Genomic DNA, 56217 nt, shown 5'->3' with positions numbered 1-56217 from the left:
GTCGGCGCAGCCTGGGCCGGCGCCGCGGGCTCGAGCGGTGCGGGCGCCGCGGGCGGGCTGCCGCCGCCCCAAGACACCGGCGTGGCGTGTGACGTTCGGGGCTGGAACAGGGCATATGCTCCCGTAGCACCGATGGCCGCGCCGGCGCCGAGACCGAGCAGGGTTCGGCGGCTCAGGTCGGGCATGCGGGCCATCATGCCATGACCGTTTGGCCGAAATGGCAATGCAGTACCACTTTTGCTGGCACGATGGCTACTCGTGACTGCAGCAGTTACTCCAAAGGGAGAACGTCGACGGTATGCGCTCGTGAGCGCCGCCGCCGAGCTGCTCGCCGAGGGCGGGTTCGAGGCGGTGCGGCACCGGGCGGTCGCCCGGCGCGCCGGCCTGCCCCTGGCGTCCACCACCTATTACTTCTCATCGCTTGACGACCTGATCGCGCGCGCCGTCGAGCACATCGGAATGATCGAGATCGCGCAGCTGCGCTCCCGGGTCAACGCGCTGTCCCGGCGGCGCCGCGGACCCGAGACCACCGCCGAAGTCCTGGCGGACCTGCTGGTGGGCGACCTGTCCGATCCGGCGCTCACCGAGCAACTGATCTCGCGCTACGAGCGGCACATCGCCTGCACACGCCTGCCCGCCCTGCGCGAGACCATGCGCCGCAGCCTGCGCCAGCGCGCCGAGGCAGTGGCCGAGGCGCTGGAGCGATCCGGCCGATCGGTGCGCATCGAGCTGGTGTGCACGCTGATCTGCGCGGTCGACGGCTCGGTGGTCTCCGCCCTGGTCGAGGGCGGCGACCCCGCCGCCGCCGCGCTGGGCACCGTGGTCGAGCTGGTCGACGTGCTCGCCCCCATCGACCCGCGTCCGGTGCAGATCTGAGCCGTCACGGCAGCGACGGCGTCACGATGGCCCCGGTGGCTACATCGCCGTAGATCGTGACGTCGGCCGGGCGGCGCTCGGCGTACAACGCGACGTAGGCGCAGACGACGGCATCGACCGGATCTTCGGCGCGGCGCAGCTCGCTTTTGCGTTGCGCGGCGACGACTTCCCCGCGCAGCCGCGTCCAGCCGTCGTGGCCGTCGACGCGCAGCGGCACCCCGGCGTGCGCAAGCTTTTCGATGCCGTCCATCAGGAGCAGGAGTTCCGATTTGAGCCGCGCGACGTCGCGGCCCGGCTTGGCCTTGTACTTGAGGGTCCGCTCGAGCCGGAACAGCACGACGGTCGCCGAATGGGGGTAGACCTCGATGGCGCGCCGAGCGGCCGGCGACCGCGGGTCCATGTCGAGGCCCAGCGTCTCGGCCAGCCGCGCCGCGCGCGGCCTGTCGGCGAACTCCGGTTTGCCGGTATTACATGGATGGGCGCCGGCCTCGAACCTGCGGAAATCGCGGTTGAGGGCCGCCTCGGCGGGCCGCTGGCCGCTGGGATTGGTCACCACCAGCGGCGCGTCGAACGCCACCACGCAGTCGCCCCCGACATAGGGAGACAAGGCGGCGAGCACGTCGGCGTCGTCGCGCGCTGCGCCGAGGTGCATGAGGTGGCCGTCGGCGTCGAGCACCGCGACGCCAGTCGGCTTGCGACCGCCCCAGGCCAGGTCCACACCGACGAAGTACACCCGCACAGGGTATGGCCGCCACCGTAAGCTGTGTGCTTGTGAGCATTCCGAACGTGCTGGCCACCCGGTACGCCAGCGCCGAGATGGTCGCGATCTGGTCGCCGGAGGCCAAGGTCGTCGCGGAGCGGCGGCTGTGGCTGGCGGTGCTGCGAGCCCAGGCCGAGCTGGGAGTGGACGTTCCCCCCGAGGCGATCGCCGACTACGAGCGGGTGCTCGAGGATGTTGACCTGGCCTCGATCGCCAACCGCGAACGCGCGCTGCGCCACGACGTCAAGGCCCGCATCGAGGAATTCAATGCGTTGGCCGGCCACGAGCACGTGCACAAGGGGATGACGAGCCGCGACCTGACCGAGAACGTCGAGCAGTTGCAGATCCGGCGGTCGCTGGAATTGGTTTTCTCGCACGGTGTTGCGGTGGCGGCCCGGCTCGCCGAGCGGGCGGTGACCTATCGCGACCTGGTGATGGCCGGACGCAGCCACAACGTCGCCGCGCAGGCGACCACGTTGGGCAAGCGGTTCGCCTCGGCGGCCCAGGAGACGCTGATCGCCTTGGAGCGCATGGGGGAGCTGATCGACCGTTACCCGCTGCGCGGCATCAAGGGCCCGATGGGCACCGCGCAGGACATGCTGGACCTGCTCGGCGGTGACACGGCCAAGCTGACCGAACTCGAGGGACGCATCGCCGACTTTCTCGGGTTCGCAACGGTTTTGACCAGCGTCGGGCAAATCTACCCGCGATCGCTGGATCACGACGTGATCTCCGCGCTGGTGCAGCTCGGCGCCGGGCCGTCGTCGATGGCGCACACCATCCGGCTGATGGCCGGGCACGAGCTCGTCACCGAAGGGTTCGCCGAAGGGCAGGTCGGCTCGTCGGCGATGCCGCACAAGATGAACACCCGCAGTTGCGAACGGGTCAACGGGTTGCAGGTGGTGCTGCGCGGCTACGCCTCCATGGCCGCCGAGCTGGCCGGCGCGCAGTGGAACGAGGGCGACGTGTTCTGCTCGGTGGTGCGCCGAATCGCATTGCCGGACAGCTTCTTCGCCATCGACGGACAGATCGAGACATTCCTGACCGTGCTCGACGAGTTCGGCGCCTACCCGGCGGTGATCGCCCACGAACTGGATCGCTACCTGCCGTTCCTGGCCACCACCAAGGTGCTCATGGCCGCGGTGCGCGCCGGCATGGGTCGCGAGGCGGCCCACCACGTGATCCGGGAGCACGCGGTGGCGACGGCGCTGGCCATGCGGGAACGCGGCGCCGAGCCCGACCTGCTCGACCGCTTGGCCGCCGACGAGCGACTTCCGCTGGACCGAACGGCGCTGGAGGCCGCGCTGGCCGACAAGAAGGCGTTCACCGGTGCCGCCGGTGACCAGGTGGACGAGGTGGTCGCGGCGGTGGACGCGTTGGTGAGTCGCTACCCGGACGCGGCCAAATACACCCCGGGCGCAATCCTGTGACTCTCGCGGGCGCGCTCTCGGGGATCGACTTCACTGACCTCGACAACTTCGCCAGTGGGTTCCCGCACGAGCTGTTCGCCGTGCATCGGCGAGAGGCGCCGGTCTACTGGCACGAGCCGACCGACAACACCCCCGACGGCGAGGGCTTCTGGTCCGTCGCCACGTACGCGGAAACCCATGAGGTGCTGAAGGACCCGGCCACCTACTCGTCGGTCACCGGTGGGCAACGGCCGTACGGGGGCACGCTGCTGCAGGACCTGGCCATCGCGGGCCAGGTGCTCAACATGATGGACGATCCGCGGCACACCCAGATCCGGCGGCTCGTCAGCTCCGGGCTGACGCCGCGCATGATCGGCCGCGTCGAGGACGACCTGCGCATCCGGGCGCGCCGGCTGCTCGACTCGGTGGTGCCGGGCGAACCGTTCGACTTCCTGGTCGACATCGCCGCCGAACTGCCGATGCAGATGATCTGCATCCTGCTGGGAGTGCCTGAATCCGAACGGCATTGGCTCTTTCAGGCCATCGAACCACAGTTCGACTTCGGCGGCTCGCGCAAGGCCTCCCTTTCGCAACTGTCCGAGGCGGAGGCCGGGTCACGGATGTACGCCTACGGCCAGGAGCTGATCGCGTCCAAGCGCGCCGAGCCCACCGACGACATGCTGTCGATCGTCGCGAACGCCACGGTCGACGACAAGGACGCTCCGGCGCTGTCCGATCTCGAGCTGTACCTGTTCTTCAGCCTGCTGTTCAGCGCGGGCGCGGAGACGACGCGCAACGCGGTCGCCGGCGGCCTGCTGGCGCTGGCCGACCACCCTGACCAATTGCGGGCGCTGCGTTCGGATTTCGGCCTGCTGCCGACGGCGGTCGAGGAGATGGTGCGGTGGACGTCGCCGTCGCCGTCGAAGCGGCGCACCGCCACCCGCGACGTCACGCTCGGCGGGCAGTCCATCCAGGCGGGACAGAAGGTCCAGATCTGGGAGGGCTCGGCCAACCGCGACGCCGACGTGTTCGACCGCGCCGACGAATTCGACATCAACCGGAAGCCCAACCCGCACTTGGGCTTCGGTCAGGGGATCCACTATTGCCTGGGCGCCAATCTGGCGCGGCTGGAGCTGCGGGTGCTGTTCGAGGAACTGCTGACGCGCTTCGGCGCCGTGCGGGTCGCCCGGCCCGTCGAATGGACGCGCAGCAACCGGCACACCGGCATCCGGCACCTGGTCGTGGAGCTGCGCGAGGAGCAGTGACGATCCGCCTCGCCGATGCCGAGCCGTCACCCGATGTGTTCGCCGCGGTGATGGCGACCGGGATCTTGTCGATCGGCGCGCGCGATCACGGATACCGGTGGGCCAGCGACGCGCTCGGCGTCGTGGCCACCGTCGCGCTGGCTGTCCTGGTCGCCGTCACCGTCATCGCCGCCGCGCGCCGGAATCTTCGCTGGGACCTCACGGACCCCGACGTCACCCTGCGGCTGTTCACCTTCGTGGCCGCGTGCGCGGTGATCGACGCACGGCTGTCATCCAACGTGTGGGTGCTGCGGGTGATCGGTGCGGTCGCGCTTTCGGCCTGGCTGGTGCTGATCGCGCTCAGCGCGCGAAACATGTTGGCGCCCAGCCGGACCGCGCTGCGCGATCACGCCCACGGCGCGTGGGAACTGGCCAGCGTCGGGACATCCGGTCTGGCGATCGTGATGGCTCAGCTGGCGCACCGCACCGGCCATCGCTGGTGGCTGACCGTTGCCCTGCCGATGTGGGCGGCGGCGATCTGCATCTACGGCCTGATGACCTGGCTGATCCTGTGGCGCGCGATCGCCGAGCGCCAGGATCGTGACGGGTTCGAGCCGGACAGCTGGATCCTGATGGGCGGCCTGGCCATCGCCACTCTGGCCGGCGACGACATCCACGCCGTGGCACCCCACGGGCTGGCCGGGCCGGTGCGGGTAGTGACCGTGGTGACGTGGGTGGCCGCCACCTTGTGGATGCCGCCGCTGATCTACTTCGGCCTGCGCCGGATCAACCGTCGACCCGATTCGCTGCGGTTCGCCGGTGTGTGGTGGGCGCTGGTGTTCCCGCTGGGCATGTACTCCGCCGCCAGCTACGCCATGGCAGGCGAAATGGGTCAACGTTGGCTGACCACGGTTTCGCTGGTCTTCTTCTGGGACGCGTTGGCGGCGTGGCTGATTGTGGTCCTCGCCGGGTTACTGCGCGTGTCACGGCCGGCGGGTGACCGCCCGTAAGCGCAAATTAACGCCTCGGAATGAACAGTCGTCGCCGAACCTGCATAATCTCCCGGTGACCAATACCTCTCGTGTTCGCTCGTTCGTTGTTGCACTGCTCGCTGCGTTGCCGATGCTGGCGATTCCGGTCGCCGCCGCCGACCCGCCGCAGGGTGCACACATCACCGACATCCAGCACGTCAACGACCGTTGGGACAAGGTTTCCGTCTACTCACCCTCGATGAACACCGTCATCGTTAACGATGTCTACAAGGCCCCGAACGCTGGCGCACCCGTCTTCTACCTGCTACCCGGCATCGACGGCGGTGACGACAGAGCTTGGTTCGGCATGACCGACATCCAAGGCTTCTTCGCCAACAAGAACGTCAACGTCGTCTCCCCGCTCGGCGGTCCCTTCAGTTGGTGGACCAACTGGGTCAACGATGGCGGCAAGCAATACCAGACCTACATGACCAGGGAACTGCCCCCGGTGATCAACGCGCAGTACCACGCCAACGGCAAGAACGCCGTCGGCGGACTGTCGAGCACCGGCGGCACCGCCATCGACTACGCCGTCCAGGCGCCGGGAGTCTTCCGGGCCGTCGCTTCCTACAGCGGTTTTCCGTCCGTTTCCGACCCGGATGAGGCGCAACAGGTCTCGCTGACTTTGGCGAGTGGCGGCCAAAGCGCCGAGAACATGTGGGGACCCCTCGGCGGCCCCGAATGGGTGGCCCACGACCCGTCGAAGAACGCCGGAAAGTTGAGGGGCGTAGCGGTTTACGCCGCCGCGTCCGGCAGCGGCGGCGTGGGCGACGTCGACCGGCTGCCCGCGGGCTTCGGGCCGAATGTCGCCGGCGGGCTCATCGAACGCATCACCGCCGACAGCACCAAGCGGTTCGCCGATGCCGCGAACGCCGCCGGGCTGCGGATCACCTACGTCGTTCGCCCCGAGGGCTCGCACACCTGGGGCCTCTTCGAGTCGGAGATGCAGGAGTCCTGGAACACCACCGTCGGACCGGCGCTCGGCGCATAGCGCGGTTAGCGGGCGCGCAGCGCGATTCCGGCCGACCGTAGTTCCAGCGCGGCCAGCGCCCGGATGGTGACCGGATCCTCGCGCCGCCATCCGCCGACCGGGTCCGCGCTGATCGCGGCCAGCTTGCGCGGCGCCCGGTTCGTCAGGGCCCGCAGCGCCAGCAGCTGTTCGCCGGCCGGGGTCGCCGCCAGGCCGCTGACGGTCCACTTGCGCCGGAAGAAGCGCAGCCGCAGCAACAGCCACGGGATGACCACGATGAGCAGCGGCACGGCGACGACGGCCAGCGCCGCCAGCACCGCGAGCCAGCCCGCGGTGGTCTCCAGGCTGTGCCCGGCCGCCGCGATGTCGAGGGCGGCGGCGCTGGCCGACGAGAGTGGCTTGCTCACCGCATCGCCGAGCACCGGGATGTTGTGCGCGCCCTGGCCGGCCGACGCCAGGTTGCCCGCGACGCCGTTCGCGCCGATCTCGACCTGTCGGCCGGCCTCGGCGATGGTCGAGATGGCGTCGTACACGGCCGTGCCGACGACCAGCCACAGCGCCGTCCACAGGAAGATGGCGAAGTCGCTGAACAGTTGGACGGCCAGCCGGCCGGGGGTGGTGGCATAGGGCAGAACCCGCGAGGGCAGCGATGTCATAGCGCAATACCAGCACAGGGCCGGGCGTTCGGCGCCGGATAGGCTGGCTCGATGCGCCCTGCACTGTCCGAGTACGAGCATCTGGCCAGCGGCAAGGTCCGCGAGATCTACCGCGTCGACGACGAGCACCTGCTGCTGGTGGCGAGCGACCGGATCTCCGCATACGACTACGTCCTGGACAGCACGATCCCGGACAAGGGACGCATCCTGACCGCGATGAGCGTCTTCTTCTTCGGACTCGTCGACGCGCCCAACCATCTGGCCGGTCCGCCCGACGACCCCCGCATCCCCGACGAGGTGCTCGGCCGTGCGCTGGTGGTGCGACGGCTCGAGATGCTTCCGGTGGAATGCGTGGCCCGCGGGTATCTGACCGGCTCCGGTCTGCTGGACTACCAGGCGACCGGCAAGGTGTGCGGCATCGCGCTGCCGCCCGGCCTGGTGGAAGCCAGCAAGTTCGCCAACCCGCTGTTCACCCCGGCGACGAAGGCTGCGCTGGGCGACCACGACGAGAACATCTCGTTCGCCCGGGTGATCGAGCTGGTCGGTGGGGTGCGGGCCAACCAGCTGCGCGACCGCACCCTGCAGATCTACGTTCAGGCCGCCGACCACGCACTCACGAGGGGAATCATCATCGCCGACACCAAATTTGAATTCGGCACCGACGCGGATGGCAATCTGCTGCTGGCCGACGAGATCTTCACGCCCGATTCCTCGCGGTACTGGCCGGCCCGCGATTACCGGCCCGGTGTGGTCCAGACCAGTTTCGACAAGCAATTCGTCCGCAACTGGCTGACCGGCCCTGAGTCCGGTTGGGATCGCCAGGGGTCGCAGCCGCCGCCACCGCTTCCCGACGACATCATCGACGCGACCCGAAGCCGTTACATCGAGGCCTACGAGCGCATTTCGGGTCTGAGCTTCGGCGACTGGATCGGCCCGGGCTCATGACGGACGCCGCACTGGACGCGCCCACACCGCCCGTCGCGAAGCGGGTGGAAACCCGGCGCGAATTCCACGGCGACGTGTTCATCGATCCGTACGAGTGGTTGCGCGACAAGGCCGACCCCGAGGTCATCGGCTACCTGGAGGCCGAGAACGACTACGTCGATGCGATGACGGCTCACCTGGAACCGTTGCGGCAGAAGATCTTCGAGGAGATCAAGTCGCGCACCAAGGAGACGGATCTGTCGGTGCCCACCCGGCAGGGCGACTGGTGGTACTACGCCCGGACCTTCGAGGGAAAGCAGTACCGCGTCCAATGCCGTTGCCCCGTTGCCGACCCCGATGACTGGGACCCGCCGGTCCTCGACGAGAACACCGAAATCCCCGGCGAGCAAGTCATACTCGACTCGAACGCCGAAGCCGAAGGCCATGAATTCTTCGCGCTGGGCGCCGCCACGGTCAGCCTGGACAGCAACCTGCTGGCGTACTCCGTCGATACCGTCGGCGACGAACGTTATACCCTGCGGTTCAGGGACTTACGCACCGGTGAGCAGTACCCCGACGAGATCGCCGACATCGCCGCGGGAGCCACCTGGGCGGCCGACAACCGCACGGTGTACTACCTGACCCTGGACCCGGCTCACCGCCCCGACAAGGTCTGGCGCTACCGGCTCGGCTCCGGCGAACCGTCGGAGCTGGTGTATCACGAAGCCGACGAACGGTATTGGCTGGGCGTCGGGCTCACCCGAAGCGAGAAGTACGTGTTCATCGCGGCGGGTTCGTCGATTACCTCGGAGATGCTGTATGCGGACGCCGCCGATCCGCGGGCGGCGTTCACCGTCGTGCTGCCGCGGCGCGAAGGCGTCGAGTACTCGGTCGAGCACGCGGTGGTCGGCGGCGAGGACCGGTTCCTGATCCTGCACAACGACGGCGCGGTGAACTTCACGCTCACCGAGGCGCCCGTCAGCGATCCGACACGACAGCGCACCCTGATCCCGCACCGCGACGACGTCCGGCTCGACGGAATGGATGCCTTCGCCCGCCACCTCGTCGTCAGCTACCGCCGCGAGGCGTTGCCCCGGATTCAGTTGTGGCCCATCGGTTCCGACGGGCAATACGGTGAGCCCGAGGAAATCTCCTTCGACTCGGAGCTGATGTCGAGCGGTCTTGGCGGCAACCCCACCTGGGATTCGCCCAAGCTGCGGATCAGGGCGGGGTCGTTGGTCACCCCGGCGCAGGTTTACGACATCGACCTCGCCACCGGTGAGCGCACGTTGCTGCGCGAGCAGCCCGTCCTCGGCGGCTACCGGCCCGCCGACTACGTGGAGCGGCGGGACTGGGCGCGCGCGGACGACGGGACGCGAATCCCGGTGTCGATCTTGCACCGCGCCGACGTCGAGTTTCCCGCGCCGGCACTGCTCTACGGTTACGGCGCCTACGAGATATGCACCGACCCAAGCTTTTCCATCGCACGGCTGTCGTTGCTGGACCGGGGCATGGTGTTCGCCATCGCCCATGTCCGCGGCGGCGGTGAGATGGGCCGGCTGTGGTACGAGCACGGCAAGCTGTTGGAGAAGAAGAACACCTTCACCGATTTTGTCGCGGTAGCAAGGCATTTGGTGGATTCGGGCCTGACCCGGCCGCAGCAGCTGGTCGCGCTGGGCGGTAGCGCGGGGGGCCTCTTGGTGGGTGCGGTGGCCAACCTGGCGCCGGACCTCTTCGCCGGCATCCTCGCACAGGTTCCCTTCGTGGACCCGCTGACCACCATCCTCGATCCCTCGTTGCCGCTGACTGTCACCGAATGGGACGAATGGGGAAACCCGTTGAGCGACAGCGATGTCTACGCGTACATGAAGTCGTATTCGCCCTACGAGAACGTCGAAGCCAGGCATTACCCGGCCATCCTGGCGATGACGTCGTTGAACGACACCCGGGTCTACTACGTCGAGCCCGCCAAGTGGGTCGCAGCGCTGCGGCACGCCAACACCGACGGAAATCCGATTCTGTTGAAGACCCAGATGAACGCGGGACACGGCGGCGTCAGCGGTCGCTACAAGGCCTGGCAGGAAACCGCGTTCCAGTACGCGTGGCTGCTAGCTGCTGCCGACCGCGACCGCTACGGCGGCGGCCAGGAAAACGGCCTGGATCGCGGTGCGCAGGGGTAGCCGGGTCGTCATCGACTTGGGCGGATCGGGCATCCGGGAGGCGTAGACGTTGGCCGGGAACATGACCAGCATCAGCACCAGGAGGCAGGCGGCCGCCGCCACGCGGGTCACGGGAACGAGCAGGCCCACGGCCCCGAGCAGCTCCAGCAATCCGGTGATGGTGACCAGGTAGCCCGGGGCGGGCAGGCGAGGCGGCACGATCGCGATGAGGTCGCGCCGCAGCGGCGGGGCGAAGTGTGAAAACCCGGTCAGCAAGAACATCGCCGCCAGCCCGACGGCGAGCGCGGCCGTCCAGCTGTTGACGTAAGCGACGCCGAGCCAGCCGATGCTCCGCGCGGCGATGGTGGCCACTAGCAACGTGATCAACGGGGCCATTACGATTCCAATCTAGACAATGGCAAGATCCTAGCACCAGAAGGTAAACCCCTATCTAGTCACTGTCAAGTTTGGTCGGTATGCTGGCCTGGTGGCCCGTCCCAACTACCACCACGGCGACCTGCGCGCGGTGATCCTCGCCGAGGCCGCGCGCCAGGTGGCCGAGCGCGGCGCCGACGGGATCTCGTTGCGCGAGCTGGCTCGCGGCGCGGGCGTGTCGCATGCCGCTCCCGCCCACCACTTCACCGATCGGCGCGGGTTGTTCACGGCGCTGGCCACCGAGGGCTTCCGGCTGTTGGCCGAGACGCTGACCCGCGCGCGGGGCCGCTTCACCGACGCCGCCCTCGCCTACGTGCGGTTCGCCCTCGAGCACCCCGGCCACTATCAGGTGATGTTCAACCGGTCGCTCCTGGACGCCGCGGACGCCGAACTGGCCGCCGCCGAGGCCGCCGCGGGGGCCGAGCTATCCCGCGGCGTCGCGACGTTGCGGGATCCCAATGCGCGGGCCGACCCTGCCGCAGCTCAGCTGGCGGCCTGGTCACTGGTGCACGGGTTTTCGACGCTGTGGCTCAACGACGCGGTCAACGCCGCCGTCAAACAGGCCGATCCGATGGACACCGTGCTGCGGATCGCAACGATGCTGTTCGACGGTTAGTCGAGGTCCTCGCCCGCTGTTACGATCGCGGGCTGCTTCGGCAGGAACATCGCCGGGATGACGGTCAGTGTCACCAGCACGACCGCGATCACGAATACCGTTGTGTACGCGTGGGAAAGGTCGTGCAGGACGCTGTCGGCAAAGCCGGGGGCGAGCGCCTTCGGTGGGATGGCCGACGGGTCCACCGGTGTCCCGGTGGCGGCGGCTTTCTGCTGGAGGGCGGCGAGTTTGTTTGCCGCGGCGATATTCTCGCTGCGGTTGAACTGGTTGGTGATGATCATCGACATCAGCGCGGTTCCCATCGAGCCGCCGACCTGATGGCTGACGCTCATCAGCGTTGTGCCGCGGGCGATCTGGTGGGGTGACAGGGCCTGCACGGACGCCACCGACAGCGGCATCATCGTGCAACCCATGCCCAGCCCCATGACCGCCAGGGCGATCAACAGCGTGGGCAGGTACGCCGCCTGCCGGGCCACGCCGAAAGCGAAGGCCCCCAGGCCGGCGGTGATCAGCGCGATGCCGATCAGCACGATCTTGCCCGGGCCCTGCCTGTCCACCAGCGGCCCGGTCAGCCGCATGGTGAGCATGGCGCCGAGCCCCTGCGGGATCATGTGCACGCCGGCCTGCATCGGCGTCTGGTGCAACACCTGCTGGAAGTAGCTCGGGAGCAGCAGGCCCGCCCCGAAAAACGCGATGGCGAACAGCACCATCGTCACGTTGGCCTGGCTGATCACCTTGTTCTGGAACAACCGCAGGTCGATCAACGGGTGGTCGGTACGGCGCCGCGCGTGGAGGACGAACGCGGCGATCAACAGCAGGCCGACGGCCGCCGGTATCAGGACGCGGCGGTCGGCAACCGTGCCGCAGCGCGGGACGGAGGACACCGCGAACAGGAACGTCGCCAGGCCGGGCGACAGCAGCAGCCCGCCGACGACATCGAAGGTCTCCGAGCGCGTGGGGTGATCCCTGGGGAACACCAGTCCCGCAAGGACCAGCGTCAAGAGCCCGATCGGCAGGTTGATCAAGAAGATCCACCTCCAGCTGGAGGTGTCGATGAGCCAGCCGCCCAGGATCGGCCCACCGATCGGGGCGAGCAGCATGGGGATGCTCAGGATCGACATCAGGCGGCCGAGGCGGCCGGGCCCGGCCTCGCGGGTCATGATCACGAATCCCAGCGGCATCAGCATGCCGCCGCCGATGCCCTGCACCACTCGAAACACGATGAGCTGCAGGATCGTTGACGCGACCGCGCACAGCAACGAGCCCAGCGCGAACGCCACCACCGATCCCATGAAAAGCCGTTTGGTGCCGAACCGGTCGGCGGCCCAACCTGTCAACGGGATCACGGTCGCCAGCGCCAGCGTGTAGCCGGTCATCGTCCAGGCGACGATGGCTTGCGACGAGCCGAATTGGTCGATGAAGGTGCGTTGCGCGACGGCGACGACGGTGACGTCCAGAATTGCCATCACGGTGGCCAGCAGGCACACCCCGGAGACCCGTAACAGCCTGGCGTCCAGCTTGTCGGGGTAGACATGGGCGCCCGGATGCTGAGGCGGAGCGGTGGGCGGCGAGGTGTCGGCCGCTGCTGAACGGGCCTTGTCCATGGCGTTGCTTAGCATATCGAATCGATTGCGTCCGCCGACGGTGGGACGCGTTTGCTGTCGGGGGCCGTTCGGGCGCCCGGGCGCGCGCAGATTCGCTGGTTGCGGGCTTGCCCGGCCGAATTTCCGCCTGGGCCGATATACGCCTGCCGTCTGCGTGTCCTTCACCGTCCCGACACCTGGAATCGTCAAACTGCAGGTGTGTCTGGAAAATTGATCGTCTCGGTGTCCGGGATCGGTGAGCGGACCCTGGGCGACGTCGAGGCGTTCTGCGCACAAATGGATGCCCGCAAGGTCCCGGTCTCGTTGTTGGTTGCTCCCCGACTCAAGGGCGACTACCGCCTCGACCGCGACCCCCGCACCGTGGAGTGGCTGACCGCCCGTCGGGCCGGCGGCGACGCCATCGTGCTGCACGGCTACGACGACCCCGCAACCAAGAAGCGTCGCGGCGAGTTCGCGGTGCTGCGCGCGCACGAGGCCAACCTGCGATTGATGGGCGCCGACCGGGTGCTCGAGCACCTCGGGCTGCGCACCCGCCTCTTCGCGGCACCGGGCTGGGTGGTGTCCCCGGGTGTGGTCAAGGCGTTGCCGCAGAACGGCTTTCGGCTGCTCGCGGATCTACACGGGATCACCGACCTGGTCCGGCACAGCACCGTCCGCACCCGGGTGCTGGGCATCGGCGAGGGTTTCCTGACCGAGCCGTGGTGGTGCCGCATGGTCGTGCTGTCCGCCGAACGCATCGCGCGCCGCGGCGGCATCGTGCGGGTCGCCGTCGCCGCGCACCAACTGCGCAAGCCCGGGCCGTTGCAGGCCATGCTGGACGCCGTCGACCTGGCGTCGATGCACGGCTGCACCCCGACCGTCTACAAGTGGCGGCCCCACAGCGCGGTCCTCGACGCCGCCTGACCGAGCGTCTGATTGGCCCGCCGGCGGCGGGCATTACCCTGTTGCCACATGAGCGATTCTTCGGTCGCGGGGTTCGCCGCTGACGCGATCATCGTCGGTGCCGGTCTTTCGGGTCTGGTGGCCGCCTGCGAGTTGGTCGAGCGCGGCCTGCGAGTGCTGATCCTCGACCAGGAGAACAGCGCCAATCTGGGCGGGCAGGCCTTCTGGTCGTTCGGCGGCCTCTTTTTTGTCGACAGCCCGGAGCAGCGCCGGCTGGGCATCCGCGACAGCCACGAGTTGGCCCTCCAAGATTGGCTGGGCACAGCGGCGTTCGACCGGCCCGAGGACTACTGGCCACGCCAATGGGCGCACGCCTACGTCGATTTCGCGGCCGGGGAGAAACGCAGTTGGCTGCGCGCCCGCGGCCTCAAGATTTTTCCGTTGGTGGGTTGGGCCGAGCGCGGCGGTTACGGCGCGCAGGGACACGGCAATTCGGTTCCCCGCTTTCACATCACCTGGGGCACCGGGCCGGCGCTGGTCGAGATCTTCGCGCGCCGGTTGCGGGATCGTTCGTCGGTGCGCTTCGCGCACCGCCACCGGGTCGACGAGCTGATAGTGGAGCGCGGCGCGGTGACCGGCGTCCGCGGCACCGTGCTGGAGCCCTCGGCTGAGGCACGCGGCGTGGCGTCGTCGCGAAACCCGTTGGGGCAGTTCGAGTTCCGGGCTTCCGCGGTGATCGTCACCAGCGGCGGCATCGGCGGCAATCACGAGCTGGTGCGCAAGAATTGGCCCAGGCGGATGGGCCGCGTGCCCGAGCAGTTGCTCAGCGGCGTGCCCGCGCACGTCGACGGCAGGATGATCGGCATCTCCCAGCGGGCCGGCGCGCGGGTCATCAACCCCGACCGGATGTGGCATTACACGGAGGGCATCACCAACTACGACCAGATCTGGCCGCTGCACGGCATCCGCATCATCCCGGGCCCGTCGTCGTTGTGGCTGGACGCGTCCGGCAAGCGGTTGCCGGTGCCCCTCTATCCCGGCTTCGACACCCTCGGCACGCTCGAGCACATCACCAATTCAGGCCATGACTACACCTGGTTTGTGTTGAACGCCAAGATCATTGAGAAGGAGTTCGCGCTCTCCGGCCAGGAGCAGAACCCCGACCTGACCGGTCAGAGCGTGCGCGAGCTGGTGCGCAACCGGGCCAGCTCCGGGCCGCCGGCACCGGTGCAAGCCTTCATCGACCGGGGCGTGGACTTTGTCAGCGCGGACTCGCTGCGCGAGCTGGTGAGGGCGATGAACAAGCTGCCCGATGTGGAGCCCCTGGACTACGCCACGGTGGAGTCCGAGGTGACCGCCCGGGACCGCGAGGTGGCCAACCGGTTCAGCAAGGACGGCCAGATCACCGCGATCCGCGCGGCGCGCGGCTACCTGGGCGACCGGCTGGGCCGGGTGGTGGCTCCGCACCGGCTGACCGATCCGAAGGCCGGGCCGCTAATCGCCGTCAAGCTGCACATCCTGACCCGAAAGACGTTGGGCGGCATCGAGACCGACCTGGCCGGGCGGGTCTTGACGGCCGACGGCACGCCGCTGACCGGTCTGTACGCGGCCGGGGAGGTGGCCGGCTTCGGCGGCGGCGGCGTGCACGGCTATCGCGCGCTGGAGGGCACGTTTTTGGGCGGCTGCATTTTCTCCGGGCGCGCCGCCGGCCGCGGCACCGCCGACGACATCACCTAGGAGTTGCTCGCCGAACGCCGCGCTGGCGTGACGCTGGAGCCCGAACGCCGCGCCAGCGCGACGCTCGGCCGAATTAGAAGGTGACCGCGCTTTCTTCGGGCAGCACCTGAAAGTCGGTGGTGGTCAGCTCGGTGAGCCGGCCGTAGTAAATCCCCCGCGCGTCGGGGGCGATGATCCCCTGGTGGATGGGCACCGCCCGCGCCGGCGCCACCGCGCGCAGGTAGTCGACGGCCTCGGCGATCTTCATCCACGGGGCCGCCGCCGGAGCGGCCAGCACGTCCACCGGCTCGTCGGGCACGAACAGCGCATCGCCGGGGTGCATCAGTCGCGCCGCGTGGCCGCCGTCGCCGATCAGAAACGAAATGTTCTCTATCACAGGGATTTCCGGGTGGATCACGGCGTGCCGGCCGCCGACGGCGCGGACGGTCAGCTCGCCGATCTGCAGTTCGTCTCCGACGTGCACCGCCCGGCAGGGCGTGCCGAGTTGCTCGGTGGTTTGCGGATCGGCGTAGAGCGCCGCGTCGGGGTTTCCCTCGAGCAGCGCGGGCAGCCGGCTCACGTCGACGTGGTCGGGGTGCTGGTGGGTGATCAGGATGGCGGACAGTCCGGTGATTCCCTCGAAGCCGTGCGCGAAGGAACCGGGATCAAAAAGCACACGCGTGTTGTCGAACTCGGCGAGTAGGCAGGAATGGCCGAAGTGCGTAAGTTGCATATCTACGATTGTGCCCTGACGGGGGTGATGCCGATGCGGGTGATCCTGGCGGCGATGCTGGTTGTCGGCGGCTTCGCGGTGGCCCTGATCGTGGTGGTACCCGCCCATGCGGACCCGGAGACCTGCCCGCCCGTGTGCGACCAGATCCCCAACGGCGCCTGGATTCAGCAGCGCGCGGTGCCGCTGGACCCGGTGTACCACTGGCCGGCGCTGGCCGGCTCGTCGGTTCCGCTGACGGGCACCGGGGCGGCGAGGTTTCGCTTCGAGGACCTGTGTGCGTCGCCGGAGGCGCCGCAGGACGCCCGCGCCTCGGCGGTCGCGGCGCGCGTGACGATCACCCACCCGGACGGTCAGTGGCAACTGCAGGCCGAAATCCTGCACTGGCGCGGCGACACCGCCCGCGGCGGCTCCATCGCGGCCGGGGTGTTCAGCGCCGCCGTCGCCGCCCTGCGCGGCTGCCAGCAACGCGTCCCGGCGCAGTCGCCGTCGATCACCAGCGACGAGCCGAACCGGATGGCTGCGGTGGTCAGCGGCCCGGTGATCATGCACACCTACCTGGTGGCCCACGTCGCGAGCAGCACGGTCAGCGAGCTCACGCTGTGGTCGCAGGGGCCGCCGCAGGTGTCCTGGCCGGCGATGGCGGACGACTCCGTGCTGAGCTCCATGGTCGCGCCCCTGTGCGACGCCTATATCGCCTCGTGCCCGTGACCGCCCGCTTGCACCGCGCGCCGGTAGAGTTGGGTGCCGAGATGAACCCTGAGGAGGAGCGCCGGTGAGCCGGGTGGTCGTTCATGTGATGCCCAAAGCGGAGATTCTGGACCCGCAGGGTCAGGCAATTGTCGGCGCGCTCGGTCGGCTCGGCCACCCGGGGATCTCGGATGTCCGGCAGGGCAAGAGATTTGAGCTCGAGGTCGACGACACGATCGGCGATGCGGAGCTCGCCGAGATCGCCGAGTCGCTGTTGGCCAACACCGTGATCGAGGACTGGACGATCAGCCGGGAGACGCAGTGACGGCGCGGATCGGAGTCATCACATTCCCTGGGACGCTCGACGACGTGGACGCCGCCCGGGCGGCGCGTCGCGTCGGCGCCGAGGCGGTCGCGCTATGGCACGCCGACGCCGACCTGAAGGGGGTCGACGCCGTGGTGGTCCCCGGCGGTTTCTCCTACGGCGACTACCTGCGCGCCGGCGCGATCGCCAGATTCGCCCCGGTGATGGCCGAAGTGGTCGACGCCGCGGGACGCGGGATGCCGGTGTTGGGAATCTGCAACGGTTTTCAGGTGATCTGCGAGGCCGGGCTGTTGCCCGGGGCGCTGACCCGCAACGCGGGCTTGCACTTCGTGTGCCGCGACGTGTGGCTGCGGGTGGCATCGACCTCGACGGCGTGGACGTCGCGTTTCGAGCCCGACGCGGACCTGCTGGTGCCGCTGAAGTCGGGCGAGGGCCGCTACGTCGCCCCCGCAAACGTGCTGGACGAGCTGGAGGGCGAGGGCCGGGTGGTTTTTCGCTACCACGACAACCCCAACGGCTCGCAGCGTGACATCGCCGGCATCAGCTCCGCCAACGGTCGCGTAGTCGGGCTGATGCCGCATCCGGAGCACGCCATCGAGGCGCTGACCGGGCCCTCCGACGACGGCCTGGGCCTGTTCTATTCGGCGCTGGACGCCGTGCTCGCCGCTTAGGCGGAAATTCCTGCGGCACAGCGTAATTCGCAGAAGGCCGCGGTGAGCGCGTCGGTCGCTTCGTGTGGGTCGTCGAACGTCCGGTCGTCGGTGAGCACCGCGATGCCGAGCTGGTCGACGTAGCTCCACACGGTGATGTTGACCGGGGCGCCCGGCGACAGCACGCCGGTCGAGTAGATTTCGCTGACCGTCGCGCCCCCGAAGTGGCCACGCTCTCGCGGGCCCACGACGCTGGACACCGCGACGTTCATCATCTTGTTCGGTGCCTCCCGCTGGGCCAGCCACCGGAACGCGGCCGGGGCCAGCGCGGTCGGCAGGTAGGTCATCATCCGCTCGTAGAGTCGGGGGCCCAGAATTTCGTGGTCTTCCTTCGCGATTCGGGTCGCCAGCGCCACCAGCCGCGCCCGTTCGGCCGCGTCGGCGATGTGAACGGGCAGCGAAATGGACAGGCCACTGATCGCGTTGCCGGTGACCCGGTTGGACCTGTCGGTGGCGGTCGGCACGGACGCGATGATCGGCCGGGCGGCCGCGCCGTCGTAGGCCAACAACAGATTCCGAAGCCCTCCGGCCGCCGTCGCCAGCACCATGTCGGTCATCGTGATGCCCAACGCCCTGGCGGTCGCCTTGACGTCGGGCAGCGGCAGCGTCGCGCTGGCGAACCGCCGCCGCGGCGACACGACGTGGTTGAGGAAGGTCGGCGGCGCGTCGAACGCGTCGGCCAGGTCGGGGTGATTCCCGCGCTCGCGGGACCGGCGGCGCACTCGCGTCAACCCCACGGCCGCGTCTTTGACCAGGCCCGGCAGCTTGGCGGCCTGGCGCGCGTGGTCGCGCGCGGCGGCGCGCAGCAGGTCGGACCTTGACGGCGTGATGCAGGTTTCGTCGTTGTCCCGCTCGTCGGTCGGCCCGTCCTCGAGGTCCATCGCGCGCGCCAGCAGGTTGACGGAGGCCACGCCGTCGGCCAGTGCGTGGTGAATCTTGCCGATCACCGCGAACCGGCCGCCGGCCAGGCCCTCGGCGAAGTGGAATTCCCACAGCGGACGGCTGCGATCCAGCGGCGTGGAGGCCACCTCGCCGATGACGCCGTCGAGCTCTCGGCGGCCGCCCGGCGTGGGCACCCGCACTTGCCGCAAGTGGTAGTTCAGGTCGACCTCGCAGTTCTCCTGCCACATGGGGTGATGCAGTTGCCACGGGATGTCGACGAGCTTGTAGCGCAACGGTTCTAGCAGATGCAGCCGGCGGCGCACGTGGCGCCGGAACGCCTCGAAGCCGAAGTCAGAATCGCAGCCGGAGGGGTCGAGGACCGCGATTTTCAGCGTGTGGGTGTGCAGGTTCGGCGTCTCGCTGTACAGCAGCATGGCGTCCATGCCGTTGAGCCTCTTCACATGCCTGCCCCTGCCGACGCCTCAGCCCAGGATGGGGAACCGGCGTTGGTCCGCGAGCCGCTGGAGCGCGGCCTCCATCACGGCTCGCACATGCGCGTCGACCTCATCGACGTCGGGATCCTCGCCGAAGCGGGCGGTGATGTCGATGGGTTCGAGCACCTCCGTGACGATCTTGGCCGGCAGCGGCAGGTTGGGCGGGAAGATCACGCTCAGGCCGAACGGGAAACCGAAGCTGACCGGCAATATGTTGATCCGGGCCTTCGTCAGTCGCAGCGTGCGCGCCAGCCAGTTGCCGCGGGTCAGGAACAGCTGCGTCTCCTGGGCGCCGATGGACACGGTGGGCACGATCGGCACCCCGGCTTCGATCGCCGTCCTGACGTAGCCGGTGCGACCGTCGAAGTCGATGGTGTTCGCGCTGAAGGTGGACCGGTAGGAGTCGTAGTCCCCGCCCGGGAAGACCAGCACCACCGCACCCGAATGCAAAGCGGCAGCGGCATTTTCGCGGCTCGCCTCGATAACCCCGAGGCGGCGCAGCCAGCCGTCCAGCGGACCCATGAACAGCCCGTAATGGCCGAGGGTGTAGACGGGGCGGTCGTAGCCGAACCTCTCGTAGAAGGCCGGCGAGAAGATCAGCACGTCGGGAGTGAACATGCCGCCGGAGTGATTGGACACCACGAGCGCCCCGCCGGTCGACGGGATGTTGTCGATGTTTCGCACCTCGGCGCGATACCACCGCTTGATGATCGGCCCGACGGCTTTGGCGACCTGCTCGGTGAACTGCGGGTCCCATTTGGCGGTCTCAGCATTGTCCGCTGTCTCAACGACCTTCATCGCTCCCCGCCGTCGTGTTTCTGCCATTTGCTAGTGGTAGCCGGTGTGATGCCGGTCTCAAACCTCGGCGCCAGCACGGCATATGCTACTCTCCGTTTTAGAGAATGTCATATCCGTTTGCTGATAACGAATCGCGCATCGGGGGGCGATGTCCGAAAAGGTTCTTGTCACCGGGGGTTTCGGGCTGGTCGGTTCGCAGACCGTGCGTCGGCTGGTTGCCGCCGGCCATCGCGTCGTCGCCACCGACCTCGGCACCCGCGACCAGCGCAAGGCCACGAGGTCGCTGCCCGCGGGAGCGGAGGCGCACTGGGCGGACCTGACCGACCCGAACCAGGTCGGTCGCCTCGTCGCCGACACCTCGCCGACGGTGATAATTCATCTGGCCGCGGTCATTCCGCCGTCGATCTATCGCGACGCCGACCTGGCCCGCCGCGTCAACGTGCACGCGACCGTGGCGCTGCTGCGTGCCGCCCAGTCGAGCCCACGTCGGGTGCGCTTCATCCAGGCGTCGAGCAATGCCGTGCACGGCGCGCGCAACCCGCACCGGCACCCCGAGCTGTTGCGCGCCGACACCCCGCTGCGGCCGGCCGATCTCTACGGCGCGCACAAGGCGGAGGTCGAAGGCCACGTACGGGGTTCCGGCCTGGACTGGGTGATCCTTCGGCTGGCCGGAGTCCTGAGCGTGGACCTAGGTGCCCTGCCGCTCAACATGGACGCGCCCTTTTTGGAGAGCGCACTGCCGACCGACGGGCGCCTCCACACGATCGATGTCCGCGACGCAGCGCTCGCGTTCGCCGCCGCGACCACCGCCGATGTTCTCGGCGAAATCCTGCTGGTCGGCGGCGACGAGTCACACCTGCTCCGCCAGGGAGACGTCGGTAAGGCATTGGCCGCCGCCCGCGGCCTGGTCGACGTCCTGCCCGGCGGCAGGACGGGCGATCCCGACAGCGACGAAAACTGGTACGTCACCGACTGGATGGACACCACCCACGCTCAGCAGGCGCTGCAATTCCAGCGCCATCCCTGGCCGGACATGCTGGCCGAGATGCGCGCGGCCGCCGGCTGGCGACGCAAACCGGCACGGGTGATCTCACCGCTCGTGCGTCAATTCCTCAAAAGGCGTGCGGCCTACCGGGATTGGCCCGGGATTTACGCCGACCCGTGGGGCGCGATCAGGGCCGAGTTCGGCGAGCCCCGGCCCGATACGCCGGGGCCCGCCATGACCTAGTCCGCGCGTCGGACCCCTCAACCGGCGTCGCGCACCAACCGGTGTGCCGTCGAAGGCACTTCGCCCGGAACGACTATGGGTTCTAGCTGGCCGAACAGGTCGATCGCGTCGGCGATGGCAGCGTCAACGAAGGAAGCGAAGTCCTCGAACGAGACGCCCTTCCGGATCCACTGCGACCTGCGCGCCACCACGCCGATGCGCTGCGGGTCGGACGAGCCGTGCACCACAGCGACGACTTGCCGGTCCTGCACGTTCCACGTGTCGGCGAAGTGCGTCAACCACGGCCGGTCGGTGGCGGGGAAGAAGCACGCGGGGGTTACCCGGACGATCAGCACGTCGCCCTGCGTCGGGCAGACCTCGAGATGGACGTGGAGCCGGCGCGGGCGGGTGTTGGCGACGTAGAAAAACTCGCCGTCGTGTCGGCCCCGGAAGTAGCGGCTGCCGTGCGTGCACAGGTAGCGCTCGACCAGGTCTGCGCAGAACGGCTCACTCGACATGAGTCGATACTGAGGCCGCCGGCTTTGCGGATCCTTTGAGCCGGGCTAGGCGGGACCGAAGAAATTGTTGAGAATTAGCTGAGCGCGGGCACTCGGGTCATCGCAGCACGCGCACGGGAACGTTGGACCAGCCCGCGACGTTTTGCATTGTCACCCGTTTGCAACCGTCCCAGATCACCTCGTAGCGGGGCATCAGGTCCAGCAGCTTGCCCAGGGCGATCGCGCTTTCCATCCGGGCCAGAGCGGCCCCCAGGCAACTGTGCACACCGTATCCGAACCCGAGGTTCTGCGCCTCCGAGCGATCGCGGTCGATGTCGAATTTGTCCGCGTCGGTGAAGGCCTCGGGATCGCGGTTCGCCGCTCCCCCCAACAGGAAGACCGGCTTGCCGGCGGGGATCGTGACGCCGTGCAGGTGAACCTCTTTCAGCGAACAGCGGACGTTGTACTGCGCGGGTGCCTCGTAGCGCAGCACCTCCTCGATCGCCGCGGGCACCTTCGAGCGGTCGTCGAGCAGCTTTTGCCATTGGTCGGGGTTGCGCGCGAACTGCACGATCGCGTTGCCGACCAGCTTGGTGACGGTCTCCGCGCCCGCGCCACCCAAAAGCGTTGCAAATCCGGTGATTTCGATGTCATCGAGGCGGGTGGTTCCCCCTTCGTCGCGCTCGACCTCGGCGGCGATCAGGGCGCTGATCATGTCGTCCTGCGGTTGCTTGCGTCGTTCCTGTATCAGGTTGTAGTAGAACGCGCCGGCCGAAGTGACCGCCTCCCAGTTGCTTTCGTTCATCTCTATCTGGCCGGGTTCGCGGTGCAGCGACGCGTCGACCCAATGCCGGATTTGCTGACGGTGCTCGGCGGGCACTCCGAGGACCGTGCTGATCACTTCGACGGGAAACAGCGCCGAGAAGTCGGCTACCACATCGAATTGCTCGGGATCGACCCGCGACAGGTGGTAGTCGATCAACTCGGTCACGCTGTCCTGCAACGCGGTGATCGCGCGAGGCGTGAAGACCTTGTTGACCAGGCTGCGCATCCGCCGATGCTCAGGGGGGTCCATGAAGATCATCGACTTGGCCTCCGCGGGGAGGTTGTCGTTCTTGACCATGGCGAGGTCGATCCCGCGGGCCGAGGAATACGTCTCGTGGTCCTTGAACGCGGCCGCGACGTCCTGGTGGCGAGTGAGCGCGTAGAAGTCGTGCTCCGCGTTGTAGTAGACCGGCGCCTCTTCGCGCATCCGCCGATAGGTCGGATATGGGTCGCGGAAAAACTCTTCCGAGAACGGGTCGAAGACCAGCTCGGTGGCCGTCATGTCTCCTCCTCGTCCCCGTAGCGTGGACAGTCGCTAACCCGATGCTGAGCACTTGCTTAGCATCGCGGCGCGGCCCGGGTCAAGGCGCCTGCTACTTTCCGTCCAGGTCGACACGCACGGTCAGCAGGTCGGTGCCCAACGCGCGCACCATCGCGCTGTTGAATCGCGGCAGCGTTGCCAGGCGGGCGTGTGGGTCGTCGTCCGGCATCAGCGCGGCGGACCCGGCCCGCCAGCGGCCGCGGAGACGAATCCGAACCCGGTTGTTCGCCTTGATGTTTCGCACATAGTCGGACGCCTCGCCGTGGTCGGACACCAGCCAGAACGTGGCGCCGTCGAGTCGCCCGCCGATCGGCGTTCGCCGGGGTCGCCCGCTACTGCGGCCGGTGGTCTCCAGCAGCACCTGGGTGGGCAGCCGCCGGGTGATGGGGTTGGCGATGCGTCGATGGAAGTAGCCGGTGCGGCGACGTTTGCGTTCGCGGGCTGAGGTGGTCATGGCGCAAGCATTGTCGAGACTAGCGGTCTCGTCAATGGGAGCGCTAGCCTTCAGGCTGTGACGCCACGACGGCCGCACACCGGTAACCGACGTAACGACGCGGCGGAGCGGGCGATCCTGCAGGCGGCGGCCGAATTGCTCGCCGACGGCGGTGGGCCGATCAGTGTCGACGCCATCGCCGAGCGGGCGGGCGTCGGCAAGCAGACCATCTATCGCTGGTGGCCGTCGAAGAGCGCGGTGCTGCTCGACGCGATGATCCACCGGGCGCGGCAGGTCGCGCCGGCGCCGGACAGCGGCGACCTGCACGCCGACCTACGCCTGTTTCTGCGCGCCACCTTCACCGCCGCGCCCGATAGCCGGAGCCTGCTCCTCGGGGTACTGCGGGAGGCGCTTGCCGATGACGCCACCATGGATCGGCTCGCGGCATTCACCGCGGCGAGGCGGGACGAGTTGGCTGGAATCCTCGCCCGCGCGCGAGCCCGCGGCCAGATCCCCGCCGCCGAACCGCCGGCGACCGTTGTCGATCAGGCGTTTGGATTACTCTGGTACAGAATGATTTTCGCTCACGAGGCGCTCGACGAGAGTGCCGCCGACCAGCTGGCGGCCGCCCTCGCGACGCAGCTGCGCACGAATGAGGAGGCTTGAGGGTGGGCTTCGCGGTGGAACGCATCGACCATATCGTGTTGAACTGCAACGACGTTGAGGCCACCGCGGCTTGGTATGAGCGGGTGCTGGGCATGCGGCGAGAGACGTTCGGGCCGTCGCAGCGAACCGCCTTGTCGTTCGGGAACCAGAAGATCAACCTCCGACCGGTGGGGGCGCTGGCCGACGATCCGGACTGGACGACCGGTACCGTCGAAGCGGCCGGCTCCGCGGACTTGTGCTTCGTCACGCAGGTGACGCCGGACGATGTTCGCGCCCACCTCGCCGCCTGCGGGGTCGACATCGTCTCCGGGCCAGTGACCAAGACCGGTGCGTTGGGGCCGATGACCTCGCACTACTGCCGCGATGTCGACGGGAATCTCGTCGAAATCGCGGTCTACTGATCCTCGATCAGCGGATACAGCTCGGGCAGATTGACGACGATGGCCTCTTGGGTGCTCCGCGCGATCACAACCTCAGCGGGGGAGTCGGGGTCGGGATTTTCCTCCCGGTGCGGCAGGTACGGCGGGATGAAGACGTAATCGCCGGGCGCGGTGGCGATGCGCACCTCTTGGTCGCCGTCGTGGAAGACGAACTCCGGGTTGCCGCTTCGGACGTAGATCGCGGTCTCCGATTCGCCGTGATGATGGTTCGACGAGGCGGTCGCCGGTGATGCGTGCGTCTCACCCATCCACAGCTTCTCCGCGCCCACCGACTTGCCGGACAGGGCGGCGAACCGGCGCAGGCCCTCCGATTGTGCGGTGTCGGAACTGATGTCCGAGGCCTTGACGTGGTGCACGCGGTTGCGGGCAACCACCGGGGCAGCGTCGTCGAAGTCCGGGTGAAATCCGTCTGCAGTCGCCATGGGTCAATTATCGTCCGCGGCGTCCCGGTAGGCCTCGAGCAACCTCAGCCACACTTCGCTGATCGTCGGGAAGCACGGCACGGCGTGCCACAACCGGTCGATGGGAACTTGGCCCGCGACGGCAATGGTCGCGGAGTGCAGCATCTCGGTGACCCCGGGTCCGACCAGCGTGACGCCGAGCAGGTGGCCGCGATCCGCATCGACCACCATCCGGGCTCGACCGGTGTAGCCGTCGGCGTAGAGCTTGGCCCCCTTCACGACGTCGCCGATTTCCACGTCGACTGTCCGCGCGCGGTGTCCGGCTTCCTGGGCCTGCCGGGCGGTCAGGCCGACGGCGGCGGCTTCCGGGTCGGTGAAGAAGGCCTGCGGCACGGCGTAATGGTCGGCGGTGGTCGCGTGCGCGCCCCATGGCGCGGTGTCCAGCGGCCTTCCCGCCGCCCGGGCGCCGATGGCCGCGCCGGCGATGCGTCCCTGGTATTTGCCTTGATGGGTCAGCAGGGCGCGGTGGTTGACGTCGCCCGCCGCGTAGAGCCAGCCGTCCTCGATGGCCCGCACCCGGCAGGTGTCGTCGACGTCGAGCCAGCTGCCCGGCGTCAGCCCCACCGTGTCCAGGCCGATGTCGCCGGTGAGCGGCGCCCGGCCGGTCGCGAAAAGCACCTCGTCGACTTCCAATTCGGATCCGTCGTCCAATTCGAGGACGACACGACCGCCATCGGGCCGGCGCAGCGCTCGGACCGATGTCCCCAAGCGGACATCCACGCCGGCTGCGGCGAGTCCGCGGCCGATGAGCTCGCCCACGAAGGGCTCCATGCGCGGCAGCAGGCCAGAACCGCGAGCGAGGAGTGTCACCTGTGCGCCCAATCCCTGCCAGGCGGTGGCCATTTCGACGCCGACGCCGCCGGCGCCGACGACGGCGAGCCGCTCCGGGACATAGCTGCTGTCGGTGGCCTGCCGGTTGGTCCATGGTCTGGCCTCAGTGATGCCGGGTAGGTCGGGCAGCGCGGGCCGGCTCCCTGTGCAGACCACGACCGCGTGCCGTGCGGTCAGCAACGCCTGCTCGCCGGCGGGCGTACTGACGACGACTCGTCGCGGGCCGTCCAACCGGCCATGCCCGCGTATCAGCGTGGCGCCGATCCCGGCCACCCAGTCGGCCTGGTCGCTGTCGTCCCAGTCGCTGACGTAGCGGTTGCGGCGGCCGAAGACGCCGGCGCTGTTGACGGGACCGCTGACCGCCTCGCGGGCGCCGTCGACCCGCCGGGCGTCCGCGACCGCAATCACCGGGCGCAGCAACGCTTTACTGGGCACGCAGGCCCAATACGAACATTCGCCTCCGACGAGCTCGCGCTCGATCACCGCGACGCTGAGACCCGCTGCCCGCGCACGTTCCGCGGCGTTCTGACCGATCGGCCCGGCGCCGAGCACGATGACGTCGTAGCCGTGTTCGATACCTGCTTCCATCCGTCAGCGCCTCCCCTCGATGAGTCGCTCGGCGAGTTCGCGGATGTCGCTCACGACGAGGTCCGGTTGCGGCAACCCGTCGACCGCCAGCGGTGGGTTTCCGGGCCGGGTGATGAGAGCGGAGCTGTAGCCGACGCGTTGCGCGCCCAGGGTGTCCCACGCGTGCGCGGCCACCATCATGCAATCGGCGGGTGCCACCCCGAGCGTCTCGCACGCGTGCCGGTACACCGCCGGAGCGGGCTTGAAGGCACGGCAGGCATCGACGCTCAACTGGTGCTCGAAAAAGCGGGCCAGCCCGGAATTCTGCAGTGCCGTGGGCCCGTCCGGGTTGGGCGGCGAGTTGGTCAGGGTGACCAGGCGGAATCCGCTGTCGCGCAGGGCGGCGAGCCCCTCGGCCACGTCCGCGTGCGCCGGCATCGTCAGCAGGCCGGTCTTGAGGCGCTGCAGGTCGTCGTCGGTGACGGCTACGCCGTAGACGTCGCCGAGCATGCGCAGCACGCCCTGGGCGAGCGTGGGGAAATTCACGTAACTATCGGCCAGCGTGACGGTCATCGAGTACATGATCAGCTGCGCGAACCACTCGCGCAGCACCCGCTCGTCGCCGAACTTCTCAGCGAAAAGCGGTGCCAGCGAATGGATATCGATGAGCGTCTCGTTCACGTCGAAGACGAGCACGGACGGCGTGGTAGTCGGCATGGCTCACCTTCGGCATCCCTTGGTGTGTGAATCTCCGGCCTCAGTCCATCACGACGACCACCTTGCCGCCAGCTTCTCCGGACTCCGCCACTCGGTGGGCCTCGTGAATCTGGTCGAACGAAAAGACGCGTGCCGGCGTTGCATCCAGTTTGCCCTCCGCCACCTGCCGTGCGATGTCACTCAACGGCACGTCCGACACCGGGAAGCCGGGATTGCCAAAGACGGGGCTGGCGAAGAACGTGAAGTTCACACCGCTTGCCATCCGCGCGAGCGGGTTGAAATCGCCGATGGGCGCAAGTCCGCCGAGCCACCCGGCCAGACAGGCGGAACCGCCGCGGCGCAGCATGTCGAGCGAGTCCAGGATGGTGCTGTTGCCGACGAAATCGAGGACGGCGTCGATGTTCTTGGCTTCGGCGATGTGGGCGGCAAGGTCGGTGCGCTCCAACTCGACGCGGACGGCTCCGATGTTCTCGAGCAAGGGAAAACGATCGCGGCTGCGTGCGGTGGCAATCACGTTCGCACCGGTGGCCACCGCCATTTTCAGTGCCGCCTGCCCCAACGCGGACGTCGCACCCCGAATCACCAGCGTTTGTCCGGCGGTCAATTCGAGGTTACGGAATAGGCATGTCCAAGCGGTCGCGTAGGTTTCCGGGAGCGCGGCCAGCTGTGACCACGGCAGGTCGGACTCGATGAGGGCGACGTTCGCCGCGCGGACGCGGGTGAACTCGGCATAGCTGCCGTTGATCGTCCGTCCCAGGCCGCCCATCAGGGCCGCCACCTTGGCACCGACCGGGAACTCGCCTCCCGGACACGACTCGACGATGCCCACGCATTCGATGCCGCTGACTTCTGCGGCTTCCGCCCATTCCCCCCGGCGCATGTGGATCTCGGCGTGGTTGATGCCGAATCCCTTGACCTGGATTACCACCTCGCCGTCTCGGGGCAACGGCTTGGGGATGTCGGTGTAGACGAGCCTGTCGAGGCCGCCGAATCCCGTCAGGATGATCGCCCGCATAGTAGCGCCGCCGGGCTGTTCTCGAACCACGGCGGGCGCGGTGGGCAGCTGGGGTGAAGCGATGACTGACATTGCGGCCTCTTCCTAGATCTGTTGGCGCCCTTTGGATATGGCGATGCGGCGCCGAACCGAAGCGACCATCCCCGCCCGCAACCATGTTGAATGGGCTATCTAGCCCAATATTATGGGTTACTAAACCCAATCTGTCCAGAGGAGTGGTCAGGATTTGGCTTTGCGGCGTGTCTTGCGGGGCGGCGGCGCGAAGGAACGCACATAGTCGACGGCGGCAAGGACGGCGGCGCGCATCGGCTCCGGATCGCCGGTGGCATAGGTCACCGTCGCACCACCCTGGTGTGCCACGACCAGCGACGTGGCCAGGTGCCGCGGGTCGGCGTCCGGCCGCAGCTCGCCGCGGTCCCGCATCGCCGTCAGCCCGGCCTGAAACAGTCCGATCCACAGGTCGTAGCCGGCGGACAGGTCGTCGTGCATTTCGTCGTCGGCGTCGATCAGCTCACCGGCCAACGAGCCGTAGACGCACCCGCCGACCCGGTAAACTGTGTCGATGTCGGCCGCGACGGCGTCGGCCCACGCCTGCAGGGCATCGAAACTGTCGAGCGCCCCCAACGACGGTCGAGCGTGAAAGGCCCGCACGTCGTCGCGCCGCGCGGCGATGACGTGACGGGTCAGGTCGCGCTTGTCGCGAAAGTAGTGCGAGATCTGCGACCCGCCCACCCCTGCGCGGCGCCGCACCTGCTCGATGCTGGTGTTGGCGACGCCGCGCTCGAACATCAGCCGCGCGGCGGCGTCGACGATCCGCGCCCGGGTCGCAATTCCCTTGCGGGTCAACCGCGATGCGCTGTCGTCACTCACGTCGCTGCCGTCCTGCGTCTGCCCCGGGCACGGCGGGCGGGCCGCGGTACCCGTTCCGCGGCGTCGGCGGCGAACATGCGCAGATAGTTCACCGCGAAACGGACCGCGTCGGCGTGCGGCCACTCGGCCCGATAGGTGAAGGCCAGGGTGCCGCCGCCCTGATGAGCGCTGACGATGACCAGCGCTATCCGTCGAGGGTCCGCATCCGCGACGAGGAGGCCGTCGTCCTTCATGTGCCGGATCGATTCCTCGAGGAGCTCGATCCACTGCCAATAGCCCTCGCCGAGCGTCCCCCGCGTGGCATCGTCCGACTTCGCCAGCTGCGCGGCGAGGGCGTGGTAGGTGGGCGTGCCGAAGTATCCGATGCGCCGCAGGTAGCGCATGTTGAGGTCGATCCACCGCTCGAAGTCGTCAAACGACCGCAGGCCCCCAAGCTTGGGCTGCCGGTGAAAGTCCAAGACCACGCCGATCTGGCGCTTGATGACCGCGCGGATCAATGCGCCCTTGTCGGCAAAATAGTGGGCGAGCTGGGATCCGCTGACCGATGCCGCCGCGCGCACGTTCTCCATGTTCGCCGCGGACAGGCCCTCGGTGACGATGAGGTGGGCGGCCGCCTCCACGATCCTGTCGCGGGTGGCGCGCCCCTTGGCGGTCAACCGTTGTTCGACGTGAACATCGGGATGGGCCATCGCGTCAGGCTAACCTGCGGGCGCTGCGGACTATGGGACATTCAACCCATTGATGCCGTGGCGCCCGCCGGCCCGTCAGGCGGTCACGAGGACCTTCGCGAGGAAGTTGCGGATGAGCTCGGTGACTTCGTCGAGTGCGGACTCGAGCAGGAAGTGGCCGCCGGCGAGCAGGTGGATCTCGGCGTCGGGCAGGTCGTCGGCGAACGCCTCCGCGCCGGCCGGGCCGAAGATCTGGTCACCGCGGCCCCACACCGCCAGCAGCGGGACCCGCGTCGCGCGGAAGTACTCGTGCAGCCGCGGGTAGAGCGGCGCATTGGTGGCGTAGTCGCGCAGCAGCTTCAGCTGCACCTCGTCGTTGCCGGGACGAGAGATCAGCGCGTAGTCGTGGTACCAGGATTCCGGGTCGACGAGCGTTTCGTCGGGGACGCCGGTGACGTACTGCCAGCGGGTGGCGTCCAGCGTGAGGAACTGGCGCACCGGGGCCTCGGTGTCGGGCGTGGGCTCAGTTTGATAGGCCCACAACACTTTCCAGAAGCTCTCGACGAACCCCGCATCGTAGCCGTTGCCGTTCTGGGTGATGATCGCGGTGACGGCGGAGGGATCGCGCAGGGCCAGGCGCCAGCCGATCGGGGCCCCGTAGTCCTGCACGTACATGGCGTATCGGTCGATGCCGAGCCTGCGCAGGAGGCCCGCGGTCAGGTCGGTGAGCGCGTCGAATGTGTAGTCGAACTCGTCCACGGACGGCGCGTCGGAGAGGCCGAAGCCCAGGTGGTCGGGCGCGATGATGCGGTAGCGATCGGCCAGCGCCGGGAGAAGTCGCGGAACATGTATGAGCTGGTGGGAAAGCCGTGCAAAAGAACCAGGGCGGGAGCATCCGCGTCGCCGGCCTCGCGGAAGAACAGCCGGTGACCGTCAACGGTGATGTAGCGATGATGAACAGTCGCCATGGTATTTCCTCCCGCATTTTTGGGTTGTGTAACCCAGTATGCACCAGAAGCGGTGGCTTGCAACAGTCTGGTCACGAGTTGCCCTGCGGGTCGTGCGGGCATAGCGTGAGTCGATCATCCCAGACTGACCACGCTGCGGGCGGTGACACGGTGGGCACACTTGTTTCGGTCAATGTGGGCATGCCCAAGGACGTCCAATGGCGTGGCCAAACCGTATACACGGGGATATGGAAGACACCGGTCGAAGGGCCGGTCATGGTGCGCCGCCTCAACATCGACGGTGACGGTCAGGGCGACCTCGGCGGCCACGGCGGCGAGCAACGCGCGGTCATGGTTTATCAGGTTGAGTCGTATGACTTTTGGCGGACCTACCTCCGTCGTGACGACCTGGAAGCGGGTCAATTCGGCGAGAATTTCACGATCAGCGGGCTCCCCGACGACGAGGTCTGCATCGGTGATCGCTATCGCATCGGCGAGGCGGAATTCGAGGTCACCCAGCCGCGCGTCACCTGCTTCCGGGTCGGCATGCGCCTCAACGAACCGAAGATGCCCAATCTGCTTGTGTCCCAGCATCGCCCAGGCTTCTATTTCCGGGTGATCAGCGAGGGCAGGGTGTGCGCGGGCGATGGCATCGTGCGGACCCGGCGCGGCCATCACGAGCTCAGCGTCGCCGACGTCGACGCGCTGTTGTATCTGCCCAACCGCGACATCGAGCTACTCCGGAAGGTCGTGGAGGTCCCGGCGCTCAGCCCCGGCTGGCAACAGTCCTTCCGTGACATGCTGGCCGAACCGGCCGGCGCGGAAACACAAGCCGCCGCCGAACCGGCGTGGGGCGGGTTTCGTCCGTTGCGGGTCAGCCAGATACGCAGGGAAAGCCCTGAGGTGCTGTCCATCCTCCTCGAGTCCGAGGACCATTCCCCGTTGCCACCTGCGTTGCCCGGCCAGTACCTGCCGGTGCGACTCGCCGGGGCGGGAGAGCCGGCGCCCCTGCGCAGCTACTCGCTTTCGGGTGATCCCGCCGAGGGCGTTTACCGGATCAGCGTCAAACGCGAAGATCATGGCCTGGTGAGCGCCTGGCTGCACACCCACATCCAGCCGGGCGCGGTGATAGAGGCGGCCGCGCCACGGGGTGACTTCTATCTCATCGAGGAAGGCAATCCCGTCGTCCTCATTTCGGCGGGCATCGGTGCTACGCCCGTGCTGGCGATGCTGCATGCGCTCTCGGCCGCCGGCAGCGGCCGTGACATCTGGTGGGTCCACACCACCCGAAATCCCGAAACCCAGGCGTTCGCGGCCGAAGTCGCGGCCCTCGTCGAGTCCTTGCCCCACGGTCGGCAGCGGGTCTTCTACACCGAGACGCAGGGGCGTCTTAACCAGGACTCGATCGCCGCCCTGGGCCTCCCGTCCGATGCCACCGTTTACCTTTGCGGCCCAACGCAATTCATGGCCGACATGCACGACCACCTCACCATCCTCGGACTCGACCCCAACCGCATTCACAGCGAACTGTTCGGCGCGCTGCCGGCGATCAACCCGGGTGTCGTCGAGACGGGTGACCGCAGGCCGCCCCACCCGCCGGCCGGGACTCCGGGCACCGGACCGCCGGTCACGTTCTCGCGCAGCGGGCTGACCGTGAACTGGTCGCCCGATTATGCGAGCATCCTCGACCTCGCCGAAGCGTGCGACGTGCCGACCCGTTTCTCGTGCCGAAGCGGGGTGTGCCACGTGTGTGTCACCGGCATCGTCGCCGGGGCGACGACATACGTCCAGCCACCGTTGGAGGAGCCCGGTGCGGGCCAAGTGCTGATCTGCTCCGCGGTGCCCGACAGCGACGTTGTGCTTGACCTTTAGCAAAGTCAATCTCAGGGGCATGCCCGCCAGGGCGACCACCAATCCAGTCCGTCAATGCGTTCGGACGCTGGACAATGAAAAGGAGTCTGGCCGCTAGGCCGGCGCCTTCGTCGTCTTGTCCACGGGTGGAACCTCGACGTATGCGCACGACCGCGGGGTGCGGGTCACGATGTCAGCGCAGAAACTCGTCGTGGCCTCAGCGTCGTTGGGCTTCTTGTTGTCGTTCTGCAGGGGCCCCGGGTAGACCTGCGCAACGACGAGCCGGTACTTGCTTCGGCTTAGCTGTGTTTGGATTTCGGAATCAATTTGACCGTTAGCGTCCGAGCCGATCGCAGCCCGATAGACGCGGTGGCCCGGCACCACCGGGCACACCAACCCGCCGTCCGGCTGGCTCGCCGGATGGCATTCACCGGCCGGAGCCGGGGTGTCAACGCCGACAGCAATCACGTCGACGACGATGAAATTTCCGGGCCGCAGATTGTCGGCCTCGAATTTCACCTTGGCGGTCGCGACGTCGGGGTCGGTCGCGGTGATGGTCAGCGCCAGCCTGGGAACATCTGGGATGTCCAGTAAAACGTTGTAGGACACCGCCAGTACGGCCGTCGCGAGGATCGTGGATGTCAACCCCAGCGCCACAAAAGCGAGCGGGATGTGGCGGCCGAGCCACGATTCGCGTCGGCCTTCCGTGGCCAGATAAACGACTCCGGCGATGCTGCCAAACAGCAAGGCGCCAAGGATGAGGAATATAGCCGCCTGCACCCATCCCGGATACGCCGCCGACAAACGCGGTGCCAGACCCACCAACGCCAACACGGCCGCGGGTACCGACGATCCGCCAAGAATCCAGGTCACCGTCTTCGGGATGTCGTCCATCGTGCTCCTCCGCCGGTATGCGTGATATCAAAAGACGCCGCAAAAATGGTATGCGCATGCTGCGCCGCGGGCGGTCGGAAATCTGCGCACGCACGATGCGAGCGGGAACGACTACACAGAATCGCTCTGTCGCCACGTCGTCGACGCCGAAACGGCCCTAGATCGGTGTCCGGGCTATACCAGCCGGCCCGCGACACGATTAGCTCCGGCAACCCCTATGGGGCGAGGCAGACCGACGCTTCGGCGGTGTAGCACAAAAACGTCAGGGTCTCCTGCAGATACAGCTGCACGGTGTCGGCGTCGTGGCTGAGGTAGCCGATCGCGACGTCGGTGCCCAGCTGCAAATCGAAATCGCCACCGCGGGTGGTCAGCACGAAGGCGCCGTCGATGGCCGGCGCCCAGATGATGTCCCCGTCGACAAGACGGTTCAGGTGCTCGCGGATGGGATAGCCGTGTTCGGTGGTCTCGCTGACCTTGGTGTAGACATCGGCGGCCAGCAGCACCGAATACGGGCCGTCGACGCCGGCGAGCCGAAGCCCGGTCAACGCCTGGGAAATGGCGTCGGGCATGTCGCTAGGATCCTCGGGCAACTTCAACGTCGGGTTGGAGCTGCAAGTGCGGATGCCGTCGATCGACCCGGCCGCGTAGCCCTCGAAGATGGCGCGGTCCTCGACGAACGCCAGCTTCTTGGCCGCCTCTTTGACCGGGTCCCAGTCGGAGTCGTTCGCGCCGCGCTCGACGTTGTCGATCTCATAGCGCGACAGGGTAAACGGAACGCGCAGGCGGACAAGGGGTTTGCTCTCTCGCAGGTGCGCCACCACCCCGTCGGTGGGCGCGTCGGCATCGAGGAGCCGGCCGGTGCTGACCGCCGCGGTGACCGGTCCGCCGGGCTCGCTGACGTCGACGACGCGCCGCCCCGCGATATGGCGCTTGAACGTGCGGGTGGCCTCCAATTCGATCTCCGCCCAAGCGACTTCGGTGACGGGTGCCAGGTCGCGGTAGAGGTTGTTCATCGAGAGGTTCCTTTCAGGCTGCCGATCGCGAGTGAACCGTCGTTGGGGGCGGGAGCGGGTGGCCGTGCCGTGGCCAGCGGCGCCGGGAGGGGCGGTGGGTCGTCGAGGAAGTCGACGGTGGGGGAGAAGAACAGTCCGCCGGTGACCGCGGTGGAGAAATCCAGGATGCGGTCGGTGTTGCCTGGCGGGTCGCCGAGGAACATGTTTTCCAGCATCCGCTCGGTGACCGTCGGCGTCCGCGAGTACCCGATGAAGTAGGTGCCGTACTCGGCCTTGCCCAGCTCGCCGAACGGCATGTTGTGCCGGACGATCTTCAACTCGGTGCCGTCGTCGTCGGTGATGACGTTGAGGGCGATGTGAGCGTTGTCGGGCTTTTCGTCGTCGTCGAGTTCGATGTCTTCCAGTTTGGTCCGGCCGATTACCAGTTCTTGCTCGGTGACCGACAGCGAATTCCACGACGACATGTCGTGCACGTACTTCTGCACGTGCACGTAACACGAGCCGGCGAAGTCGGGATCCTCATCGCCGATCGCGGTGGCGCTGACGGCGATTGGGCCGTCTGGGTTTTCGGTGCCGTCGACGAAGCCCAGCAGGTCCCGGTTGTCGAAGTACCGGAACCCGTGCACCTCGTCGACCACGGTGACCGCGCCGGCCATCGATCGCAGGATGCGGTCGGCCAACTCGAAGCAGACGTCCAGGCTCTCGGCCCGAATGTGGAACAACAGATCCCCTGGTGTGGCTGGGGCGGCGTGCCGCGGGCCCTTCAGCGCGATGAACGGATGCAGTTCGGCGGGACGCGGCCCGGAAAACAGGCGATCCCACGCGTCGGAGCCAATCGAGGCGATCGCCGACAACCGCTTCGGCGGCTCACGGAAACCGATCGCGCGCACCAGCCCGGAGATTCCGGGGAGCGCGTCGTGCACCGTCGCCTCCCCGCCGGCGTCAATGGTGACCACGAGGAAGATCGCAGCCGGTGTCAGCGGCTGGAGAATGGGTTGGGGCTGTACCGGAGGCACGCTGCCGACCCTATCGTGGCGACGGAGAGGCCGACAGCCATGATGGTCACCATGCCGGCCAGCGCCGCAGGCCTCTGCGAATTCATCGACGCATCACCGTCGCCGTTTCACGCCTGCGCGACGGTGGCCGCTCGGCTGGTCGAGGCCGGCTACGCCGAACTCGACGAAACCGACCGCTGGCCGGACCGACCGGGCCGCTACTTCGTGGTGCGGGCCGGCTCGCTCGTCGCCTGGAACTCCAGCGGACCCGACGGGCCGTTCCGGATCGTCGGCGCGCACACCGATAGTCCCAACCTGCGGGTCAAGCAGCGCCCCGACCGGCTGGTCGCCGGGTGGCGGGTGGTGGCGCTCGAGCCGTACGGCGGCGCCTGGCTCAATTCCTGGCTGGACCGAGACCTGGGCATCAGCGGGCGGCTATCGGTGCGGGACGGTGCCCGGGTGGGCCAGCGGCTGGTCCGGATCGACGACCCGATCCTGCGGGTGCCGCAGCTGGCGATCCACCTGGCCGAGGATCGTAAGTCGGTGACGCTGGACCCGCAGCGACACGTCAACGCGGTCTGGGGCGTTGGGGAACAACGGGGTTCGTTCCTCGACTACGTCGCCGAGCGGGCCGGGGTGGCGGCGACGGATGTGCTGAGCGCCGACCTGATGACACACGACCTGACGCCGTCGACGGTGATCGGCGCCGACGCCAGCCTCATCAGCGCGCCCCGGCTGGACAACCAGGCCAGCTGCTACGCGGGAACGGAGGCGTTGGTCGCCGCCGAGCCGAGCGACTTCGTGCCGGTGCTGGTGCTCTTCGATCACGAAGAGGTTGGATCGACCTCCGATCGCGGCGCGCAGTCCAACCTGCTCAGCACCTTCCTGGAACGGATCGTGCTCGCGGCCGGCGGCACCCGCGAAGACTTCCTGCGCCGGCTGCCGGCGTCACTGCTGGCCTCGGCCGACATGGCCCACGCCACCCACCCCAACTACCCGGAGCGGCACGAGCCCGGCCACCTGATCGACGTCAACGCCGGACCGGTGCTCAAGGTGCACCCGAATCTGCGGTACGCCACCGACGGGCGCACCGCCGCGGCCTTCGAGCTTGCCTGCCGGCAGGCCGGGGTTCAGTTGCAGCGTTACGAGCACCGCGCCGACCTGCCCTGCGGTTCGACGATCGGCCCGCTGGCCTCCGCCCGCACCGGCATCCCGACCGTCGACGTCGGCGCCCCGCAGCTCGCGATGCACTCCGCGCGGGAACTGATGGGCGCGCACGACGTGGCGGCCTATTCGGCGGCACTGCAAGCTTTTCTGTCGCCCCGCTGACCTACGATCCGGCCATGGCGCTAAACGTGGAAATGGTGACGTTCGACTGCGGCGATCCGGCGGGGCTGGCCGGCTGGTGGGCCGAGCAGTTCGGCGGCAAGACACACGTCATCCTCGCCGACGAGTTCACCGCGGTGACGTTCCCGGAGGGGCTGCGGCTCGGGTTTCAGAAGGTGCCCGATCCGACGCCGGGAAAGAACCGGGTGCACCTCGACCTGAGCGCGGCCGACGTCGACGGCGAGGTGGCGCGGCTGACGGCGGCCGGGGCCACCGAGGTCGGCCGGCACCAATTCGGCGACACCTTCCGATGGGTGGTGCTGGCCGACCCCGAGGGCAACGCCTTCTGCATCGTCAAGCAGTAGCGCTGAGGGTGCGCCTGGGCTTTGATTGTGAAGCCTGGGCGCAAAAATCGCTGGATCGCCGCCCAGGGTTCACACCGGAAGCCGTGAGCGCGCACTGAGCGCTCGCAGACGAGGCGGCGGTCGGTCGCCCCGCTGAGTGTGAAGCCTGGGCTTTAATTGTGAAGCCTGGGCGGGAAAGCGTCGAATCGCCGCCCCAGGGTTCACACCGAAAGCCGTAAGCGCACACTCGAGCGTCGAGGCACAGCCCCGGCGCTCAGCCCTGGTTGAGGATCAGCGGGTCGTAGCGGATGACGTTCTCCACGACGATCCCGTCGCGAGTGCGCACCCGGTCGATCCCCCGGATCTGGAACGGCCCATCCGGGCCGGTGCCCCGACCCACATAGTGCAAGAACACCAGCTCCTCGCCCTCGGCGGCGCCGGGAACCGTCGCGCTGTCCACCACGTCGAGCGTCAAATCCGGTGCAGCGTCCAGCAATTCGCCGATCTTCGCCGTATATGCCTCGATGCCGCGGACCGGCTCGGCGTCGCCCGGCCAGTAGCCGACGATGTCGTCGGCCAGGATGTCGAAGCCGCGCGACATGGTGGGCGCGGCCCAGTACGCGGCGAACACCTCGGCGCTGAACTTCGGGGCGGATTGGACGTCGGTCATCGTTTCCTCCTTGACTCGGGCGCTCCCTGTCGAGCGCGTCGTCTCAAGCCTGGGCGGGACGCATGCGGCGGCACAATTACCTCCGAGGTCATCGCGACGGGTACCCGCGCGTGGTTACCGTGGCTTCGTGAGCCAGGCGACGGTGGGTGTCCTGTTGCGCGACTGGCGGGCGCGCCGACGGGTGAGCCAGCTCGACCTGTCGCTCAGCGTGGGGGTGTCGGCGCGGCACCTGAGCTTCATCGAGACGGGACGCGCCCGGCCCAGCCCCGAGATGGTGCTCGCCCTCGCCGAGGGGCTCGACATTCCGCTGCGCGAGCGCAACACGCTGCTGCTCGCCGCCGGGTTCGCCCCGCGCTACCAGTCGCGCCCGCTCGAGGACGGCGCGCTCTCCCCGGCGCGCGACGCGGTGCAGCGCCTGCTGGACGCACACGACCCCTACCCGGGCATCGTCATCGACCGCTGCTGGAACATCGTCGGGGCCAACGCCGCGGCGTCCGCCCTGACCGCTGGTCTGCCCGACGACCTGCGCGGGCCGCCGGCCAACGTGTACCGGTTGTCCCTGCACCCCGACGGGCTGGCCGCGCGGACCCTGAACTTCCCCGAATGGGCCGGCTACCTGTTGCACCAGCTGCGGCGCACCATCGCGCTCACCGGCGACCCGGCATTGCGGGCGATCGACGAGGAGGTGCGCGGATACCCGGGAGTCGCGTCGGCCGCCAGGGCGTGGAGCTCGCCCCAGGACAACGCGGCACTGCTCGTGCCGTTCGAGCTCGATGCCGGTGGCGGACAACGGCTGTCGATGTTTACGACGCTCACCACCTTCGGGACCCCGCTCGACGTCACCCTCGCCGAGCTCGCCGTCGAGCTGTTCTATCCGGCCGACGCCGAAAGCGCCCGCCTGCTCCGCGGCGACTAGCTCTCTAGACTGTTCCCGTGACAACCGCGCGCACCCAGGTCATCGACACCGTCGAACACGCCGCGACCACCCCTGACCAGCCGCAACCGTTTCACGAACTCGGCCTCAAAGACGACGAATACCAGCGGATCCGCGAGATCCTGGGCCGCCGGCCCACCGATACCGAGCTGGCGATGTACTCGGTGATGTGGAGCGAGCACTGCTCGTACAAATCGTCGAAGGTCCACCTGCGCTACTTCGGTGAGACCACCACCGACGAGATGCGCGCCGGCATGCTGGCCGGCATCGGCGAGAACGCCGGCGTCGTCGACATCGGCGACGGCTGGGCCGTCACCTTCAAGGTGGAGTCGCACAACCACCCGTCCTACGTCGAGCCCTACCAGGGCGCGGCCACCGGCGTGGGCGGCATCGTCCGCGACATCATGGCCATGGGCGCGCGCCCGGTCGCCGTGATGGATCAGCTTCGGTTCGGCGCCGCCGACGCGCCCGACACCCGCCGCGTCGTCGACGGTGTGGTCCGCGGCATCGGCGGCTACGGCAACTCGCTCGGCCTGCCCAACATCGGCGGCGAGACCGTGTTCGACGCGTGCTACGCGGGCAACCCGTTGGTCAACGCAATGTGCATCGGCGTACTGCGCCAAGAGGACCTGCATTTGGCGTTCGCATCGGGTGCGGGCAACAAGATCATCCTGTTCGGCGCGCGCACCGGGCTGGACGGCATCGGCGGGGTGTCAGTGCTGGCCTCGGACACGTTCGACGCCGAAAATTCGCGCAAGAAGCTGCCGTCGGTTCAGGTGGGCGACCCGTTCATGGAAAAGGTGCTCATCGAGTGCTGCCTCGAGCTCTACGCGGGCGGACTGGTGATCGGCATCCAGGATCTCGGCGGCGCCGGATTGTCCTGTGCCACATCGGAATTGGCCTCGGCCGGGGACGGCGGGATGGCGATCCAGCTCGACAATGTTCCGCTGCGGGCCAAGGAGATGACGCCCGCCGAGATTCTGTGCAGCGAGTCGCAGGAGCGCATGTGCGCGGTGGTCGCGCCGGAGAACGTCGACGCCTTCATGGCGGTGTGCCGCAAGTGGGAGGTGCTGGCCACCGTCATCGGCGAGGTCACCGACGGCGACCGGTTGCGGATCACCTGGGGCGGGGAGACGGTCGTCGACGTGCCCCCGCGCACCGTGGCCCACGAGGGCCCGGTGTATCAGCGTCCCGTCGAGCGCCCCGAATCGCAGGACGCGCTGAACGCGGACCGTTCGACGGGCCTGCCCCGGCCGGCCACCGGCGACGAGCTACGCGCGACTTTGCTTGCGCTGCTTGGCAGTCCGCACCTGTGCAGCCGCGCGTTCATCACCGAGCAGTACGACCGTTACGTGCGCGGCAACACGGTGCTCGCCGAGCACGCCGATGGCGGCGTGCTGCGCGTCGACGAGTCGACCGGGCGGGGCATCGCGGTGTCCACCGACGCGTCGGGCCGCTACACGCTGCTGGATCCCTACGCCGGCGCCCAACTCGCGCTGGCCGAGGCGTACCGCAACGTCGCCGTCACGGGCGCGACTCCGGTGGCGGTGACCAACTGCCTGAACTTCGGTTCCCCCGAGGACCCCGGGGTGATGTGGCAGTTCTCGCAGGCCGTCCGCGGCCTCGCGGATGGCTGTGCGGCCCTTGGGATTCCGGTAACCGGCGGCAACGTCAGCTTCTACAACCAGACCGGGTCGGCGGCGATCCTGCCCACGCCGGTGGTCGGCGTACTTGGCGTGATCGACGACGTGGCGCGGCGAATCCCGACCGGCCTGGGCGCCGAGCCGGGGGAGACCCTGCTGCTGCTGGGCGACACCCGCGACGAGTTCGACGGTTCGGTGTGGGCGCAGGTGACCGCCGACCACCTCGGTGGGTTGCCGCCCGCGGTGGACCTGGCGCGCGAAAAGCTCCTGGCCGAGGTGCTGACGTCGGCGTCGCGCGACGGGCTGGTGTCCGCGGCGCACGACCTCTCCGAGGGCGGCCTCGCCCAGGCCATCGTGGAATCCGCGCTGGCGGGTGAAACCGGTTGCCGCATCGTGCTTCCCGACGACGCCGATCCGTTCGTGATGTTGTTCTCCGAGTCAGCCGGCCGGGTGTTGGTCGCGGTCCCGCGAACCGAGGAGAGCCGATTCCGGTCGATGTGCGAGGCGCGGGGCCTGCCCGTGACGCGCATCGGCGTCGTCGATCAGGCCTCGGACGCCGTCGAGGTTCAGGGCCTGTTCACGGTGTCGCTGGCCGAACTGCGCGAGACGTCCGAGGCGGTGCTGCCGCGATTCTTCGGGTAGGCCGGCTTCGCGCGCTGTCGTTGGCGGCGGCGCTCGTCGGCTGGGGCTTCCTCAGCCCGCGACTGCCGACGGCGTGGCGCGTCACCCTGCAGGCCGGCGTGGGCTTGCTGCTGGTGGGGGTGACCCGCGCGATACCGGGGCTGCGCCCGCCGCGGCTGTGGGCGGGGATGCGGCTCGGCTCGGCCGCCGGGGCGGTCGCGGCGGGCGCGATCGCCGCGACGACCGCGCTGCCCATGGTGCGGGCCTCGATGGCGGCCCGCGATTTGCCGGTCTCGGTGCCGGGTTGGCTGCTGCTGAACATTCCCGTCGGCACCGTCTGGGCCGAGGAGGCCGCGTTCCGCGCCGCGCTGGCCGCTGTGGGCTCCCGCGCGTTCGGCCAGCGTGGCGGAAGGTTGTTGCAGGCCACCACTTTTGGGCTCTCGCACATCCCGGACGCGCGAGCAACGGGTGCGCCGGTGGCGGCTACCGTGCTGGTGACCGGGACAGCGGGCTGGTTGTTCGGCTGGCTGGCCGACCGATCCGGCAGCCTCGCCGCGCCGATGCTGACCCACCTGGCCGTCAACGAGGCCGGTGCGATCGCCGCGGTGGCCGTGCAACGCTGAGGTATGCCCGCCCGTCAAAGCGCCGACCCGGCCCAGGCCCGGGAGGCGGTGCTGGCCGTGCTGGACTGGCTGCGCGACGAGACCCGCCCGGCGCCCGACCGCAACGCCCTCGCGACCGCGGTGCGGCTCACCGCCCGGACTCTCGCCGCGGTGGCGCCGGGCGCCAGCGTCGAGGTCCGGATCCCGCCGTTCGCGGCGGTCCAGTGCATCGCCGGACCCCGGCACACCCGCGGCACGCCGCCGAACGTGGTGGAGACCGATCCGCGGACCTGGCTGCGGCTGGCGACCGGCCTTTTGCCGCTGGACGAGGCGAAAGCCACCGGGGGCGTGACGCTATCCGGCTCTCGGGCGGGTGAAATTGGCCACTGGTTGCCCCTGTTCGGTGTCAGCTGAATACAACCCTGAACTGCAGGTTTAGAGTTGTATTCAGCATTTTCGCCGCCCAACACGCCCGTCGGATTCGTCGGGGAGCCCGTGCTGCCCGTAGACTCCTAGGCGTCACCAATCGTTCGCCAGGGAGCCGCCGAACCGTGACCGTCGCTGGAGTAGAAGCATCCGAGCAGGACTTGAACTCCCCCCGTGAAGAATGCGGCGTCTTCGGGGTCTGGGCCCCGGGCGAGGACGTCGCCAAACTCACCTATTACGGCCTGTACGCGCTGCAGCATCGCGGCCAGGAAGCCGCGGGCATCGCCGTCGCCGACGGATCTCAGGTGCTGGTGTTCAAGGACCTCGGCCTGGTCAGCCAGGTGTTCGACGAGCAGACGCTGGCGGCGATGCAGGGTCACGTCGCCATCGGACACTGCCGGTACTCCACCACGGGCGACACCACGTGGGAAAACGCCCAGCCGGTGTTCCGCAACACCGCGGCCGGCACCGGGGTTGCGTTGGGGCACAACGGAAATCTGGTCAACACCGCTGAACTTGCCGCGCGCGCCCGCGACGAGGGCTTGATGGGCACCCGATACCCCGCCCCGGCGACGACGGACTCCGACATCCTGGGCGCGCTGCTGGCCCACGGCGCCGCCGACTCCACACTGGAACAGGCGGCGCTGGAGCTGCTGCCGACCGTGCGCGGGGCGTTCTGCCTGACGTTCATGGACGAAAACACGCTGTATGCGTGCCGCGATCCCTATGGCGTGCGGCCGCTTTCGCTCGGACGCCTCGACCGCGGCTGGGTGGTGGCGTCGGAAACGGCCGCCCTCGACATCGTCGGCGCCTCGTTCGTCCGCGACATCGAGCCCGGCGAGCTGCTGGCCATCGACGCCGACGGCGTGCGCTCCACCCGGTTCGCCAACCCCGAGCCCAAGGGCTGCGTCTTCGAATACGTCTACCTCGCGCGCCCCGACAGCACGCTCGCCGGCCGCTCCGTGCACGCGACCCGGGTCGACATCGGCCGCCGGCTGGCGCGCGAATGCCCGGTTGAGGCCGACCTGGTGATCGGGGTGCCGGAGTCGGGCACCCCGGCCGCGGTCGGGTACGCCCAGGAATCCGGCATTCCGTACGGGCAGGGCCTGATGAAGAACGCCTACGTCGGGCGCACGTTCATCCAGCCGTCGCAGACCATCCGCCAGCTCGGCATCCGGCTGAAGCTCAACCCGCTCAAAGAGGTGATCCGCGGCAAGCGGCTCATCGTCGTCGACGATTCGATCGTGCGGGGGAACACCCAGCGAGCGCTGTTGCGCATGCTGCGCGAGGCCGGCGCCCTCGAGGTGCACGTGCGCATCGCGTCGCCGCCGGTGAAGTGGCCGTGCTTCTACGGCATCGACTTCCCGTCGCCGGCCGAGTTGATCGCCAACGCCGTGCAAGACAAAGAGGAGATGCTCGAGGCGGTACGGCACGCCATCGGCGCCGACACGCTGGGCTACATCTCGCTGCGCGGCCTCGTCGCGGCCTCCGAGCAGCCGGCGTCGCGGCTGTGCACCGCTTGCTTCGACGGCAAGTACCCGATCGAACTGCCCGAGGAATCCGCGCTGGGCAAGAACGTCATCGAGCACATGCTCGCCAACGCCGCGCGCGGAGCCGCGCTCGATGATCTGGCACCCGATGAAGTGCCGATCGTGCGCTGAGCCGGTGCTTCAAGGACGTTTGATTCCGGCGCGAAGCGCCGCCCGGTAGCCTTTATCGCGATGACGGATCCCGGAAAAAGTCCCGGACGAAACCCGGGCAGCCAGGGCATCACCTACGCGGCGGCCGGGGTGGACATTGAAGCCGGTGAGCGCGCCGTCGCGTTGTTCAAGCCGTTGGCCACCAAGGCTACCCGCCCCGAGGTGCGCGGCGGGCTGGGCGGGTTCGCCGGGCTGTTCGCCCTGCGCGGCGACTACCGCGAGCCGGTCCTGGCGGCCTCCACGGACGGCGTCGGCACCAAACTGGCGGTCGCCCAGGCGATGGACAAGCACGACACCGTCGGCCTCGACCTGGTCGCCATGGTGGTCGACGATCTCGTGGTGTGCGGCGCCGAACCGCTTTTCCTGCAGGACTACATCGCCGTCGGCCGGACGGTCCCGGAACGCCTCAGCGCGATCGTCAGCGGCATCGCCGAGGGCTGTGTGCGCGCGGGCTGCGCGCTGCTGGGCGGCGAAACCGCCGAACATCCCGGCCTGATGGAACCCGACCACTACGACATCTCGGCCACCGGCATCGGTGTCGTCGAAGCCGACGACGTCCTCGGCGCCGACCGCGTCAAGCCCGGCGACGTCATCATCGCGATGGGCTCCTCCGGCCTGCATTCCAACGGCTACTCGCTGGCCCGCAGCGTCCTGCTCGAGATCGACCGGATGAACCTGGCCGGCTACGTCGAGGAGTTCGGCCGCACCCTCGGTGAAGAGCTGCTGGAACCGACCCGGATCTACGCCAAAGACTGCCTGGCGCTGACCGCCGAGACCCATGTCCGGACGTTCTGCCACGTGACGGGCGGCGGGCTGGCCGGCAACCTGCAACGCGTCATCCCGCCCGGGCTGGTCGCCGAGGTCGACCGCGGCACCTGGACGCCCGCGCCGGTGTTCGCGATGATCGCCCAGCGCGGCCGGGTGGCCCGCGAGGAGATGGAGAAGACGTTCAACATGGGCGTCGGCATGATCGCGGTCGTCGCTCCCGAAGACCAAGACCGGGCCCTGGCCATCCTGACCGCGCGGCATCTGAACTGCTGGGTGCTGGGCACCGTCGGCAAAGGCGGAAAAGACGGCCCGCGGGCCACACTGGTCGGGCAACACCCGCGGTTCTGATAGAAACTGTGCCGACGCTCAGAGCATCGGCACAGTGGTGGCGAGAGGTTCAGCGACGCCAGTCGTCGGGGTCGTCCCAAGATTCGTCTTGGCCGTCGTCGCCGGGTTCTTCGGCGGTCGTGCCCGACAGCTCCTGCTGTAGCCGCTGGAAATCGGTCTGCGGAGAACTGTATTTGAGCTCTCGTGCAACCTTGGTCTGCTTTGCCTTAGCCCGGCCGCGGCCCATGGGGGAACCCCCTCGCGCAATAACGGAGCGGCCTAACGAGTAGGCGGCTCCGATCTCTTGGTGTCGTTATTGTCCTGCCGACAGTTTACCGTGCCTCACGGTCGGGTGTCGGTGACCCCTGTCCGCTGTGGCGGACCTCATCGAGGATTATCCCGCACCGCCCCGCAACCGTTCAACGGCTCGCCGTCCCGCGCCGACGTGTTCGGTGGCGGGCAGGGAATCGGCGTCGATTGCCGCGGCGACGTCGCCCTGCGCGCCGGTCGTCAGTTGCGTGTCCGCGGGCAGGCCGCGCTTGACGAGTGCCAGTGCCACCGGCCCAAGGTCGACGTGCTCGACGACGGTTCCGAGCCGTCCGACGGCGCGACCGCCGGCGAGCACCGAGTCCCCGGTGGAGGGTCGCTCCACCGAGCCGTCGAGGTGCAACAACACCAGCATCCGCGGCGGTTTGCCCAGGTTGTGCACCCGCGCGACGGTCTCCTGCCCGCGATAGCAGCCCTTGTCCAGGTGTACGGCCCCCTCGCCGGGACCGCCGATCCACCCCACCTCGTGCGGGATCGTGCGCTCGTCGGTGTCGACACCGAGGCGCGGCCGCAGTGCCGCCACCCGGTGGGCCTCGTAGGCCCATACCCCGGCCGCGCGCACGCCGGCCCGCGTCAGGCGGTCGCGCCAGCCGGCGGCCTCGCCGCGCGGAACCAGCACGTCCAATTCGATCTGGCCTGCCGGGGCGCCCGGCATCCGTCGCGCGAAGCCGCCGCCGGGGACCGGAACGGCGGTCGGCTCGTCGGGCAAGGCGTCCACGCCCAGCGCGTCGAGCACCGCCCGGTCGGCCAATCGCGGGCCCAGCAGCGACAGCACCGCCAGATCCGCGCCGCTCGGGGTGACCTCGGACCAGAACACCATCTTGCGCAGGTAGTCCAGCAGCGGCTCACCCCGCCACGGTTCGGTGTCGAGGTAGGTCGTGCCGCCCAGCTCGGTCTGAATCCAGTGGTCCTCGACGCGCCCCTGGCCGTCGAGGCTGAGGTTTTGCGTGCTGGCGCCCTCGGGGAGTTCGCTGACGTGCTGGCTGGAGATGGTGTGCAGCCAGGTCTGCCGGTCTTTTCCGGTCAGGGTGAGGACCGCGCGGTGCGAGCGGTCGACCAACACCGCGTCGGCCTCGGCCGCCCGCTGCTCGCCCAGCGGATCGCCGTAATGCCAGACCGCGCCGGCGTCGGGTCCGGGATCGGGTGCGGGGACGGCGTTCACCCCTCAAACTCTACGGACCCTCGCGGCTAGGCTTACCCCTCATGGCTGACCAGACGGGTGTGATCCTCACGCTGGACGGCGAGGCCCATCCGCCGGGGGCGCCGCTGCTGCACGCCGACGACCTGGCCGCGGTTCGCGGCGACGGAATCTTCGAGACGCTGCTGGTGCGCGACGGCCGTGCCTGCCTGGTGGGCTCCCATCTGCAGCGCCTGACGCAGTCCGCCAAGATGATGGACCTGCCTGAGCCGGACCTCGCCGCCTGGCGCACTGCCATCGACGAGGCGGCGCGCCGGTGGGCCGCGGGCACCTCCGACGAAGGTGCGATGCGCCTGATCTACACGCGCGGCCGCGAGGGCGGATCGGCTCCGACCGCGTACGTGATGGTGAACCCCGTCCCCGAAAGGGTGACCGCGGTTCGCCGCGACGGGCTCGCCGCTATGACGCTGGATCGCGGACTGCCGGCCCGCGGTGCCGACGCCATGCCCTGGCTGCTGGCCGGGGCCAAGACGCTGTCGTACGCGGTCAACATGGCCGCCCTGCGGCACGCCGCCCGCCACGGTGCTGGCGACGTCATCTTCATCAGCTCCGACGGCTACATCCTGGAAGGCCCGCGCTCGACGGTCGTCATCGCCGCCGAACCGGGCGCGGACGGGAACCCGTGCCTGCTGACACCGCCGCCTTGGTATCCGATCCTGCGGGGCACCACGCAACAGGCGCTCTTCGAGGTGGCCCGGGCCAAGGGCTACGACTGCGACTACCGGGCGCTGCGGGTCGCGGACTTGCATGCCGCCCAAGGCATTTGGCTGGTGTCGAGCATGACCCTGGCGGCTCGGGTGCACACGCTTGATGGCCGGCGACTGCTCCGGTCCCCGATCGCCACCGAATTCGCAGAGCTGGTCGACGCGGCCATCGTCAGCGATCGCTGAGCGCTGAATTCGGTTGTCGGCTAGCGCAATCCCAGGTACGGTCGGCCGTACACAGGAAGGGAGGTGGTCCGCGAAATTGATAGCTTCATGGACATGTGAGGTGGCTACGCGCTAGCTGCATTGGCTCGGAAGAGTCGGCGATCAACGCGCGCTGGCGAATTCCCCGTAGCCACCCGGCCCCCGAGCTTCCGGTCAGTCCAACCAGGAGCTTTGCTCGGGGGCCGCTCCATGTCCGGACCTCGCATGGAACTATCCGGCGAACCGCGACAGCCGCGCCGAAAGATGGGGCACCAGGCCGCCGTCGGCGTCCACCCGCTCCTCGACGTAGGCCAGGTCGCCGCCTTCGACGATGCCGTAGAGCCGCTTGGCGCCACCGACCAGCAGTCCCGACCGGCTGCGGGCCAGCGCGTCGGTCACCAGCTCCCACGACGACTGCGTGCGGGGCCGCCCGTAGAACAACTCGATGTACCCGGCCGAATGGGCCAACAACAACTCGATCGCCTGCGACTCGGTGGGATCGTCGTCGGGATCGCTGACGAAGCGCCAGAAGCCCGTCTCGCGCAGGCCCGGTTCGCGGTACCCACCCGCCTCGTTGAGCCGCCAGGACCGGGCTTCCCAATTCAGATAGTCGCCGCCGTCGTGCGAGACCACGATCTGCTGGCCGAACCGGTAATCCCCGTCGGGTCCGCGGCCCTCGCCCTCGCCGCGCCACACTCCGACCAGCGGCAGCAGCGCCAGCAGCGCGTCGTTGAGGTTCGCCCCTTCGCGCAGATTCGCGGTGTCGGCGGGGACCGGCAGGTCGTCGAAGCCGGGAATGTTGCGGGCCGCGGTCAGCTTGGCGCGTTCGGCGGCGGCCGCGACGGCGCGGTCGCCCGAGCCGCCGGAAACGACTGGGCCGTCAGGGTCTTCGGAGCTCAAGCGCGCCGCTCCTCACCATCGCTGCGCGCTGCATCGTCGCCGGCGCGGGTCACGACTCGTCAGTGATGAGCCGGTAGAGGGTGTACAGCGCGAACCATGAAATGACCACGACTGCGACGACCAGCATGATCTCGAAGAAGAGCACCACGAGGACGAGTCTATTCGTCCCGCGGATCCCCGGGGACCGGCCGGTCCGTCAGGCGATCTTGACGTCGACCTCGTGAATGCCGGCGCCCGACGGTGCGACCACGGCGTCGCCGTTGCCGACGGGGGAAAGCGCGCGCAGCGTCCAGGACCCCGGTGCCGCGAAGAACCGGAAGTCACCGGTGGCCGACGCGACAACCTCGGCCGTGAACTCGTCCGAGGAGTCCAGCAGGCGGACGAATGCGCCACCCACCGCCTGACCGTCGCCGTCCACGACCCGTCCGGTGATGACCGTTTCCTTCTCCAGATCGACGCTGGCGGGCAACGTCAGTCCTTGCTTCGGTCCAGAGCACATATCAGCTTCCCAACTCGATCGGGGCACCCACCAGGGAGCCGTATTCCGTCCAACTGCCGTCGTAGTTCTTGACGTTTTTATGGCCGAGTAATTCCCGCAGCACGAACCAGGTGTGCGACGAGCGTTCCCCGATTCGGCAGTACGCGATGGTTTCCTTCGTTCCATCCAGGCCGGCGTCGGCGTACAGCTTGGCCAGCTCCTCGTCGGACTTGAAGGTGCCGTCCTCGTTGGCGGCCTTGCTCCACGGGACGTTGATCGCGCCCGGGACGTGGCCCGGCCGCTGGCTTTGCTCCTGGGGCAGGTGCGCCGGCGCGAGGATCTTGCCCGAGAACTCGTCGGGGGAGCGCACGTCGACGAGGTTCTTGACGTTGATCGCCGCGATGACCTCGTCGCGGAAGGCCCGGATGGTGTTGTCCGGCGGGGCCGCGGTGTACGACGTCGCCGGCCGGTTGACCAGGTCGGTGGACAGCGGGCGCCGGTCGAGTTCCCACTTCTTGCGGCCGCCATCAAGCAGCTTGACCTTCTCGTGGCCGTAGAGCTTGAAATACCAGTAGGCGTAGGCGGCGAACCAGTTGTTGTTGCCGCCATAGAGGATCACGGTGTCGTCGTTGGCGATGCCGCGGTCGGACAGCAGCTTCGAGAATTGCTGCGCGTCGACGAAGTCACGTTTGACCGGATCCTGCAAATCGGTGCGCCAGTCCAGCCTGACCGCTCCCGGGATGTGGCCGGTGTCGTACGCGCTGGTGTCCTCGTCCACTTCCACGAAGACGACGTTCTCGGCGTCGAGATTGCTCTGGGCCCAGTCTGCGGAGACCAGGACGTCGGAGCGTGCCATGGATGGATTCCTTTCGGTTGCTGCTGATGAATGGGGCTAGGAGGGGGTCGGCCGCAGGCGCGCGACCAGGGGGTAGAGCTGGCAGCCCAGGCAGATGCCGAAGGCGGCGTTCAGGAAGGCGGCAACCAGCGCGAACGCGGTGGCGATGACCCCGACCAGGAAGGCGCCGGCGGCGAATCCCGCCGCCCCGACGACCGCGAAGATCAAGCCGACGAGTTGCGCGAACTTCAGTGGCGCGACCGGTTCGCGTTCGGTGACCGGCCCCAGCCGGGGCGCAACGACGGTGGCGAACACCCGGCCATAGGGATGCCGGCGCGGGCCGCCGACGGCGCCGATCGCAAAGATCACGGCCTGCGCCGCCAGAATGACCGCGGCCGCCAGGGGGCTGGCGGCCGAAACGGTGAGGGCGACGACCAAGACCGCGGTGGTGACCCAGGCCGTAAACCGGGGTCCGCGGACGTCCACGCGGTCCGGCTCGACGGCGGTCTTGTTGCTCGGCACGGGATTACTCCTAGAAATCTTGTTGCGCGGAAAGGGGGAGGCGCGCCTTGGAAAGCCTCGGTAGGGGCTCCGAAGCTGCTCCGAGTGCGCGCGGGGCGCTGCTACTCAGCAGCTACAGCAACAACAACAACCCGCGATGCGGCACAGATCGACTGTGCGACGCATGGTGAGCATGGGCTCGAGGCGGGCTGACACGTCGGCAAGCTTACCCAATGACGCCGCGCTCAAGCCAACAGCGGCTGCAGCACCGAGCGCAGGTCGGCGGCCTTCGGGACCCCGGAGGCCCGGTATCGCTGTTGCCCGTTGGCGTCGAAGATCAGCGTGGTGGGCAGGGACAGCACCGAAAACCGCCGGGCCGTCGCCGGATCGGCGTCCAGGTCGATCTCAAGGTGCGCGATGGGAGATCCCGCGTCGCCCATGTCCTCGCAGAGCTGATGCACCACCCGGCGGACCCGATCACAGGGCCCGCACCACGCCGCGCTGAAATGCACGATGGTGGGCCCGCTGCGGGAAAGGCCCAGGTCCGCGGTGTCGGGCTCGGCGCTTTGATCAGAGGCGACCTCGCGGACGTGTCCCGAGCGGCGCGTAAGCAACCATCCAGCGAGGCTTGCCACCAGGAGGGCCGCCACGAGCGCGACGATCACGGTGCTCATATGCGCCACTCTCCCCCGCAAGCGGGAGGTGCCCCCACCTCATCGCTTCGCTCTGCATCGTCGTCGGCGCGCATCATCATGACTGCTTAAACCCGTCGAGCGTCAGGGTTACTCCCTGGGTGACGCCTTCGATGATGATGTCGGAGCCGCGAGCGCCCTCCGAGGTGGGCGCCACGCCGAACGGCAGCCGCTGATTGGGCAGCCTGGTGCTGAAGGCGCGCAAGACGGCGTCCCGCTTGGCGTCCGGAACGGATTGGTTGGCGGTGTCGGGCCCGGTGAGGACGCCGGTGGGGGTGACCACCAGCGTCGCGGGGTCGTCGGGGGCGATGGACAGGTCGACCGAGACGCTGACCCGGTGATCGAAGTCGGCCGATTTGGGGGTGCCGCTGAACACCAGTCCGTGGCTGTCGGAGATGCCCGAGGCGGTGACGCCGCCGGTGGCGGTGTTGGTTTCGTTGGGCGGCGCCTCGACCATCAGGTCGGTGATGCCCATGTAGCGGCCCAGGTGGATCGAGTCGACGATGATGCGGCTCTCCAGCCTCCCCACCGGCAGCTTCGCCTCGGGCCTGATCAGCCAGGACGCATAGCTCAGGTCGACCGAATACATGGTGGCCTCGAGGGTGGCCTTGCCTACCATCGCGTGATCGATCGCGTTGGCCTTGATCTCCACCTGGCTGTAGTGCCGCCGCAGCGCCTGCGGGATGAAGGGAAAAGCCACGATGGCGACGAACGGGTCGGACCCCAGATTCGCCACCTTGCGCATACTGGTGGACAGCCGGTATTCGGCGTAGATGCTGGTTCCGTAGTCGACGCCGACGGCGCCGATCACGATCACCGCCACGGCGACGGCCGCCGCTCCGACGCCGATCAGCACCTTGCGCATGCGCACATTGTCGCGTAATACCATGGCCGCCGTGCCGCGGACCGTCCGGTGGCGGGCCTCACAGTGGCGCACACCCTGCACCGAAATGGCAGGTAGCAAGTTATCGTTAGATGACCTGGCAACCAACGCGTCGTGGCGTTATCGAAATTGGGAGACGCCTTTCCCACGATTTGGAGGGGCTTTTTGGAGCTTTTACTGCTGACCTCGGAGCTGCATCCCGATCCGGTGCTGCCGTCGTTGTCGTTGCTTCCCCACACCATTCGGACGGCGCCGCCAGAACCCTCGTCATTGCTGGAGGCCGGAACCGCGGACGCCGTGCTCGTCGACGCGCGCACCGACCTGTCGTCGGCGCGCGGCCTGTGCCGGCTGCTGAGCACGGCGGGCCGGTCGGTCCCCGTCCTGGCGGTGGTGAGTGAAGGCGGCCTGGTCGCCGTGAGCGCCGACTGGGGACTCGACGAGATCCTGCTGCCTAGCACCGGGCCCGCCGAGATCGACGCGCGGCTGCGGCTGGTGGTCGGCCGCCGCGGCGGGCTGGCCGACCAGGAGAGTGCCGGCAAGGTCAGCCTCGGCGAGCTCGTCATCGACGAGGGCACCTACACCGCGAGGCTGCGGGGCCGCCCCCTCGATCTGACCTACAAAGAGTTCGAGTTGCTCAAGTACCTGGCCCAGCACGCGGGCCGGGTGTTCACCCGGGCGCAACTGCTGCACGAAGTGTGGGGTTACGACTTCTTCGGTGGCACCCGCACGGTCGACGTCCATGTGCGTCGGCTTCGGGCCAAACTCGGCCCGGAGTACGAGGCCTTGATCGGCACGGTGCGCAACGTGGGTTACAAGGCCGTCCGCCCGGCGCGCGGTCGCGCGCCGTTGTCCGGACCCGATGATGTCGATGCCGTCGACGACGCCGAGCCCGACGCCGAGGAGCTGCAACACCCGCTGGGCGACCCGCTGCGCAGTCAGTGAACTCGCCGGAGTGGCGCTCCGCTCTGACCGCCGATGAGCAGCGGGAGGTGCGCGAACTCGTCTCGGCGGCAACCGATTTCGACGGCGTGGCGCCGGTCGGCGAACAGGTGCTGCGCGAGCTCGGGCACGACCGCACCGAGCACCTGCTGTTCACCGGCGGCCACCCGGGCCCGATCGACGGCTATCTGAATCTCAGCCCGCCCCGCGACGGCGGCGCGGGTATGGCCGAAATGGTGGTGCACCCACAGGCGCGCCGGCGCGGTATCGGTGCGGCGATGGGGCGCGCGGCGGTGGCCAAGACCGCCGGGCGCAACCAATTCTGGGCGCACGGCACCCTGGAGCCGGCCCGGGCGACCGCGTCGGCGCTCGGCCTCGTCGCGGTCCGCGAGCTGGTCCAGATGCGACGATCGCTGCGTGGCGCCGGCGACCCGGTGCCGCCCGTTCCCGGGGTGCAGATCCGTACCTACCGAGGCACGTCCGACGACGCCGAGTTGTTGCGCGTCAACAACGCCGCGTTCGCCTACCACCCCGAACAGGGCGGGTGGACCGAAGCCGACTTGGCAGAGCGGCGCAGCGAACCCTGGTTCGACCCGGGCGGTTTGTTTCTGGCGTTCGGCGCCCCCGATGGCGACGAGGCGGGCAGGCTGCTCGGCTTCCACTGGACCAAGGTCCACCTTGACCGGCCGGGCCTCGGGGAGGTCTACGTCGTCGGCGTCGACCCCGCGGCGCAGGGCCGGCGCCTGGGGCAGACGCTGACGGCCATCGGAATTCAGCACCTGGCAGGCCGGCTGTCCGGCTCGGCCGAGCCGACCGTGATGCTCTACGTGGAGTCCGACAACGTCGCCGCCGTGCGGACTTACCAGCGCCTGGGGTTCACCACCTACAGCGTCGACACCGCGTACGCGCCCGCGCCCGGCTGACGCTAGCCGTGTGGACGCGAAGTGTTCACATTGCATTCATCTCTACCGACTTCTGTGGGTCTCGTCGCCGCATATTTTCGCGGTGGCTTGGCAACCTCCTTGGGGAAGCGGCCGGCGGCGCCCGCACGCGTCCCGGAATGCGTCAGAAAGCGAGATCGGTGAGGCTCGACAGGCAGGGGAGGGCGCTGGCGAGGGTCGCGCTGGCGCTGGCCGTTTGTGGTGGAGCCCTGACCGCCTGCCACAGCGACGACAACCACAGCGGCGCTTCGCCGACCACCCTCTCGGGACCCACCGGTACCGCGGGGTGCGGCGGGAAGAACGGGTTGACGGCGGAGGGCTCGACCGCTCAGCAGAACGCCATGTCGCTGTTCAACCAGGTCTGGGGACAGTACTGCCCGGGCAAGGGCCTGTCGTACAACCCGACCGGGTCGGGCGCCGGCCGCGAGCAGTTCATCGCGGGCCACGTCGACTTCGCGGGAACGGATTCCCCGCTGGTCGCCGACCAGATCGGCCCGGCCGCCAAGCGCTGCGACGGAAACCCGGCGTGGGACCTGCCGCTCGTCTTCGGCCCGGTCGCGCTGGTGTACAACCTGCCGGGCGTTTCGAACCTGGTTCTCAGCAGTGACGCCCTGGCCAAGGTCTTCAGCGGCCGGATCACGGTCTGGAACGACCCGATACTCGCGGCGCTCAATCCCGGCGTGGCGCTACCCGCTACCAAAGTGGTGCCGATCTACCGGTCGGACTCGTCGGGAACGACCGACAACGTCCAGAAGTATTTGACGGCCGCCGCGCCGCAGAGCTGGACCCGCGGCGTGGGCACCGAGTTCCAGGGCGGCGTCGGTGAAGGGGCCGCGAAGTCGGCCGGCGTGATCCAGGCCGTGCGGTCCACACCCGGTGCCATCGGGTACGTCGAGAAGGGGTTTGCCGACCAGGCCGGTTTGCCGTATGCCCTGATCGACACCGGCAACGGCGTGGTTCCGCTCACCGGCGACACCGCCAACAAGGCCATTCAGGCGGCCAGCTTCGTGGCCGATGGCAACGATCTGGTGCTCGATCTGAACCCGATGTACGCCGCCCAGCAGCCGGGCGCCTACCCGCTGGTGCTGGCGACTTACGAAATCGTTTGCTCGAAGGGCTACGACCCGGCCACCTCCGCGGCGATCAAATCGTTCCTCGGCGTGGCGGCGACCAACGGGCAGCAGGGCCTCGCGTCCGCCGGTTATGTCCCGCTGACCGATAAGGTCAAGGGGCGATTGGTTACCGCGATCAACGCCATGCAGTGACCGGTGGGCGCAATGAGCGACAGCACGACTGTGACGGGATCACAGTGACAGAGTCTTCGATCCCGAACCCTTCCGCAGCGGGTGCGGGCGCGGTCGTCGCTGCGCCCTTTCCGGAATCGCCCGTCGTGCCGATCAGCCCGTGGGGACGCGCCCAGCCGCGCATGGCGGACCGGATATTCCGTTGGCTCGCCAGGGGTTCGGGCGTTCTCATCGTGGTGCTGATCGCCGCCATCGGCGGGTTCTTGTTGTTGCGTGCGATCCCGGCGCTGAAGCGCAACCACGAGAACTTCTTCACCTACGGCGGTAGCTGGGTCACCACCGACACGTCGGCCATGCATTTCGGAATCCCCGAGCTGCTGCAGGTGACCCTGTTCGTCTCGGTGTTCGCCTTGGTCCTGGCGATGCCGGTCGCCTTGGGCGTCGCCCTGTTCATCACGCAGTACGCGCCGCGGCGGGTCGCCGGTCCGCTGTCCTACGCGGTCGATCTGCTCGCCGCGGTTCCCTCGATCGTCTACGGCGTGTGGGGCCTGTACGTCCTGGCGCCGCAGCTGCGACCGGTCGCCAACTGGCTGAATCACAGCCTCGGTTGGTGTTTCCTGTTCGCCACCGGCAACGCGTCGGTGGCGGGCGGCGGCACCATTTTCACGGGCGGGATCGTGTTGGCGGTGATGATTTTGCCGATCATCACCGCGGTCACCCGGGAAGTGTTCGTCCAGACACCGCACGAGGAGATCGAGGCGGCACTGGCCCTTGGCGCCACCCGGTGGGAAGTGGTCAAGACGACCGTGCTGCCCTTCGGGCGATCCGGATACGTCAGTGGCGCGATGCTGGGCCTAGGCCGCGCTTTGGGCGAGACGGTCGCGCTGCTGATCATCTTGCGGGGCACCCAGGCGGCATTCGGGTGGTCGCTGTTCGACGGCGGTTCGACCTTCGCGACCAAGATCGCCGGTGCGGCAGCGGAATTCGACGACCGGTACGAGGCCGGCGCCTACATCGCGGCGGGGCTGGTCCTGTTCGTGCTCACCTTCCTGGTCGACACCCTGGCCCGCGGTGCCGCGGCCGGGGCCCGCAGCCGCAGGGGCCGCCGATGACCTCGATGCTCGATCGTCCGCTCAAGGCGCGGGCGTTGTCCGACCTCGGCCGGCGCCGCCGGGTCGCAGACAACACCGCGACGGTGTTGGTGACGCTGGCGATGGTGATCGCCGTGATCCCGTTGCTGTTGGTGCTGTGCTCCGTAATCGCCAAGGGGCTCAAGGTGATCGCCTCCACCGCGTGGTGGACGCATTCCCAGGCCGGCATGACGGCGTTCGTCGCCGGCGGTGGCGCCTACCACGCGATCGTGGGAACGCTGCTGCAGGGATTGGTGTGCGCCCTCATCTCGGTGCCGATCGGCATCATGGTGGCGATCTATCTGGTCGAATACGGGGGCAGCACACCACTGGGCAGGCTGGCCTCGTTCATGGTCGACATCCTGTCCGGCGTGCCCTCGATCGTGGCGGCGTTGTTCATCTACGCGCTGTGGGTGTCGACGCTGGGGCTGCCCCGCTCCCAATTCGCGGTGTCGCTGGCGTTGGTCCTGATGATGCTGCCGGTGATCGTGCGGGCCACCGAGGAGATGCTGCGGATCGTGCCGGTGGATC

Annotated in this window: 60 protein-coding genes and 1 pseudogene (2 of these 61 running past the window's edge); 31 read left to right on the top strand and 30 right to left on the bottom strand. The window is 68.5% G+C overall.

Annotated features, from left to right (window positions below; all coding sequences use genetic code 11):
- On the bottom strand, positions 1-197 hold the start of the coding sequence (locus N415_RS08250) for an esterase (protein WP_068179382.1). 703 nt of this gene lie to the left of the window's left edge; 197 of the gene's 900 nt are visible here — the first part of the coding sequence; it begins with the start codon at positions 195-197; the stop codon falls past the left edge of the window.
- Positions 198-240: 43 nt separating this feature from the next.
- Between N415_RS08250 and N415_RS08245 the strand changes: the two genes are divergently transcribed.
- Positions 241-876, top strand: a complete 636-nt coding sequence (locus tag N415_RS08245; RefSeq protein ID WP_173817349.1) for a TetR family transcriptional regulator — start codon at positions 241-243, stop codon at positions 874-876.
- 4 nt (positions 877-880) lie between these two features.
- Here N415_RS08245 and N415_RS08240 read toward each other — a convergent pair whose 3' ends face one another.
- Entirely contained in the window at positions 881-1609 is a 729-nt protein-coding gene (locus N415_RS08240) for a DUF429 domain-containing protein (protein WP_068179439.1), read from the bottom strand.
- Between the two features lie 38 nt (positions 1610-1647).
- Here N415_RS08240 and purB point away from each other — a divergent pair, with 38 nt between their 5' ends.
- Genes purB through N415_RS08220 form a run of 4 tightly spaced genes read left to right on the top strand, consistent with a single transcriptional unit; the run spans position 1648 to position 6311 of the window.
- Positions 1648-3066 carry an adenylosuccinate lyase gene (purB, locus tag N415_RS08235; RefSeq protein WP_068179436.1) on the top strand — a complete coding sequence of 473 codons (1419 nt, stop codon included), beginning with the start codon at positions 1648-1650 and terminating at the stop codon, positions 3064-3066.
- The gene (locus N415_RS08230; RefSeq protein ID WP_068179380.1) at positions 3063-4310 is read left to right on the top strand and encodes a cytochrome P450; all 1248 of its coding nucleotides are present in this window, start codon (positions 3063-3065) and stop codon (positions 4308-4310) included. The genes purB and N415_RS08230 overlap by 4 nt, the downstream gene beginning before the upstream one ends.
- Positions 4307-5299 (top strand): tellurite resistance/C4-dicarboxylate transporter family protein, encoded by a 993-nt coding sequence (locus N415_RS08225; RefSeq protein ID WP_068179378.1) that lies wholly within the window; start codon positions 4307-4309, stop codon positions 5297-5299. The genes N415_RS08230 and N415_RS08225 overlap by 4 nt, the downstream gene beginning before the upstream one ends.
- A 55-nt stretch (positions 5300-5354) precedes the next feature.
- A complete protein-coding gene (locus N415_RS08220; protein WP_152531278.1) occupies positions 5355-6311 on the top strand; it encodes an alpha/beta hydrolase family protein in 957 nt (318 codons plus the stop codon).
- Positions 6312-6316: 5 nt separating this feature from the next.
- Here N415_RS08220 and N415_RS08215 read toward each other — a convergent pair whose 3' ends face one another.
- Positions 6317-6937, bottom strand: coding sequence for a hypothetical protein (locus tag N415_RS08215; protein ID WP_068179429.1), 621 nt, complete (start codon positions 6935-6937; stop codon positions 6317-6319).
- A 60-nt stretch (positions 6938-6997) separates the two neighbouring features.
- On the opposite strand from N415_RS08215, the gene N415_RS08210 reads away from it, so the two are divergent.
- Together N415_RS08210 and N415_RS08205 are read left to right on the top strand one after the other, a co-directional pair.
- Entirely contained in the window at positions 6998-7891 is an 894-nt protein-coding gene (locus N415_RS08210; protein WP_068179375.1) for a phosphoribosylaminoimidazolesuccinocarboxamide synthase, read from the top strand.
- A complete protein-coding gene (locus tag N415_RS08205; RefSeq protein WP_068179372.1) occupies positions 7888-10050 on the top strand; it encodes a S9 family peptidase in 2163 nt (720 codons plus the stop codon). The genes N415_RS08210 and N415_RS08205 overlap by 4 nt, the downstream gene beginning before the upstream one ends.
- Here N415_RS08205 and N415_RS08200 read toward each other — a convergent pair.
- The gene (locus N415_RS08200) at positions 9979-10425 is read right to left on the bottom strand and encodes a DoxX family protein (RefSeq protein ID WP_068179369.1); all 447 of its coding nucleotides are present in this window, start codon (positions 10423-10425) and stop codon (positions 9979-9981) included. The two genes, N415_RS08205 and N415_RS08200, sit on opposite strands and share 72 nt — an antisense overlap.
- 91 nt (positions 10426-10516) lie before the next feature.
- Here N415_RS08200 and N415_RS08195 point away from each other — a divergent pair, with 91 nt between their 5' ends.
- Positions 10517-11080: a WHG domain-containing protein gene (locus tag N415_RS08195; protein ID WP_068179365.1), complete on the top strand. Its 564-nt coding sequence runs from the start codon at positions 10517-10519 to the stop codon at positions 11078-11080.
- Here N415_RS08195 and N415_RS08190 read toward each other — a convergent pair.
- A complete protein-coding gene (locus tag N415_RS08190; protein WP_081665115.1) occupies positions 11077-12684 on the bottom strand; it encodes a DHA2 family efflux MFS transporter permease subunit in 1608 nt (535 codons plus the stop codon). The two genes, N415_RS08195 and N415_RS08190, sit on opposite strands and share 4 nt — an antisense overlap.
- 198 nt (positions 12685-12882) lie before the next feature.
- On the opposite strand from N415_RS08190, the gene N415_RS08185 reads away from it, so the two are divergent.
- Complete coding sequence (locus tag N415_RS08185) at positions 12883-13587, top strand: DUF2334 domain-containing protein (RefSeq protein WP_066937118.1); 705 nt, start codon at positions 12883-12885, stop codon at positions 13585-13587.
- A gap of 48 nt (positions 13588-13635) precedes the next feature.
- Positions 13636-15303 carry an FAD-binding dehydrogenase gene (locus N415_RS08180; RefSeq protein ID WP_068179360.1) on the top strand — a complete coding sequence of 556 codons (1668 nt, stop codon included), beginning with the start codon at positions 13636-13638 and terminating at the stop codon, positions 15301-15303.
- Positions 15304-15376: 73 nt separating this feature from the next.
- Here N415_RS08180 and N415_RS08175 read toward each other — a convergent pair whose 3' ends face one another.
- Positions 15377-16015 carry an MBL fold metallo-hydrolase gene (locus N415_RS08175; RefSeq protein ID WP_068179356.1) on the bottom strand — a complete coding sequence of 213 codons (639 nt, stop codon included), beginning with the start codon at positions 16013-16015 and terminating at the stop codon, positions 15377-15379.
- On the opposite strand from N415_RS08175, the gene N415_RS08170 reads away from it, so the two are divergent.
- The 3 genes from N415_RS08170 (at position 15992) to purQ (ending at position 17698) form a co-directional block, all read left to right on the top strand.
- The gene (locus N415_RS08170) at positions 15992-16723 is read left to right on the top strand and encodes an ATPase (RefSeq protein ID WP_068179354.1); all 732 of its coding nucleotides are present in this window, start codon (positions 15992-15994) and stop codon (positions 16721-16723) included. The genes N415_RS08175 and N415_RS08170 overlap by 24 nt on opposite strands.
- 64 nt (positions 16724-16787) lie before the next feature.
- A complete protein-coding gene (gene purS / locus N415_RS08165) occupies positions 16788-17027 on the top strand; it encodes a phosphoribosylformylglycinamidine synthase subunit PurS (protein ID WP_068179350.1) in 240 nt (79 codons plus the stop codon).
- Positions 17024-17698: a phosphoribosylformylglycinamidine synthase subunit PurQ gene (gene purQ, locus N415_RS08160; protein ID WP_068179347.1), complete on the top strand. Its 675-nt coding sequence runs from the start codon at positions 17024-17026 to the stop codon at positions 17696-17698. Before purS ends, purQ begins: the two co-directional genes overlap by 4 nt.
- Here the strand turns inward: purQ and N415_RS08155 are convergent.
- Together N415_RS08155 and N415_RS08150 are read right to left on the bottom strand one after the other, a co-directional pair.
- A complete protein-coding gene (locus N415_RS08155) occupies positions 17695-19080 on the bottom strand; it encodes a wax ester/triacylglycerol synthase family O-acyltransferase (RefSeq protein ID WP_193376417.1) in 1386 nt (461 codons plus the stop codon). The genes purQ and N415_RS08155 overlap by 4 nt on opposite strands.
- A 21-nt stretch (positions 19081-19101) precedes the next feature.
- A complete protein-coding gene (locus tag N415_RS08150; protein WP_081665114.1) occupies positions 19102-19911 on the bottom strand; it encodes a lysophospholipid acyltransferase family protein in 810 nt (269 codons plus the stop codon).
- A 148-nt stretch (positions 19912-20059) separates the two neighbouring features.
- Between N415_RS08150 and N415_RS08145 the strand changes: the two genes are divergently transcribed.
- Positions 20060-21139, top strand: coding sequence for an NAD(P)-dependent oxidoreductase (locus N415_RS08145; RefSeq protein ID WP_068179338.1), 1080 nt, complete (start codon positions 20060-20062; stop codon positions 21137-21139).
- A 17-nt stretch (positions 21140-21156) separates the two neighbouring features.
- Here the strand turns inward: N415_RS08145 and N415_RS08140 are convergent, their stop codons facing one another.
- From N415_RS08140 to N415_RS08130, 3 genes are all read right to left on the bottom strand, one after another.
- On the bottom strand, positions 21157-21636 hold the full coding sequence (locus N415_RS08140; protein WP_068179336.1) for a hypothetical protein: 480 nt from the start codon (positions 21634-21636) through the stop codon (positions 21157-21159).
- Positions 21637-21733: 97 nt separating this feature from the next.
- Positions 21734-22942, bottom strand: coding sequence for a cytochrome P450 (locus tag N415_RS08135; RefSeq protein ID WP_068179333.1), 1209 nt, complete (start codon positions 22940-22942; stop codon positions 21734-21736).
- A gap of 91 nt (positions 22943-23033) precedes the next feature.
- Positions 23034-23435 (bottom strand): nitroreductase/quinone reductase family protein, encoded by a 402-nt coding sequence (locus tag N415_RS08130; RefSeq protein ID WP_068179330.1) that lies wholly within the window; start codon positions 23433-23435, stop codon positions 23034-23036.
- 57 nt (positions 23436-23492) lie between these two features.
- On the opposite strand from N415_RS08130, the gene N415_RS08125 reads away from it, so the two are divergent.
- Positions 23493-24080 (top strand): TetR/AcrR family transcriptional regulator, encoded by a 588-nt coding sequence (locus N415_RS08125; RefSeq protein WP_068179327.1) that lies wholly within the window; start codon positions 23493-23495, stop codon positions 24078-24080.
- A 2-nt stretch (positions 24081-24082) separates the two neighbouring features.
- Positions 24083-24481, top strand: a complete 399-nt coding sequence (locus tag N415_RS08120) for a VOC family protein (protein ID WP_068179323.1) — start codon at positions 24083-24085, stop codon at positions 24479-24481.
- Here the strand turns inward: N415_RS08120 and N415_RS08115 are convergent.
- From N415_RS08115 to N415_RS08085, 7 genes and pseudogenes are all read right to left on the bottom strand, one after another.
- Positions 24475-24942, bottom strand: coding sequence for a cupin domain-containing protein (locus N415_RS08115; RefSeq protein ID WP_068179320.1), 468 nt, complete (start codon positions 24940-24942; stop codon positions 24475-24477). The genes N415_RS08120 and N415_RS08115 overlap by 7 nt on opposite strands.
- Before the next feature lie 3 nt (positions 24943-24945).
- Complete coding sequence (locus tag N415_RS08110) at positions 24946-26400, bottom strand: NAD(P)/FAD-dependent oxidoreductase (RefSeq protein WP_068179316.1); 1455 nt, start codon at positions 26398-26400, stop codon at positions 24946-24948.
- Between the two features lie 3 nt (positions 26401-26403).
- On the bottom strand, positions 26404-27096 hold the full coding sequence (locus N415_RS08105; protein ID WP_068179313.1) for a haloacid dehalogenase type II: 693 nt from the start codon (positions 27094-27096) through the stop codon (positions 26404-26406).
- A gap of 40 nt (positions 27097-27136) precedes the next feature.
- Entirely contained in the window at positions 27137-28183 is a 1047-nt protein-coding gene (locus N415_RS08100; RefSeq protein ID WP_068179310.1) for a zinc-binding dehydrogenase, read from the bottom strand.
- 147 nt (positions 28184-28330) lie between these two features.
- A complete protein-coding gene (locus N415_RS32570; RefSeq protein ID WP_068179307.1) occupies positions 28331-28981 on the bottom strand; it encodes a TetR/AcrR family transcriptional regulator in 651 nt (216 codons plus the stop codon).
- Entirely contained in the window at positions 28978-29670 is a 693-nt protein-coding gene (locus N415_RS32565; RefSeq protein WP_068179305.1) for a helix-turn-helix domain-containing protein, read from the bottom strand. The genes N415_RS32570 and N415_RS32565 overlap by 4 nt, the downstream gene beginning before the upstream one ends.
- Before the next feature lie 75 nt (positions 29671-29745).
- Positions 29746-30617, bottom strand: a pseudogene (locus N415_RS08085) (alpha/beta hydrolase).
- A gap of 150 nt (positions 30618-30767) precedes the next feature.
- On the opposite strand from N415_RS08085, the gene N415_RS08080 reads away from it, so the two are divergent.
- Positions 30768-32468, top strand: coding sequence for an MOSC and FAD-binding oxidoreductase domain-containing protein (locus tag N415_RS08080; RefSeq protein ID WP_068179302.1), 1701 nt, complete (start codon positions 30768-30770; stop codon positions 32466-32468).
- Positions 32469-32561: 93 nt separating this feature from the next.
- On the opposite strand, the gene N415_RS08075 is transcribed toward N415_RS08080, so the two are convergent.
- The 3 genes from N415_RS08075 to N415_RS08065 all read right to left on the bottom strand — a co-directional run bounded on the left by N415_RS08075 (position 32562) and on the right by N415_RS08065 (position 35370).
- Entirely contained in the window at positions 32562-33341 is a 780-nt protein-coding gene (locus N415_RS08075; RefSeq protein WP_068179298.1) for a hypothetical protein, read from the bottom strand.
- A 215-nt stretch (positions 33342-33556) separates the two neighbouring features.
- Complete coding sequence (locus N415_RS08070) at positions 33557-34354, bottom strand: family 1 encapsulin nanocompartment shell protein (protein WP_068179296.1); 798 nt, start codon at positions 34352-34354, stop codon at positions 33557-33559.
- Positions 34351-35370, bottom strand: coding sequence for a Dyp-type peroxidase (locus N415_RS08065; protein ID WP_068179292.1), 1020 nt, complete (start codon positions 35368-35370; stop codon positions 34351-34353). Before N415_RS08065 ends, N415_RS08070 begins: the two co-directional genes overlap by 4 nt.
- Before the next feature lie 51 nt (positions 35371-35421).
- On the opposite strand from N415_RS08065, the gene N415_RS08060 reads away from it, so the two are divergent.
- Complete coding sequence (locus N415_RS08060) at positions 35422-36678, top strand: M18 family aminopeptidase (RefSeq protein ID WP_161630281.1); 1257 nt, start codon at positions 35422-35424, stop codon at positions 36676-36678.
- Between the two features lie 14 nt (positions 36679-36692).
- A complete protein-coding gene (locus tag N415_RS08055) occupies positions 36693-37040 on the top strand; it encodes a VOC family protein (protein WP_068179286.1) in 348 nt (115 codons plus the stop codon).
- 253 nt (positions 37041-37293) lie between these two features.
- Here N415_RS08055 and N415_RS08050 read toward each other — a convergent pair whose 3' ends face one another.
- Positions 37294-37689, bottom strand: coding sequence for a nuclear transport factor 2 family protein (locus tag N415_RS08050; RefSeq protein ID WP_068179283.1), 396 nt, complete (start codon positions 37687-37689; stop codon positions 37294-37296).
- A gap of 127 nt (positions 37690-37816) precedes the next feature.
- On the opposite strand from N415_RS08050, the gene N415_RS08045 reads away from it, so the two are divergent.
- The 6 genes from N415_RS08045 (at position 37817) to purM (ending at position 44731) form a co-directional block, all read left to right on the top strand.
- Positions 37817-38605 carry a helix-turn-helix transcriptional regulator gene (locus tag N415_RS08045; RefSeq protein WP_068179281.1) on the top strand — a complete coding sequence of 263 codons (789 nt, stop codon included), beginning with the start codon at positions 37817-37819 and terminating at the stop codon, positions 38603-38605.
- A gap of 17 nt (positions 38606-38622) precedes the next feature.
- Positions 38623-40908 carry a phosphoribosylformylglycinamidine synthase subunit PurL gene (gene purL / locus N415_RS08040; protein WP_068179277.1) on the top strand — a complete coding sequence of 762 codons (2286 nt, stop codon included), beginning with the start codon at positions 38623-38625 and terminating at the stop codon, positions 40906-40908.
- Positions 40896-41510, top strand: a complete 615-nt coding sequence (locus N415_RS08035) for a CPBP family intramembrane glutamic endopeptidase (RefSeq protein ID WP_193376420.1) — start codon at positions 40896-40898, stop codon at positions 41508-41510. The genes purL and N415_RS08035 overlap by 13 nt, the downstream gene beginning before the upstream one ends.
- A 3-nt stretch (positions 41511-41513) precedes the next feature.
- On the top strand, positions 41514-41903 hold the full coding sequence (locus N415_RS08030; protein WP_068179271.1) for a sterol carrier family protein: 390 nt from the start codon (positions 41514-41516) through the stop codon (positions 41901-41903).
- Positions 41904-42040: 137 nt separating this feature from the next.
- Positions 42041-43576 (top strand): amidophosphoribosyltransferase, encoded by a 1536-nt coding sequence (gene purF / locus N415_RS08025; RefSeq protein ID WP_068179265.1) that lies wholly within the window; start codon positions 42041-42043, stop codon positions 43574-43576.
- A gap of 60 nt (positions 43577-43636) precedes the next feature.
- A complete protein-coding gene (gene purM / locus N415_RS08020) occupies positions 43637-44731 on the top strand; it encodes a phosphoribosylformylglycinamidine cyclo-ligase (RefSeq protein WP_068179261.1) in 1095 nt (364 codons plus the stop codon).
- Positions 44732-44780: 49 nt separating this feature from the next.
- Here purM and N415_RS30515 read toward each other — a convergent pair whose 3' ends face one another.
- Entirely contained in the window at positions 44781-44957 is a 177-nt protein-coding gene (locus tag N415_RS30515; RefSeq protein ID WP_081665113.1) for a DUF3073 domain-containing protein, read from the bottom strand.
- 147 nt (positions 44958-45104) lie between these two features.
- The gene (locus N415_RS08015) at positions 45105-46199 is read right to left on the bottom strand and encodes a folate-binding protein YgfZ (RefSeq protein WP_068179258.1); all 1095 of its coding nucleotides are present in this window, start codon (positions 46197-46199) and stop codon (positions 45105-45107) included.
- Positions 46200-46258: 59 nt separating this feature from the next.
- Here N415_RS08015 and N415_RS08010 point away from each other — a divergent pair, with 59 nt between their 5' ends.
- Positions 46259-47125 (top strand): aminodeoxychorismate lyase, encoded by an 867-nt coding sequence (locus tag N415_RS08010; protein WP_152531281.1) that lies wholly within the window; start codon positions 46259-46261, stop codon positions 47123-47125.
- A gap of 249 nt (positions 47126-47374) precedes the next feature.
- On the opposite strand, the gene N415_RS08005 is transcribed toward N415_RS08010, so the two are convergent.
- The 6 genes from N415_RS08005 to lmeA all read right to left on the bottom strand — a co-directional run bounded on the left by N415_RS08005 (position 47375) and on the right by lmeA (position 51420).
- Positions 47375-48043, bottom strand: a complete 669-nt coding sequence (locus N415_RS08005; RefSeq protein ID WP_068179252.1) for an FABP family protein — start codon at positions 48041-48043, stop codon at positions 47375-47377.
- Between the two features lie 196 nt (positions 48044-48239).
- Positions 48240-48542 (bottom strand): DUF1416 domain-containing protein, encoded by a 303-nt coding sequence (locus N415_RS08000; protein ID WP_068133665.1) that lies wholly within the window; start codon positions 48540-48542, stop codon positions 48240-48242.
- Between the two features lies 1 nt (position 48543).
- Entirely contained in the window at positions 48544-49377 is an 834-nt protein-coding gene (locus N415_RS07995; protein ID WP_068179250.1) for a sulfurtransferase, read from the bottom strand.
- A 36-nt stretch (positions 49378-49413) separates the two neighbouring features.
- Positions 49414-49878, bottom strand: a complete 465-nt coding sequence (locus tag N415_RS07990; RefSeq protein ID WP_068179247.1) for a DUF4395 domain-containing protein — start codon at positions 49876-49878, stop codon at positions 49414-49416.
- A 224-nt stretch (positions 49879-50102) separates the two neighbouring features.
- Complete coding sequence (locus N415_RS07985; protein WP_068179245.1) at positions 50103-50531, bottom strand: thioredoxin family protein; 429 nt, start codon at positions 50529-50531, stop codon at positions 50103-50105.
- Positions 50532-50607: 76 nt separating this feature from the next.
- On the bottom strand, positions 50608-51420 hold the full coding sequence (lmeA, locus tag N415_RS07980) for a mannan chain length control protein LmeA (protein WP_068179425.1): 813 nt from the start codon (positions 51418-51420) through the stop codon (positions 50608-50610).
- A gap of 177 nt (positions 51421-51597) precedes the next feature.
- Here lmeA and N415_RS07975 point away from each other — a divergent pair, with 177 nt between their 5' ends.
- The 5 genes from N415_RS07975 to pstA form a co-directional block, all read left to right on the top strand.
- Positions 51598-52374 carry a response regulator transcription factor gene (locus tag N415_RS07975; protein WP_068179233.1) on the top strand — a complete coding sequence of 259 codons (777 nt, stop codon included), beginning with the start codon at positions 51598-51600 and terminating at the stop codon, positions 52372-52374.
- Positions 52371-53294, top strand: a complete 924-nt coding sequence (gene mshD, locus N415_RS07970; RefSeq protein WP_068179230.1) for a mycothiol synthase — start codon at positions 52371-52373, stop codon at positions 53292-53294. The genes N415_RS07975 and mshD overlap by 4 nt, the downstream gene beginning before the upstream one ends.
- A 158-nt stretch (positions 53295-53452) precedes the next feature.
- A complete protein-coding gene (gene pstS / locus N415_RS07965; RefSeq protein WP_239645469.1) occupies positions 53453-54577 on the top strand; it encodes a phosphate ABC transporter substrate-binding protein PstS in 1125 nt (374 codons plus the stop codon).
- Positions 54578-54621: 44 nt separating this feature from the next.
- Positions 54622-55668 (top strand): phosphate ABC transporter permease subunit PstC, encoded by a 1047-nt coding sequence (pstC, locus tag N415_RS07960; protein WP_068179421.1) that lies wholly within the window; start codon positions 54622-54624, stop codon positions 55666-55668.
- On the top strand, positions 55665-56217 hold the 5' portion of the coding sequence (pstA, locus tag N415_RS07955) for a phosphate ABC transporter permease PstA (protein ID WP_068179226.1). Its footprint extends 362 nt past the window's final position; 553 of the gene's 915 nt are visible here — the first part of the coding sequence; the start codon lies at positions 55665-55667; the stop codon falls past the right edge of the window. Before pstC ends, pstA begins: the two co-directional genes overlap by 4 nt.

The organism is Mycobacterium sp. UM_CSW, from assembly GCF_000455205.1.
GTDB lineage: Bacteria > Actinomycetota > Actinomycetes > Mycobacteriales > Mycobacteriaceae > Mycobacterium.
Note: the sequence above shows the minus strand (reverse complement) of the source record. Positions and strands in the feature narration are given on the sequence as shown.

Coding starts and splice junctions, on each gene's coding strand:
- N415_RS08210 (WP_068179375.1), top strand. CDS start 6,998: ATGCGCCCTGCACTGTCCGAGTACGAGCATCTGGCCAGCGGCAAGGTC.
- N415_RS08205 (WP_068179372.1), top strand. CDS start 7,888: ATGACGGACGCCGCACTGGACGCGCCCACACCGCCCGTCGCGAAGCGG.
- N415_RS08200 (WP_068179369.1), bottom strand. CDS start 10,425: ATGGCCCCGTTGATCACGTTGCTAGTGGCCACCATCGCCGCGCGGAGC.
- N415_RS08190 (WP_081665115.1), bottom strand. CDS start 12,684: ATGGACAAGGCCCGTTCAGCAGCGGCCGACACCTCGCCGCCCACCGCT.
- N415_RS08180 (WP_068179360.1), top strand. CDS start 13,636: ATGAGCGATTCTTCGGTCGCGGGGTTCGCCGCTGACGCGATCATCGTC.
- N415_RS08170 (WP_068179354.1), top strand. CDS start 15,992: ATGGCCGAAGTGCGTAAGTTGCATATCTACGATTGTGCCCTGACGGGG.
- N415_RS08175 (WP_068179356.1), bottom strand. CDS start 16,015: ATGCAACTTACGCACTTCGGCCATTCCTGCCTACTCGCCGAGTTCGAC.
- N415_RS08150 (WP_081665114.1), bottom strand. CDS start 19,911: ATGAAGGTCGTTGAGACAGCGGACAATGCTGAGACCGCCAAATGGGAC.
- N415_RS08145 (WP_068179338.1), top strand. CDS start 20,060: ATGTCCGAAAAGGTTCTTGTCACCGGGGGTTTCGGGCTGGTCGGTTCG.
- N415_RS08140 (WP_068179336.1), bottom strand. CDS start 21,636: ATGTCGAGTGAGCCGTTCTGCGCAGACCTGGTCGAGCGCTACCTGTGC.
- N415_RS08135 (WP_068179333.1), bottom strand. CDS start 22,942: ATGACGGCCACCGAGCTGGTCTTCGACCCGTTCTCGGAAGAGTTTTTC.
- N415_RS08130 (WP_068179330.1), bottom strand. CDS start 23,435: ATGACCACCTCAGCCCGCGAACGCAAACGTCGCCGCACCGGCTACTTC.
- N415_RS08115 (WP_068179320.1), bottom strand. CDS start 24,942: ATGGCGACTGCAGACGGATTTCACCCGGACTTCGACGACGCTGCCCCG.
- N415_RS08110 (WP_068179316.1), bottom strand. CDS start 26,400: ATGGAAGCAGGTATCGAACACGGCTACGACGTCATCGTGCTCGGCGCC.
- N415_RS08105 (WP_068179313.1), bottom strand. CDS start 27,096: ATGCCGACTACCACGCCGTCCGTGCTCGTCTTCGACGTGAACGAGACG.
- N415_RS08100 (WP_068179310.1), bottom strand. CDS start 28,183: ATGTCAGTCATCGCTTCACCCCAGCTGCCCACCGCGCCCGCCGTGGTT.
- N415_RS32565 (WP_068179305.1), bottom strand. CDS start 29,670: ATGGCCCATCCCGATGTTCACGTCGAACAACGGTTGACCGCCAAGGGG.
- N415_RS08075 (WP_068179298.1), bottom strand. CDS start 33,341: ATGGACGACATCCCGAAGACGGTGACCTGGATTCTTGGCGGATCGTCG.
- N415_RS08070 (WP_068179296.1), bottom strand. CDS start 34,354: ATGAACAACCTCTACCGCGACCTGGCACCCGTCACCGAAGTCGCTTGG.
- N415_RS08060 (WP_161630281.1), top strand. CDS start 35,422: ATGCCGGCCAGCGCCGCAGGCCTCTGCGAATTCATCGACGCATCACCG.
- N415_RS08055 (WP_068179286.1), top strand. CDS start 36,693: ATGGCGCTAAACGTGGAAATGGTGACGTTCGACTGCGGCGATCCGGCG.
- N415_RS08050 (WP_068179283.1), bottom strand. CDS start 37,689: ATGACCGACGTCCAATCCGCCCCGAAGTTCAGCGCCGAGGTGTTCGCC.
- N415_RS08030 (WP_068179271.1), top strand. CDS start 41,514: ATGCCCGCCCGTCAAAGCGCCGACCCGGCCCAGGCCCGGGAGGCGGTG.
- purM (WP_068179261.1), top strand. CDS start 43,637: ATGACGGATCCCGGAAAAAGTCCCGGACGAAACCCGGGCAGCCAGGGC.
- N415_RS30515 (WP_081665113.1), bottom strand. CDS start 44,957: ATGGGCCGCGGCCGGGCTAAGGCAAAGCAGACCAAGGTTGCACGAGAG.
- N415_RS08000 (WP_068133665.1), bottom strand. CDS start 48,542: ATGTGCTCTGGACCGAAGCAAGGACTGACGTTGCCCGCCAGCGTCGAT.
- N415_RS07995 (WP_068179250.1), bottom strand. CDS start 49,377: ATGGCACGCTCCGACGTCCTGGTCTCCGCAGACTGGGCCCAGAGCAAT.
- N415_RS07985 (WP_068179245.1), bottom strand. CDS start 50,531: ATGAGCACCGTGATCGTCGCGCTCGTGGCGGCCCTCCTGGTGGCAAGC.